The 57,671-nt window shown below is 40.1% G+C and carries 49 protein-coding genes and 1 pseudogene; 27 read left to right on the top strand and 23 right to left on the bottom strand.

All coding sequences use genetic code 11. The features are described 5' to 3' along the window. The first annotated feature begins 41 nt into the window (after positions 1-41). Together crp and HMPREF0014_RS08735 are read left to right on the top strand one after the other, a co-directional pair. Entirely contained in the window at positions 42-749 is a 708-nt protein-coding gene (gene crp / locus HMPREF0014_RS08740) for a cAMP-activated global transcriptional regulator CRP (RefSeq protein WP_002156798.1), read from the top strand. Between the two features lie 160 nt (positions 750-909). Then, positions 910-1,959, top strand: a complete 1,050-nt coding sequence (locus HMPREF0014_RS08735) for an NADP(H)-dependent aldo-keto reductase (RefSeq protein WP_004888034.1) — start codon at positions 910-912, stop codon at positions 1,957-1,959. 58 nt (positions 1,960-2,017) lie between these two features. Here the strand turns inward: HMPREF0014_RS08735 and HMPREF0014_RS08730 are convergent, their stop codons facing one another. From HMPREF0014_RS08730 to HMPREF0014_RS08710, 5 genes are all read right to left on the bottom strand, one after another. Further along, complete coding sequence (locus tag HMPREF0014_RS08730; protein WP_017393664.1) at positions 2,018-2,800, bottom strand: M48 family metallopeptidase; 783 nt, start codon at positions 2,798-2,800, stop codon at positions 2,018-2,020. 116 nt (positions 2,801-2,916) lie between these two features. Then, positions 2,917-3,234 carry a hypothetical protein gene (locus tag HMPREF0014_RS08725; RefSeq protein WP_002156849.1) on the bottom strand — a complete coding sequence of 106 codons (318 nt, stop codon included), beginning with the start codon at positions 3,232-3,234 and terminating at the stop codon, positions 2,917-2,919. A gap of 126 nt (positions 3,235-3,360) precedes the next feature. After that, complete coding sequence (locus HMPREF0014_RS08720) at positions 3,361-4,680, bottom strand: adenylosuccinate synthase (RefSeq protein ID WP_002156866.1); 1,320 nt, start codon at positions 4,678-4,680, stop codon at positions 3,361-3,363. Between the two features lie 63 nt (positions 4,681-4,743). Then, entirely contained in the window at positions 4,744-5,910 is a 1,167-nt protein-coding gene (locus HMPREF0014_RS08715) for an ATP phosphoribosyltransferase regulatory subunit (RefSeq protein ID WP_004888036.1), read from the bottom strand. Positions 5,911-6,221: 311 nt separating this feature from the next. Continuing rightward, complete coding sequence (locus HMPREF0014_RS08710; RefSeq protein ID WP_004888037.1) at positions 6,222-7,241, bottom strand: type I glyceraldehyde-3-phosphate dehydrogenase; 1,020 nt, start codon at positions 7,239-7,241, stop codon at positions 6,222-6,224. A gap of 269 nt (positions 7,242-7,510) precedes the next feature. Between HMPREF0014_RS08710 and alaS the strand changes: the two genes are divergently transcribed. The 3 genes from alaS to csrA all read left to right on the top strand — a co-directional run bounded on the left by alaS (position 7,511) and on the right by csrA (position 11,994). Then, on the top strand, positions 7,511-10,147 hold the full coding sequence (gene alaS / locus HMPREF0014_RS08705) for an alanine--tRNA ligase (protein WP_004709855.1): 2,637 nt from the start codon (positions 7,511-7,513) through the stop codon (positions 10,145-10,147). Between the two features lie 65 nt (positions 10,148-10,212). Then, positions 10,213-11,493, top strand: a complete 1,281-nt coding sequence (locus HMPREF0014_RS08700) for an aspartate kinase (protein ID WP_001185176.1) — start codon at positions 10,213-10,215, stop codon at positions 11,491-11,493. 246 nt (positions 11,494-11,739) lie between these two features. Next, complete coding sequence (csrA, locus tag HMPREF0014_RS08695; RefSeq protein WP_000906487.1) at positions 11,740-11,994, top strand: carbon storage regulator CsrA; 255 nt, start codon at positions 11,740-11,742, stop codon at positions 11,992-11,994. 69 nt (positions 11,995-12,063) lie between these two features. On the opposite strand, the gene rnhB is transcribed toward csrA, so the two are convergent. Both rnhB and HMPREF0014_RS08685 read right to left on the bottom strand, forming a co-directional pair. Next, positions 12,064-12,630 carry a ribonuclease HII gene (rnhB, locus tag HMPREF0014_RS08690; RefSeq protein ID WP_000495832.1) on the bottom strand — a complete coding sequence of 189 codons (567 nt, stop codon included), beginning with the start codon at positions 12,628-12,630 and terminating at the stop codon, positions 12,064-12,066. Between the two features lie 66 nt (positions 12,631-12,696). Then, positions 12,697-13,074: a hypothetical protein gene (locus HMPREF0014_RS08685; RefSeq protein ID WP_002156817.1), complete on the bottom strand. Its 378-nt coding sequence runs from the start codon at positions 13,072-13,074 to the stop codon at positions 12,697-12,699. A 240-nt stretch (positions 13,075-13,314) separates the two neighbouring features. Here HMPREF0014_RS08685 and HMPREF0014_RS08680 point away from each other — a divergent pair, with 240 nt between their 5' ends. After that, on the top strand, positions 13,315-13,872 hold the full coding sequence (locus HMPREF0014_RS08680; protein WP_004888054.1) for a cytochrome b: 558 nt from the start codon (positions 13,315-13,317) through the stop codon (positions 13,870-13,872). Positions 13,873-13,916: 44 nt separating this feature from the next. Here HMPREF0014_RS08680 and HMPREF0014_RS08675 read toward each other — a convergent pair whose 3' ends face one another. The 6 genes from HMPREF0014_RS08675 to HMPREF0014_RS08650 all read right to left on the bottom strand — a co-directional run bounded on the left by HMPREF0014_RS08675 (position 13,917) and on the right by HMPREF0014_RS08650 (position 20,679). Then, entirely contained in the window at positions 13,917-14,915 is a 999-nt protein-coding gene (locus tag HMPREF0014_RS08675) for an adenosine deaminase (protein ID WP_002156878.1), read from the bottom strand. A 111-nt stretch (positions 14,916-15,026) separates the two neighbouring features. Next, a complete protein-coding gene (locus HMPREF0014_RS08670) occupies positions 15,027-16,346 on the bottom strand; it encodes an NCS2 family permease (RefSeq protein WP_004888055.1) in 1,320 nt (439 codons plus the stop codon). 322 nt (positions 16,347-16,668) lie between these two features. Then, positions 16,669-16,896 (bottom strand): hypothetical protein, encoded by a 228-nt coding sequence (locus tag HMPREF0014_RS08665; protein WP_004709863.1) that lies wholly within the window; start codon positions 16,894-16,896, stop codon positions 16,669-16,671. A 350-nt stretch (positions 16,897-17,246) separates the two neighbouring features. Then, positions 17,247-18,797 carry an NAD(P)/FAD-dependent oxidoreductase gene (locus tag HMPREF0014_RS08660; protein ID WP_004888056.1) on the bottom strand — a complete coding sequence of 517 codons (1,551 nt, stop codon included), beginning with the start codon at positions 18,795-18,797 and terminating at the stop codon, positions 17,247-17,249. A gap of 23 nt (positions 18,798-18,820) precedes the next feature. Beyond that, entirely contained in the window at positions 18,821-19,651 is an 831-nt protein-coding gene (locus HMPREF0014_RS08655; protein WP_004709866.1) for an SDR family NAD(P)-dependent oxidoreductase, read from the bottom strand. Positions 19,652-19,716: 65 nt separating this feature from the next. Then, complete coding sequence (locus tag HMPREF0014_RS08650) at positions 19,717-20,679, bottom strand: metal-dependent hydrolase (RefSeq protein ID WP_004709868.1); 963 nt, start codon at positions 20,677-20,679, stop codon at positions 19,717-19,719. A gap of 511 nt (positions 20,680-21,190) precedes the next feature. Between HMPREF0014_RS08650 and HMPREF0014_RS08645 the strand changes: the two genes are divergently transcribed. After that, the gene (locus tag HMPREF0014_RS08645; protein ID WP_000459994.1) at positions 21,191-21,913 is read left to right on the top strand and encodes a pirin family protein; all 723 of its coding nucleotides are present in this window, start codon (positions 21,191-21,193) and stop codon (positions 21,911-21,913) included. A gap of 61 nt (positions 21,914-21,974) precedes the next feature. Here HMPREF0014_RS08645 and HMPREF0014_RS08640 read toward each other — a convergent pair whose 3' ends face one another. Then, positions 21,975-22,598, bottom strand: coding sequence for a TetR/AcrR family transcriptional regulator (locus HMPREF0014_RS08640; protein WP_002156858.1), 624 nt, complete (start codon positions 22,596-22,598; stop codon positions 21,975-21,977). A 524-nt stretch (positions 22,599-23,122) separates the two neighbouring features. Here HMPREF0014_RS08640 and HMPREF0014_RS08635 point away from each other — a divergent pair. The 4 genes from HMPREF0014_RS08635 (at position 23,123) to HMPREF0014_RS08620 (ending at position 27,509) form a co-directional block, all read left to right on the top strand. Continuing rightward, positions 23,123-24,082 carry a metal-dependent hydrolase gene (locus HMPREF0014_RS08635; RefSeq protein WP_004888059.1) on the top strand — a complete coding sequence of 320 codons (960 nt, stop codon included), beginning with the start codon at positions 23,123-23,125 and terminating at the stop codon, positions 24,080-24,082. Positions 24,083-24,141: 59 nt separating this feature from the next. Then, positions 24,142-24,975, top strand: coding sequence for an SDR family NAD(P)-dependent oxidoreductase (locus tag HMPREF0014_RS08630; RefSeq protein WP_002156874.1), 834 nt, complete (start codon positions 24,142-24,144; stop codon positions 24,973-24,975). A gap of 23 nt (positions 24,976-24,998) precedes the next feature. Beyond that, on the top strand, positions 24,999-26,522 hold the full coding sequence (locus HMPREF0014_RS08625; protein WP_006580754.1) for an NAD(P)/FAD-dependent oxidoreductase: 1,524 nt from the start codon (positions 24,999-25,001) through the stop codon (positions 26,520-26,522). Between the two features lie 111 nt (positions 26,523-26,633). Further along, positions 26,634-27,509, top strand: coding sequence for a class I SAM-dependent methyltransferase (locus HMPREF0014_RS08620; RefSeq protein ID WP_006580753.1), 876 nt, complete (start codon positions 26,634-26,636; stop codon positions 27,507-27,509). Between the two features lie 11 nt (positions 27,510-27,520). Here the strand turns inward: HMPREF0014_RS08620 and HMPREF0014_RS08615 are convergent, their stop codons facing one another. Beyond that, positions 27,521-28,534 (bottom strand): AraC family transcriptional regulator, encoded by a 1,014-nt coding sequence (locus tag HMPREF0014_RS08615; protein WP_004888064.1) that lies wholly within the window; start codon positions 28,532-28,534, stop codon positions 27,521-27,523. 136 nt (positions 28,535-28,670) lie between these two features. Here HMPREF0014_RS08615 and HMPREF0014_RS08610 point away from each other — a divergent pair, with 136 nt between their 5' ends. The 4 genes from HMPREF0014_RS08610 to HMPREF0014_RS08595 all read left to right on the top strand — a co-directional run bounded on the left by HMPREF0014_RS08610 (position 28,671) and on the right by HMPREF0014_RS08595 (position 33,722). Beyond that, the gene (locus HMPREF0014_RS08610; RefSeq protein WP_004888067.1) at positions 28,671-30,158 is read left to right on the top strand and encodes an NAD(P)/FAD-dependent oxidoreductase; all 1,488 of its coding nucleotides are present in this window, start codon (positions 28,671-28,673) and stop codon (positions 30,156-30,158) included. Between the two features lie 44 nt (positions 30,159-30,202). Next, positions 30,203-31,057: an SDR family oxidoreductase gene (locus tag HMPREF0014_RS08605; RefSeq protein ID WP_004888069.1), complete on the top strand. Its 855-nt coding sequence runs from the start codon at positions 30,203-30,205 to the stop codon at positions 31,055-31,057. A 72-nt stretch (positions 31,058-31,129) separates the two neighbouring features. Continuing rightward, positions 31,130-32,023, top strand: a complete 894-nt coding sequence (locus tag HMPREF0014_RS08600; protein ID WP_004888070.1) for an alpha/beta hydrolase — start codon at positions 31,130-31,132, stop codon at positions 32,021-32,023. A gap of 28 nt (positions 32,024-32,051) precedes the next feature. Beyond that, complete coding sequence (locus tag HMPREF0014_RS08595; protein ID WP_004888072.1) at positions 32,052-33,722, top strand: GMC family oxidoreductase; 1,671 nt, start codon at positions 32,052-32,054, stop codon at positions 33,720-33,722. A gap of 64 nt (positions 33,723-33,786) precedes the next feature. Here the strand turns inward: HMPREF0014_RS08595 and HMPREF0014_RS08590 are convergent, their stop codons facing one another. From HMPREF0014_RS08590 to HMPREF0014_RS08580, 3 genes are all read right to left on the bottom strand, one after another. After that, entirely contained in the window at positions 33,787-35,985 is a 2,199-nt protein-coding gene (locus HMPREF0014_RS08590; protein ID WP_004888074.1) for an OsmC domain/YcaO domain-containing protein, read from the bottom strand. Positions 35,986-36,237: 252 nt separating this feature from the next. Continuing rightward, positions 36,238-37,518, bottom strand: a complete 1,281-nt coding sequence (locus HMPREF0014_RS08585; protein ID WP_004888076.1) for an OprD family outer membrane porin — start codon at positions 37,516-37,518, stop codon at positions 36,238-36,240. Between the two features lie 31 nt (positions 37,519-37,549). Then, positions 37,550-38,896 carry an MFS transporter gene (locus HMPREF0014_RS08580; RefSeq protein WP_004888078.1) on the bottom strand — a complete coding sequence of 449 codons (1,347 nt, stop codon included), beginning with the start codon at positions 38,894-38,896 and terminating at the stop codon, positions 37,550-37,552. Positions 38,897-39,388: 492 nt separating this feature from the next. Here HMPREF0014_RS08580 and HMPREF0014_RS08575 point away from each other — a divergent pair, with 492 nt between their 5' ends. Together HMPREF0014_RS08575 and HMPREF0014_RS08570 are read left to right on the top strand one after the other, a co-directional pair. Further along, complete coding sequence (locus HMPREF0014_RS08575) at positions 39,389-40,465, top strand: aromatic ring-hydroxylating dioxygenase subunit alpha (protein ID WP_004888080.1); 1,077 nt, start codon at positions 39,389-39,391, stop codon at positions 40,463-40,465. A 12-nt stretch (positions 40,466-40,477) separates the two neighbouring features. Further along, positions 40,478-41,422, top strand: coding sequence for a PDR/VanB family oxidoreductase (locus HMPREF0014_RS08570; RefSeq protein WP_004888083.1), 945 nt, complete (start codon positions 40,478-40,480; stop codon positions 41,420-41,422). Between the two features lie 43 nt (positions 41,423-41,465). Here the strand turns inward: HMPREF0014_RS08570 and HMPREF0014_RS08565 are convergent, their stop codons facing one another. From HMPREF0014_RS08565 to mhpT, 3 genes are all read right to left on the bottom strand, one after another. Beyond that, entirely contained in the window at positions 41,466-42,158 is a 693-nt protein-coding gene (locus HMPREF0014_RS08565; protein ID WP_079377001.1) for a GntR family transcriptional regulator, read from the bottom strand. A gap of 106 nt (positions 42,159-42,264) precedes the next feature. Continuing rightward, a complete protein-coding gene (locus tag HMPREF0014_RS08560; RefSeq protein ID WP_004888086.1) occupies positions 42,265-42,723 on the bottom strand; it encodes a MarR family transcriptional regulator in 459 nt (152 codons plus the stop codon). Between the two features lie 70 nt (positions 42,724-42,793). Further along, positions 42,794-44,026 carry a 3-(3-hydroxy-phenyl)propionate transporter MhpT gene (mhpT, locus tag HMPREF0014_RS08555; RefSeq protein ID WP_000411717.1) on the bottom strand — a complete coding sequence of 411 codons (1,233 nt, stop codon included), beginning with the start codon at positions 44,024-44,026 and terminating at the stop codon, positions 42,794-42,796. Positions 44,027-44,273: 247 nt separating this feature from the next. Between mhpT and HMPREF0014_RS08550 the strand changes: the two genes are divergently transcribed. The 8 genes from HMPREF0014_RS08550 (at position 44,274) to HMPREF0014_RS08515 (ending at position 54,410) form a co-directional block, all read left to right on the top strand. Continuing rightward, positions 44,274-45,113 (top strand): p-hydroxycinnamoyl CoA hydratase/lyase, encoded by an 840-nt coding sequence (locus tag HMPREF0014_RS08550; protein WP_002040868.1) that lies wholly within the window; start codon positions 44,274-44,276, stop codon positions 45,111-45,113. A 37-nt stretch (positions 45,114-45,150) separates the two neighbouring features. Then, the gene (locus tag HMPREF0014_RS08545; RefSeq protein WP_004888087.1) at positions 45,151-46,602 is read left to right on the top strand and encodes an aldehyde dehydrogenase; all 1,452 of its coding nucleotides are present in this window, start codon (positions 45,151-45,153) and stop codon (positions 46,600-46,602) included. A gap of 82 nt (positions 46,603-46,684) precedes the next feature. Beyond that, on the top strand, positions 46,685-48,571 hold the full coding sequence (locus HMPREF0014_RS08540; RefSeq protein ID WP_170318184.1) for a feruloyl-CoA synthase: 1,887 nt from the start codon (positions 46,685-46,687) through the stop codon (positions 48,569-48,571). 74 nt (positions 48,572-48,645) lie between these two features. Further along, positions 48,646-49,785 (top strand): acyl-CoA dehydrogenase family protein, encoded by a 1,140-nt coding sequence (locus HMPREF0014_RS08535; protein WP_004888089.1) that lies wholly within the window; start codon positions 48,646-48,648, stop codon positions 49,783-49,785. Between the two features lie 81 nt (positions 49,786-49,866). Next, complete coding sequence (locus HMPREF0014_RS08530; RefSeq protein ID WP_006580747.1) at positions 49,867-51,117, top strand: OprD family porin; 1,251 nt, start codon at positions 49,867-49,869, stop codon at positions 51,115-51,117. A 79-nt stretch (positions 51,118-51,196) separates the two neighbouring features. Further along, positions 51,197-51,586 (top strand): PaaI family thioesterase, encoded by a 390-nt coding sequence (locus HMPREF0014_RS08525; protein ID WP_004888091.1) that lies wholly within the window; start codon positions 51,197-51,199, stop codon positions 51,584-51,586. Positions 51,587-51,619: 33 nt separating this feature from the next. Continuing rightward, positions 51,620-53,371 carry a tannase/feruloyl esterase family alpha/beta hydrolase gene (locus tag HMPREF0014_RS08520; protein ID WP_004888092.1) on the top strand — a complete coding sequence of 584 codons (1,752 nt, stop codon included), beginning with the start codon at positions 51,620-51,622 and terminating at the stop codon, positions 53,369-53,371. Between the two features lie 142 nt (positions 53,372-53,513). Beyond that, positions 53,514-54,410 (top strand): DMT family transporter, encoded by an 897-nt coding sequence (locus HMPREF0014_RS08515; protein ID WP_004888093.1) that lies wholly within the window; start codon positions 53,514-53,516, stop codon positions 54,408-54,410. A gap of 15 nt (positions 54,411-54,425) precedes the next feature. Here HMPREF0014_RS08515 and HMPREF0014_RS08510 read toward each other — a convergent pair whose 3' ends face one another. After that, positions 54,426-55,496 (bottom strand): AraC family transcriptional regulator, encoded by a 1,071-nt coding sequence (locus tag HMPREF0014_RS08510; RefSeq protein WP_004888095.1) that lies wholly within the window; start codon positions 55,494-55,496, stop codon positions 54,426-54,428. Between the two features lie 129 nt (positions 55,497-55,625). Between HMPREF0014_RS08510 and HMPREF0014_RS08505 the strand changes: the two genes are divergently transcribed. Continuing rightward, positions 55,626-57,086 (top strand): coniferyl aldehyde dehydrogenase, encoded by a 1,461-nt coding sequence (locus HMPREF0014_RS08505; protein WP_004888096.1) that lies wholly within the window; start codon positions 55,626-55,628, stop codon positions 57,084-57,086. Positions 57,087-57,157: 71 nt separating this feature from the next. On the opposite strand, the pseudogene HMPREF0014_RS08500 reads toward HMPREF0014_RS08505, so the two are convergent. Further along, positions 57,158-57,445, bottom strand: a pseudogene (locus HMPREF0014_RS08500) (amino acid transporter); the annotation flags it as partial. A 53-nt stretch (positions 57,446-57,498) separates the two neighbouring features. Here HMPREF0014_RS08500 and HMPREF0014_RS25260 point away from each other — a divergent pair. Further along, positions 57,499-57,671: transposase (locus HMPREF0014_RS25260; RefSeq protein ID WP_020992196.1), on the top strand; the 173-nt coding region annotated here is incomplete at its 3' end.

Below are 57,671 nucleotides of genomic sequence, written 5' to 3'. Positions count from 1 at the left end.
AGCTTGTGTGAATTGTTTACCCTATTCGGAACATATCAAGCATGACTTCAAATTTTTCACAACTCAGCACAGATGCTTTATCTCCGGGGCAACTACCTGAATCCGTTAAAGCATTGTTAAAGCGTGCTCACATCAACAGATATCCAAAACGAACCACAATTGTTGATGCCGGAACAGAGTCAAAATCTTTATATTTAATTTTAAAAGGCTCAGTTTCAATTATTTTACGTGAAGATGATGAGCGTGAAATTGTTGTGGCATATTTGAATCCTGGTGACTTCTTTGGGGAAATGGGGCTTTTCGAACCGAACCCTCAACGTACAGCTGAAGTTCGTACCCGTGATGTCTGTGAAATTGCAGAAATTTCATATGACAACTTCCATGAACTGAGCAAACAGTATCCAGATCTCAGCTATGCCGTTTTCGCGCAACTTGTTCGTCGTTTAAAAAATACAACTCGTAAAATGACTGACCTTGCCTTCATTGATGTGTCTGGTCGTATTGCGCGTTGCTTAATCGACTTATCTTCACAACCAGAGGCAATGATCTTGCCGAATGGTCGTCAAATTCGTATTACCCGTCAAGAAATTGGACGTATTGTCGGTTGTTCACGAGAAATGGTTGGCCGTGTATTAAAGACCTTAGAAGATCAAGGTATGATCCAGACAGATGGTAAGGCTATTCTTATTTTTGATGCATCATTAGAAGAAACTCCTGTCACTGACGAAGACTATGATGACGAAGAATAATTATTCGTAATGATTTAATAAAGAGCAAACTTCGGTTTGCTTTTTTTATATGCAACAATGAGTTAATACATAAAGCTTACAAACTATTCTATTTTTATGATTTAAGTTGAATACATATTTTCCGTTAGGCTAACTTAAAATTTCTCAAGGATTTCGCAGTATGCAATTCAAACCACTTGGTCACACTGGCATTAACCTTCCAGAAATTTGCTTAGGTACTATGACATTTGGTGAGCAAAACACTCAACAAGAAGCTTTCGAACAACTCAATTACGCTTTAGAGCACGGTTTATATTTTTGGGATACAGCAGAGATGTATTCCGTACCCCCTAAACCAGAAACATATGGTGCGACTGAAACCATTTTAGGCAATTGGTTTGCACAACATGGTCAACGTGACAAAGTATTCCTTGCTTCAAAAATTGCAGGTCCTGGCTTTGGTGGAACTCATATTCGAGAAGGTCATACCAAGTTTAATAGTGAACATATTTCACAAGCGATTGATGGTTCTCTTAAACGCCTCCAAACAGACTATATTGATCTCTACCAATTACACTGGCCAGAACGTCATACCAACTTTTTTGGCACGCTCGCTTATGGTAATCAGCAGGCCCACAATAATTACAACACTACGCCTTTAGAAGAGACATTACTTGCTCTTCAAAAAGAGATTAATCGAGGACGTATTCGTTATATCGGCTTATCTAATGAAACGCCTTGGGGCACTATGAAGTTTTTACAGCTTGCTGAAAATTTAGGTGTAAGTAAATTTGTGAGTGTGCAAAACCCCTATAGCCTGCTTAATCGTACTTATGAAATCGGTATGTCTGAGATTGCTAAATATGAAGGTGTAGGATTACTTGCATACTCTCCTCTTGCTTTTGGTTACTTAACTGGTAAGTTTAGAAATGGGGCACGTCCTGCGAATGCTCGCGTTACTCTATTTCCACGCTTTAGTCGCTATAGCAATCCACAAAGTGAATGGGCAACGGAACAATATGCACAGCTCGCTGAAAAGCATGGTTTAAGCCTGACTCAATTGGCTCTAGCCTTTATTAAACAGCAATTCTTTGTGACGAGTACAATTATTGGTGCGACTAGCTTAGATCAGCTCAAAGAGAATATTCAGGCTTTTGAAATTGAGCTTTCACCAGAAATTTTACAAGGCATAGAAGCTATTCATGTACAACAGCCTAATCCTGCCCCTTAAAAACAAAAAAACGGATGCTTAAGCATCCGTTTTTATACTTATATTAAAGTTTTAAAACTTATCTACGGCCATTATAAATAGCTAATGCTGCAGGTAAGTTTTTACGCATATCATTAATACGCTGAGCGTTAGATGGGTGAGTAGACAAGAAAGATGAACCACCAGCACCTTCAAGTTTGTTCATTTTTTCCCAGAGGGTAATAGCAGCATTTGGGTTATAACCTGCACGTGCCATTAACATTAAGCCCCCTTGGTCAGCACGGCTCTCTAAACTACGCGAATATGGTAAGCCCACCCCTACTTGCGAACCTAGTTGTGCAGCAGCCGCACCTAATTGGTTAACGTTACCGCCACCTGCATAGCTTAAGCCAATATTTAATGCCAAATCAGTTAAAGCCTGTGCGCCAATTTTACTTTTAGCATGCTCTTCTAAAGCGTGCGTCATTTCGTGGCCCATAACAGCTGCAATTTCAGCATCCGTTAGGTTGAGCTTATTCACAATACCTGTGTAGAACACGACCTTACCACCTGGTGCAACGTAGGCGTTAACAGTATCTGATTTCAGTACAGCCAACTGCCAGCTAAATGGCTGCCCTGTTTGATTTACTTGATCAGCATAAGGTTTTAAACGGTTGAAAACAGCATTAATACGGCTATAGGTACTTGAACTTGTATCTAAAGTCCCTTTAGCACGTGCTTCCTGCACCATTTTAGTAAAACCTTGTGCAGACTGCGCATTTAATGTTGCTGTATCTGCACCAGCCATGTCAGCCATTGTTGCGCAACCAGAGATTGTTACAACACCTGCAGCACACAAGCTTAAAAAAAGTTTCTTATTCATCAACATGGGTCACCTAAATCTTAAAAAAACTGTTTATTCTTTTGCACTTATTATAAGAAATAGCACATAAGCTTTGAATCTCTCATTTCTTCACGATCATAGTATTTATGTAACGATCAAGCAGATAAAGTCATCAAATAAATCCAGAACAGTAAACATATTATATTTAGGACAAGATAGACATGGCTTAAAGGCTTAACTTTCTCTTCAAGAGAGGGACTTGTCCTTTTCCATAAGAGATAACTGTTTTGTATAAAAACGACCGGGATTAAGACACAAGCAATCAAAACAGAAAGACTCATAAATGCTGTCATGAAGAAGTCAGGGTTATAATTTTGGCCATAAATGACTAGCATAGCTAACGTTGGCGAACCACCGATCGCAAACAAAAAAGAATAAAAAATGGTTTTTGAAATAGTGGGTTGCAATTTCATTTTAGTTCATCATCCATGACATCACTTATATTTCTGTTTTAATCTGAATTAGACAAAACAGAAACTGCACTTTAGTCGGATATAAAAAAGCCCCCTTTTTCAGGAGGCTTTTATCATCTTTGCAAATTAAGCAGAGAATGGGTGACGTAAAACAATTGTTTCTGCACGGTCTGGACCAGTTGAAACGATATCAATCGGACATTCGATTAATTGTTCAATACGTTTTACATAAGCCAAAGCATTTGCAGGTAATTGGTCAATGCTCGTTAAACCAACAGTTGACTCGCTCCAACCTGGCATAGTTTCATAAATTGGTTTCAAACATTCAAAAGAAACCGCATCAGAAGAACCTACACAACCTGAATCAGTATTTTCATAACCTACACAGATTTTCACTTCTTCTAAACCGTCTAAAACGTCAAGTTTAGTCAAGCAAATACCTGAAAGTGAGTTAACATCTACAGAACGGCGTAAGATTTCAGCATCAAACCAACCACAACGACGTTGACGACCAGTAGAAGCACCAAATTCATGACCTACTGTACCCAAGTGTTTACCAATTGGGTCACCAGAATCAGTTGCTGCATCGTAAACTAATTCTGTTGGGAATGGACCTGCACCTACACGTGTTGTATAAGCTTTAGTGATACCTAATACATAATCAAGATGTAAAGGCCCCATACCAGAACCAGAGCTTACGCCACCAGCAGTTGTATTTGAGCTAGTCACATACGGGTAAGTACCGTGGTCGATGTCTAAAAGTGAGCCTTGAGCGCCTTCAAACATTACAGGCTTACCTTCTTTGCGGTAGTCATGTAATACTTTAGTCACGTCAATCACTAACGGAGCAAGCACTTCACGCCATTCGTTGCAAAGAGCCAACACGTCTTCAAATTTAACTGCTTCTACACCGTAGAACTGGGTTAATTGGAAGTTATGTAACTCAAGCATTTCTTGGAGTTTTTCTTCTAACGCTGCACCACCACGAACAAGGTCAGCAACACGCACTGCACGGCGAGCTACTTTATCTTCGTAAGCAGGGCCAATACCACGACCTGTAGTACCGATTTTAGCGTTACCACGTTTCTTCTCACGAGCCTGATCAAGAGCAATGTGGTTAGGTAAAATAAGAGGACAGTTTGGAGAAATACGTAGACGTTCCTTAACTGGAACACCCTCAGCTTCCAAAATTCCCATTTCTTCAATTAATGCTGCTGGTGAAAGCACCACACCATTACCAATTAAGCACAATACGTTTTCACGTAAAATACCTGATGGAATGAGGTGTAATACAGTCTTTTTACCACCTACGACAAGAGTATGACCTGCGTTATGTCCGCCTTGATAACGTACTACCGCAGCCGCTTGATCTGTGAGCAGGTCGACGATTTTACCTTTACCTTCGTCGCCCCATTGGGTACCAAGTACCACAACATTTTTGCCCATAATAGCCTCATTACATCATGCTGTTAAAATTGGAAACCATCAGTAAAAACTTACTGCTGGCGTTTAAATCTTTTCAATATTCCATTGACCGTTTTGCGATACAAGCTGATGCGTCGCATAAGGAATAGAACCTAAATTATCATTACCTAACAATTGGACTACACGTAAGCCTTGTAAACGTGCATTTGCAATTGCCTTAAGTAAATCTGCATCAGTACCTTTAGGCGCTACTACAGTTTCAATTTCGGCAAACTGATTTGCACCTAAGGCATATAAATCACAACTGAAACCAGTAGCAGGACGTGCACGACCGAAGTGTTCACCAATACCATCGTAACGGCCACCTTGCGCTAAAGGTGCAGCACGGTTCGGTGCATAAACTGCATACATCAAACCAGTGTGATAGTGGTAACTGCGAAGTTCGACAACATCAATCCCAACATTCAGTGCTGGCCAACGGTTTTTAATTTGTTCAAGTGTAGTTTTGAGCGCATTTAATGCAGCATCAAATTCAACATCTTTTAAAATATCTGTACTTAAATGAGTTTGTAATGCTTCTAAATCACTTGCATAGCGACCAAGTGCATAGAAGTCTGAACCCATATTTAAATTTTGAGTAAATTCAGCTAACTCAGGTAATGCTTTTCTTTGATAAAGATCAGATAACTCATGCTCTTCATTTTTAGAAAGTCCGGCATATTTTACTAAGCTACGAAATAAGCCTACATGCCCTAGGTCTAAATGTGCACCTTGCAATGTATAAGCATTTTCAATGAGCCCAAGCATTACATCGACCATTTCAACATCAGCTTCAATACTATCGTGGCCATATAGCTCTGCACCTAATTGTAAAGGTGCGCGAGTCGCATTGAAATTTTGTGGTTTTGTATGTAATACAGTCCCTGCATAACAGTAACGTGCAACCCCTTCAACAGGTCTTACATGTGCATCAATACGTGCAACTTGAGGCGTCATATCAGCACGGATACCGAGTAAACGGCCTGAAAGCTGATCAATCACCTTAAAAGTTACTAAATCCAGGTCTTGATTTGATTCTGATAATGAAGACAACGATTCGATGTATTCGATAAATGGTGTATATACCAGTTGATAACCTCTTACTGAGAGGAAATCTATAGCTTCACGGCGAAGTTTTTCAATGACTTGCGCCTGTTCCGGCAATACATCTGCTACCCCGTCAGGCAGCAACCATGTCTCTGAAATGGTCATATTTCAAGCCTAAAATCTGATCAACGTGGAACGACCCCACATAAAAAAATCGGGAACACACCCGATTTCTCTTAGTGTAGCATGATACTTTGTGCCATGCACCTGACAATTTGCATAAATCTTTCTTAATAAACTCTAAAGTCAAAAAGAAGAGATTAACAATTAACAATATTATTCAATACTTTACTCTTATTCACTTTAGTTATTAATAGAGCTTGTTCGACCAAAGAATGGGCCAATATCTGAACTATCACCTTGTTTCCAGTTAACCAACCTTAACTGCTGAACAGCTTTCCTAAGTTATTTCAAATTTAGAAAGAATCACACAAGTCTAATAATCGATTTGCATAGCCCCATTCATTATCGTACCAAGCAAATACTTTAGCTTGATGCCCAACAACCATAGTTTGAGTTAAATCAACAATAAGTGAATAAGGCGAATGATTAAAATCACTTGAAACGAGTGGCTCATCAGTCACTGCCATAATTTCCGCATAATCTGTTTGAGACGCCTTAATCAACAATTTATTAATATGATGAACAGTAATTGGTGATTGTGCGATAAAAGTTAAATCAATGGCAGCCACATTAATGGTGGGAACTCGAATTGAATAACCATCAATACGGTCTTCCATTTTAGGCATTACACGTTTTAATGCACCCAGTGCACTAGACGTAGTTGGAATAATATTTTGACCAGAAGCTCTGGCACGACGTAAATCACGGTGCGCATGGTCAAGCACAGACTGATCTGCTGTTACGGCATGAATTTCTGTCATGAGCGCAGTTTCAATCCCAAATGCGTCATCAATGATTTTTACTAACGGCACTAAAGCCTGTGTCGTACATGACACACTTGATATGATTTGATCAGACGCTTTCACATCGGCATGGTTAACGCCATAGACAATTGCAGCATCGACATGGTCAAAAGGTGCAGCCCCAATAATGACTCTTTTTGCCCCAGCTTCTAAGTGGCGGGTTGCATCAGCATGAGAACGGAACAAGCCTGTACATTCGAGTACAACATCAATTTGCAAGCTTGCCCACGGTAAAAGTTCTGGCTGTTTTTGCTGTAAAACTTCAACTTTCAAATTTCTTTGGTTAGATTGAATATTTAAATAAATCTTTTCATTTTCAATCGCTATGTCAACTTTGCCATTAAAACGACCATGAGTTGAATCATATTTAAATAAATGCACTAGTGTCTGTACATCTGCTATATCGTTAATCGCCACGATTTCAAAATGAAATTGTTTCGGGCTTTCAAACCATGCACGTAAAACATTACGTCCAATCCGGCCAAACCCATTAATGGCGATACGTTGCATGACCTATCCTTATCTACAAAACCAGAAACGAAAGAAGGCATATAGTAAAACACGTGAAGGCCAATTGAATATAGATTTTTAGCCAAATCACAGTTTTGTAAGATATTCCCTCTAAAATCGTTGGTTCGGTGGGGTTTTTCCGTTACAATTTAGCGTTTTTTAAAAATAAGCCCCGTATCACATGCAAGATTTGTGAACAAATAAACTTGTGGTGATGCTTTTAGCCAAATTCGAAAATATGGAGTGACTTGGTTGTGAGTACTCGTTTAATGACATCTGCTGAAATTCGTGAAGCATTTTTGCGCTACTTTGAAACGCAAGGGCATACACGTGTTGCATCGAGTTCTCTTGTTCCTGCCAACGACCCAACTTTATTATTTACAAATGCTGGGATGAACCAGTTTAAAGACTGTTTTTTAGGTCTTGAAAAACGTGATTATGTACGTGCAACAACATCACAAAAATGTGTACGTGCAGGCGGTAAACACAACGATTTAGATAACGTCGGCTATACAGCTCGTCACCATACATTCTTTGAAATGTTAGGTAACTTCTCATTTGGTGACTATTTCAAACGTGATGCACTTAAGTTTGCTTGGGAGTTTTTAACCAGCGAACAATGGCTAGCTTTACCGAAAGATCGCTTATATGTAACGGTTTATCATACAGATGACGAAGCTTATGACATCTGGAATAAAGAAATTGGTTTAGCTCCAGAGCGTATTATCCGTATTGGTGATAACAAAGGCGAAAAATACGCATCAGATAACTTCTGGGCAATGGGTGATACAGGTCCTTGTGGTCCATGTTCTGAAATTTTCTTTGACCACGGTGACCACATTTGGGGTGGCTTACCTGGTTCTCCTGAAGAAGATGGCGACCGTTTCATTGAAATCTGGAATAACGTTTTCATGCAGTTTAACCGTACTGCTGATGGCGTACTTCACCCTCTTCCAGCGCCATCTGTAGATACAGGTATGGGCTTAGAGCGTATTTCTGCAGTATTGCAACATGTTAATTCAAACTATGACATTGACCTGTTCCAACACTTATTAAAAGCTGCTGCAAACATTATTGGTATTGAAGATGAAGGTCAGCCTTCTTTACGTGTCGTTGCAGACCATGCGCGTTCTTGCTGCTTCTTAATTGCTGATGGTGTAAACCCAAGCAATGAAGGTCGTGGTTATGTATTACGTCGTATTATTCGCCGTGCTGTTCGTCATGGTAACAAGCTTGGTGCAACAGGTACGTTCTTCTACAAAATGTTGCAACCATTAATTGAAGTGATGGGTCAGGCTTACCCTGAGTTAGAAGCTCGTCGTGATGTGATTGAAGCAACTTTAATTCGTGAAGAAGAACAGTTTGCTAAAACACTTGAGCAAGGCTTAAAACTTCTCGAAGGTGAACTTGCTCAGTTAAAAGATAAAACTATTCCGGGTGCGACTGTATTTAAACTTTACGACACTTATGGCTTCCCGACAGACTTAACGGCTGATATTGCACGTGAACGTGGCTTTATTATTGATGAAGCCGGTTTTGAAGTTGAAATGGCTGCACAGCGTCAACGTGCACGTGATGCTGGTAAGTTTGCAGTTGACTATAACAGCATTGTAAAAGTCGAAGGCGAAACTCAGTTTGACGGTTATATCAACACAACTGGTCAAGGTCAGATTGTAGCGATCTATAAAGATGGCGTACAAGTTGACGAAGTTTCTGAAGGCGACGAAGCACTTATCGTTTTAAACCAAACTCCTTTCTATGCTGAAAGTGGTGGTCAGATTGGTGATACTGGTATCTTCAAAAATGAAACAGGTATTTTTGAAGTTCAAGACACTAAAAAGTCTGGTGGTGCCTTTGTTCATCAAGGTATTGTGACTGTTGGTAACCTCAAAGCAAATCAAAATGTAGAAGCGATTGTTAAAGCAGACATTCGTGAAGCTACTGCGCGTAACCACTCAGCAACCCACTTGTTACATGCTGCCCTTCGTCAAATTTTAGGTTCTCATGTACAACAAAAAGGTTCTTTAGTTGCAAGTGATATCTTACGTTTTGACTTTGCAAATGACCAACCTGTTTCATTTGAACAATTACAACAAGTTGAACGTCTCGTAAATGCTGAAATCATTGCCAATACTCCAGTGACGACTGAGCTTCTCGACATTGAAGCAGCAAAAGCAAAAGGCGCAATGATGCTGTTCGGTGAAAAATACGGCGATGAAGTTCGTGTACTTTCTATGGGTTCAGTTATTGATGAGAAAAACTTCTCAATCGAACTTTGTGGCGGTATTCACGTAAAACGTACAGGTGATATTGGTTTATTCAAAATCACTTCTGAAGGTGGTGTAGCTGCTGGTGTACGTCGTATTGAAGCAGTGACTGGCACTAAAGCATTAGAAGTGGTACAAAAAGCTGATCATGATATTCAGCACATTAATAGCTTACTAAAAGCACAGAAAGACCAAACAGTTGAGCGTGTACAAGCCAATGTAGAATTGGTTTCTGCATTACAAAAGCAGATTGAACAGCTCAACCAGAAATTGGCAAACTTCCAAGCGGCTGATTTGATTGACCAAGTTCAAACCATTGCTGGTCGTCAAACGCTTATTACTACTGTTCAAGGGGTTGATGCCAAAGCGCTTCGCAACTTACATGACAGTGTAAAATCAAAATTAGAGAACGCAGTGATTGTGTTAGCAGGTGTAGAGGGTGACAAAGTCAGCCTGCTTGCATCAGTCGCGTCACAATACACTGCAAATCTAAAAGCAGGTGACATCATCAAACATCTAGCAACTGAACTAGGTGGTAAAGGTGGTGGTAAACCTGACTTAGCACAAGGTGGCGCGCCACTTAACGAGAAGTTTGGACAAGTGATCGCAGCATTGCCTGCATGGCTTGAACAAAAATAAGACTTCACTTTTTGTGTAACTGACCCTGAAAAGCCTCTCAGGGTCATGGCTTATATGGAACAACTATGGCATTAATCGTTCAAAAATATGGCGGTACTTCTATGGGTACCCCCGAGCGCATTTTAAATGTTGCTCGTCGTGTGAAGCGTTGGCATGATCACGGTCACAAGGTTGTTGTGGTCGTATCTGCAATGAGTGGTGAAACAAACCGCTTACTTGCCCTCGCTAAAGCCATTACCGAAACACCTGACCCACGCGAGTTAGACCAAATGGTTTCAACCGGTGAACAGGTGACGATTTCCATGTTAGCTATGGCACTTAATTCGATTGGTGTGGAAGCTAAATCCTATACCGGACGTCAAGTCGGTATTAAAACTGACAGTGCATTTACCAAGGCGCGTATTGAGTCGATTGACACAGATGTCATGACCAATGACCTAGATGCAGGCCGTGTTATTGTAGTTGCAGGCTTCCAAGGCTTTGACGCTAATGGAAACACAACTACTCTAGGACGTGGTGGTTCAGATACTTCTGGTGTTGCGATTGCTGCTGCACTTAAAGCAGATGAATGCCAAATCTATACTGACGTTGATGGTGTTTACACTACAGATCCTCGTGTTGCTCCTAAAGCGAAGAAAATTGATCGTATTTCTTTTGAAGAAATGCTAGAAATGGCATCATTAGGTTCAAAAGTTTTACAAATTCGCTCAGTAGAATTTGCCGGAAAATATCAAGTTCCTTTACGCGTATTATCAAGCTTTGATAATGATGACGACGGCGCATTTGACGACGAATTTAAAGAAAATGTAGGTACACTCATTACTACTGAGGCAGAAGACACTATGGAACAGCCAATCATTGCAGGTATTGCTTTTAACCGTGACGAAGCAAAATTAACGATTTTAGGTGTACCTGATGAACCAGGTATTGCTTCTAAAATTTTATCACCAGTAAGTGATGCCAACATTGAAGTGGACATGATAGTCCAAAATGTTGAAGAAGATGGCACAACAGATTTTACGTTTACTGTAAACCGTGTTGATTTAGCGAAAGCTGAAAAAATCTTAAATGAAACTGCCAAAAATATTGGTGCACGCGAAGTTTCAACACGTGACGATATTGTAAAAGTTTCAATTGTTGGTGTGGGTATGCGCTCACACGCTGGTGTAGCAAGCAAGATGTTTACTGCCCTCGCAGACGAAGGTATTAATATCCTTATGATCTCAACATCTGAAATTAAGGTGTCTGTCATCATTGATGAGAAATATCTTGAACTTGCAGTTCGTTGCCTACATACCGCTTTTGGTTTAGATCGCGAACACGGTGAAAGCAGCGCCCGCGCTTAATTTTACCAACCGGTCAAGAATTCATTAAAAAATGTTTACTTGTCCGACAATAATCAAAGAAAACACAGAGCCGCTATAGTTTTTTTTATAGCGGCTCTGTTATATTAAACGGAAAGTTTTTTGGCAGAGATTATCAAAATATGACTTTGTTCTCATATTTCTGTTAGAATCTGACTGAAAACTGAGGTTGAGCTTTTTATTTGGGTACCAATATTGCAGTTTTAAGCGTTTAGCAAGGAGATAAACATGCTGATTCTGACCCGCCGTGTCGGGGAAACATTAATGATTGGGGATCAAGTCAGTGTTACTGTGCTTGGCGTCAAAGGAAACCAGGTTCGAATTGGTGTGAATGCGCCAAAAGAGGTTTCTGTTCATCGCGAAGAAATTTATCAACGTATTCAACATGAACGTGCAATGCATGAACACCTTCAACATCTTGATCAAGATTATCAAGTTTCATATGAAGATGATAATTATGCACAGAAAAACTTCAATCGTTAGTATGAAGTTATTCTCTCCCTAATTAAAGCGACTTTATAGTCGCTTTAAATTTTTTGGGAGTATATAAATTTATAGCCCTAATGCACGTTTTACAGGTGCATAACTACGACGATGCTGATCGATTACCCCGTGAGCTGCAATCGCTTCAAAATGCGCTTTAGTTGGATAACCCTTATGTTTGGCAAAACCAAATAATGGATATTGCTGATCTAATTCTGCCATTTGTCGATCACGTGTGACTTTTGCCAAGATACTCGCTGCACTAATCTCGGCATGGCTCGCATCCCCTCCGACAATCGCTTCACAAGGAATAATGATGCCTTTTGGAATTTGGTTGCCATCTACAATGACTTTTTGAGGCTGTGTTTTTAGACCATCCACGGCACGTTGCATAGCCAAAAAAGTTGCTTGCAAGATATTCAGCTCATCAATCTCTGCATGGGTAGCTTCTGCTATTGACCATGCCAAAGCTTTTTCCTGAATTTCGATAAACAACTTTTCACGTTTCTTTTCAGTTAATTTTTTAGAATCATTCAAACCTAAAATTGGATTGTTCGGATCTAAAATAACAGCTGCAGCAACAACTGAACCCACTAGTGGGCCTCGCCCCGCCTCATCTACGCCTGCAACAAACATGTATACTCCAATAAAAAAAGAGGCCGATCAATATGAGTCAGCCTTCTTTGAAACTCAAATTATTAATTACTTTTGCAAAGCTTCTGCTACACAAGCGTTTACAGTATTAGAGACAACCTGATTTACAACTGTTGCACGTGCCGCAGGGTCAAGTGCAGCAGTAGCCAAATCAACTGCTGTAACACTGTTTGGTGCCTTTTCACTTACGCAACCACAAACATTAGTTTGAATACTATCACGTTGTTCAGCAGTCATAAGCTTGGTTGCTGTTTTCCATGCAGCAACATTATTAATTTCTGTAATACATTTCGCGTTTACAGCCACTTTTAATGCAGTCATGCCTAACTGTTGAGTTGCTGTTTCTGTAGAACCTGCACCAGGCGTGGTCGCACATGCCGTTAAAGCTAAAACAACTGGTGCCATAGCAAGCATCAATTTTTTCATCATTTTTTCCTTTGATCGAACGTAAGCAGCGCGTATTTTGCCTAAACTTGTGCTTAGAAGAAACAAATAAATTGATGCATTTGTGCAATCTAACTCTGTTATTTTCCAACTCAAGTTGACTATGTTTCTTCAATTAAAGCGTTCTGTTTATAGCACGCTCCGTTACGAGAACAACATTTCTCAAAATCAACCCTTTCTCATAAAATCTAGCACTAAAATGACAAAAAAATAGGGTCTTTTATGCCTGCCTCATCCTCTCAATACTACAACCGTACTGCACAGATTCTGCATTGGGTCATGGCAATCATTTTCATTACCGCTTGGGTGATTGGCTTTTATAGTGGAAACTTTTTAAGTTACGATGCTGATGGTAGCTTTAAAGGTGATGTCATTACACTACATAAAAACATTGCCACAACCATTATTTTTCTAGTAGTTATTCGCCTTTTCTGGCGTTACACCCACCCAGCCCCACAGCTGCCTGACACCATGTCACCCACTATGAAAACCCTAGCTCACATCGGACATTTATTGCTTTATGTGATTTTAGTGGCTTTACCTGTGACAGGATGTTTATTTAGCTGGAGTGCTGGTCATCCTGCCCCTGTTTTATATTTATTTGAAATTCCACGTTTAGTACAAGATAACCCTGAGATATTAGCGATTGTTAAACCATTGCATATCTATATTTCATGGTTTGCAGGTTTACTTATTGTTGGACATGTTCTGGCAGCTTTAAAACATCACTTTGTGGATAAAGATAATGTTTTAAATAGTATGACTAAACAACCTAAATAAATTCTATGTTAAAAAAAACCGCCTATCACAGGCGGTTTTTTTATTTAGATTTTCTGAATTTCTGAAATCCACTTTTGTTTCTCTTCATCTGAGATGAAAGAGGCTTCAAAAGAGTTAATTGCGAGTTGCTTCAACTCATCATTACTTAAATCTAAGGCCTGCTGAATAGCAATAAAGTTATCATTCATATAACCGCCAAAATATGAAGGATCATCCGAGTTAACAGTCACATGTACGCCTTTTTGTAAAAGACGGCGGATGTTGTGATCTTTCATATCCTTAACGACACATAGCTTTAAGTTACTTAAAGGACAAACCGTTAATGGCATTTTTTCATTAATTAGACGAGCCATTAATTGTTCGTCTTCTTCAGAACGCACGCCGTGATCAATACGGTTTACTTTGAGCAAGTCTAAAGCTTCCCATACATATTCAGGTGGGCCTTCTTCGCCTGCGTGAGCCACGATTAAGAAACCTTCCTCACGTGCCTTAGCAAAAACACGTTCAAACTTAGCTGGTGGATGGCCTACTTCACTTGAATCAAGTCCAACAGCAATAATGTCTTCTTTAAACGGTAAAGCTTGCTCAAGCGTTTCAAATGCAGCTTCTTCGCTTAAATGGCGCAAGAAACACATAATAAGCTGAGAGCTAATACCAAATTTGGTTTTTGCGTCAGCACATGCACGTTTAAGCCCATTGATCACCGTTGCAAACGCAATACCACGGTCGGTATGAGTTTGCGGGTCGAAGAACATTTCTGTATGAACGACACGATCTTCTGCACATTTCTCAAAATATGCCCATGCTAAATCATAAAAATCTTGCTCATGAACAAGAACATTTGCACCAGCATAGTAAATATCTAAAAATGATTGAAGATTATGAAAGTTATAAGCTTGCTTTACTTCTTCAACAGATTTGTAAGGAATCTGAATCTGATTACGCTGTGCAATAGCAAACATTAATTCAGGTTCAAACGTCCCTTCAATATGCACATGCAACTCGGCTTTTGGTAAGGCCTGAATCAGCTCGACTTGATTCATATTAACTCCACATCTAAAGAAAAAAGGGTGTGGTAAGCACACCCTTCTATAATTTCCTTCTTATATCTCTATCAATAAAATAGTTCTAGAAGGAAATTATGAAAAATCATATTAACCGCCAAAAGCGATAAATTTAAATACCCAAAGAGCAGCAATAATCCATACCATGTATGGAACAGTTTTTGCCTTACCTGTGAATAATTTAACTAATGCATAGCTGATGAAGCCCATAGCAATACCATCTGCAATTGAGTACGCAAATGGCATAAATACAATCGTTAAAAAGGCTGGAACAGCTTCTGTAATATCATCCCAATCAATGTGCGTGATCCCTTGGATCATGAGTACACCAATGAACAACAAAGCTGGAGCTGTTGCAAAACCTGGCACAGATTGAGCAAGAGGTGCCAAGAATAAACAGCAAATAAATAAGAAAGCGACCACTACTGCAGTTAAACCTGTACGTCCACCTGCTGCTACACCTGAAGCCGATTCAATATATGGCGTAGTTGATGATGTACCCAATGCTGCGCCAGCAACAATTGCAGTAGAGTCAGCAAATAGTGCTTTTTTCAAACGTGGCAATTTACCATCTTTTAAAAGGCCCGCACGGTGTGAAACACCTACCAAAGTACCCGTACTGTCAAACAAGTCAACAATAAAGAATACAAAGATCACACCCACCATACTTGCAGTAAACAGACCTTTAAAGTCCATTTGCATAAATGTTGGTGCAATTGAAGGAATCTGCCCTACTACACCTTTAAATTCATTTAAACCTAAAGCAGTCGCAATTGCTGTCACCACCAAAATACTAATAATGATGGCACCACGGACTTTAAGCTGATGTAAAACAACAATAAGTAAAAAGCCAAATAAAGCCAGTAGTACAGTAGGTTGTTTAATATCGCCCAAACCCACTAATGTTGCTTTATTTGCAACAATAATTCCGGCATTTTTTAGCGCAATAAGCGCCAGGAATAAGCCAATACCACCACCTATCGCAAATTTAAGCGACATTGGAATTGCATTAACAATCGCTTCACGAACTTTAAAGAAGCTGATTGCAAGAAATACAACGCCTGAAACAAAAACAGCAGCTAAAGCTGTCTGCCATGGCACCCCCATACCCATACATACCGAATAGGTAAAATAAGCATTAAGCCCCATGCCCGGTGCTAAGGCGATTGGATAATTGGCAATAATACCCATCACTAAACAACCGATTGCTGCTGCCAAACAGGTCGCAACGAATACGGCGCCATGATCCATGCCGGTTTCAGATAAAATGAGTGGATTGACAATGATGATGTAACACATCGTTAAAAACGTAGTTACACCAGCAAGAACTTCTGTTCGAAACGTGGTTTTATTGTCGCTTAACTTAAATAAACGCTCTAACCAGCCTGCCGAAGAATTGGGCGCCGCCATAAGTAGCCTCTATGCAAAATCTGAGCTGTGGAATATGTACTTCTATGTAGGTATCTGAGCAATCTTGTTTTTCTGATCAGATCTCTAGACAAAAATCTTCAATAGACGAAGCAACAAATATGCCACTCATTCGATTTCTGCTGTCATACACAGAAAATAGCCACAGCCCCTCTTGAAACACAAAAAAGCTGCATAACCCCTATGCAGCTTTTTTACTATACGTTCAATAAGTTTAACAGATTCAAAAGCAACATGATCAAAATTTATGAAAAGATATGATCAATGGCACAGTTTTTAAATCAAATAATAATGACTACTTTGCTTAGAAAAACACTTTTTTATCGCTGATATATTTTTGCAAATTATATGAAGCTAAATTGCTATGACTAATACGATTAGGATTTCGCTCAATTGTTTGCAAATTTTTTTCAGCTTCCTGAATAATCCTCATGAGCTCTTGATGTCTTTTATTTTGGGTATCTAAATACGCCCAGTACCCTAGTACAAACACGATACTCACACACAACACTATTAATACTTTATTGATCATTATTATTATCTCTATGTTTTTAATGTTAATGATCTTAACAAAAAATAACCAGTTTGTGAATATTTTCACATTTATTTACAATAATTATTAATCACTCAATCTATTGATATAAAAAATGTTTTCTAATTTGCAATTTTAAAAAAGAGTAAAAATAATACTTTTCACTTAAAAATTCATTTTTAAAAATAACTATATTTTTTTAACAAAAACTTATATAGCCTTATTCACCTACTTTTATTTTTAAGTATATTTAAATTTATTTTTCAATTTAACTTCATTAAATTATTGTTCAATCCGTTCAATAATAAAAAGCCCATTTCAATAAATTAAAATGGGCTTTTATAAAGTCATTAACCAGCAACTTCTTCAGCTTTAGGTTTTGCTTTTATCAAATCAGCTTCATAAACCACATCATATTCTTCTAACTTTAAATGATGTAAACGCTGTTTAAGCTTTTTTAACGACCATGGCCATGCCGCGAAGTTGCGACCATTTGCATCGAGATAGTAACTTTTACATCCCCCGCTATTGAATACTGTGGTTTGTAGATGTTTTTGTACCAAGTCGTTGTGCTTTTTAATCACTTCTGATTTCACTGAAAGCTTAGCAATACCTTTTGCCTTCATTTGTAGCAAACCATCTATAATATATTGCAGTTGTGCTTCGGCAAGACCAATAAATGAGTCATAGACCAAAACATTTGGCCCAAGCATAAGAAATGCATTAGGTACATTTTCAATATTGGTTCCTAAATAAGCTTCTGGTGAGGAGTCTTTCCAAAGCTCAGCCAAACATTCCCCTTTTTCGTTATGTACACGTTTACCAATAGGGGGATGAGACACTTCAAATCCAGTACCCCAAATAATCACATCAACTTCGTGGCGTTCACCATTAGCTGCAATCACCGTATTGCCTTCGACTTTAACTAGACCATGTGGAATAAGCGTAGTGTTAGGTGCCTGTAACGCTGGATAATAGTTATTGGCAAACAAAATACGCTTACAGCCAATATCGAAATTAGGCGTTACGTTTTTACGCAAGACTGGATCTTTGATTTGCAGCTTTAACAATTGTTTTGCAGCAAAATTGACAGGCTTTAAAGCTTTTGGGTTGCGTAGGCCAAAATTAATGACATTTAAAGTACCCGCCACAGTCTGTCGCCAAGTCGCTTGAATAGCTGGATATTTGGCAATGACAGATTTACTCAACTCGCCCAAGTCCGTATCGGGCTTCGGTAGTACCCAAGGTGCTGTACGTTGGAATACAAACAACTCTTTGGCTTTAGGTTGAATTTGTGGCACAAACTGAATAGCAGATGCACCAGTACCAATTACAGCAATGCGTTTTCCAGTTAAGTCATAGTCATGGTTCCATTTTGCCGAATGGAACATTTCACCAGTAAAGGTATCTAAACCTTCAAGACGTGGAATTTGTGCTTCGGTAATTGGACCTGTAGCAAATAAAACTGTTTTAGCGATATACAAACCAGAGCTTGTCTCTAGCTTCCAGATATTTTTTTGGTTATCCCACTCTGCTTTTAATAATTCGGTATTGAATTCGATTAAGGACTCAATATCAAACTCACGACTAACATCTTCTAAATAACTTAAAATTTCCGGTTGGCGTGCAAATAAATGGCTCCATTTTGCACTTGGGGCAAAGGAGTAAGAATAAAGTGACGACGGTACATCACAACCACAGCCCGGATAGGTATTTTCACGCCAAGTGCCACCGACGCGGCTGGCTTTTTCAATAATTTTAAAATTGGTTAAGCCTGCTTCGTTTAGCTTAATTGCTGCAGCTAAGCCAGAAATACCTGCACCGACAATAAAAGTGTCATAAACATGTGCAACTTCTTGGGTTTTACGTGTGCGTGTATTTGTTCTAGGTTTAGTGACCATAATTTTTCTGCCTATACAAAATTTTATTTAAATAGCTGATACGAAAGCCCAAGGAACTTTGCATATAGGGTTGGAGACGTTCTTTTCATAAGCCAGAATAATTTGGCGTCGATCTGTGGCGTGGTATACAGCTGCCCTCGATCTAATCGATTCAATGTTAAAGCCGCAACTGCGTCACTGGTTGTCATGGCATAGTTCATGAGTGCATGGTCTGCAAGCTTGGAATAACGGCCCGGAATCCGACCATTTTTAATGATATTGGTAGGTACCAAAGTTGGGCACAGCACATTGACCTTAATATTGAATTTGCGTAGCTCGGCTGAAAGGGTTTCTGATAATGCCAATACACCGGCTTTCGTTACATTGTAGACACTCATTTCTGGTGCTGCGGTATAAGACGCCGCAGAAGCTACATTAATAATTGCACCGTAACCTAGTTTTTTGAGCTTTGGCACAAATGCATGACAACCATGAATAACACCCCATAGGTTTACATGCATACACCATTTCCAGTCTTCCAAACTCATTTCATCAAATTTGCCGCCTAGCCCTACGCCGGCATTATTAATGATGAGTGTTACTGGATGATCAAGTAACTGTTCTGCTTGATCAGCCAAAGCCTGTACTTGTTCTGCTTGCCCAACATCACACTGGACTGCAAATGCTTTTTGTCCAAGCTGTTCAATTAACTTTACAGTTTCTTTTGCAGCTTCTAAATTAATATCTGCACATACTACGTTGCCACCGCGCTTCGCTAGTTCAACTGCAAAGCTACGACCAATTCCACTGCCTGCCCCAGTTACGACCGCATATGCGTTTCGGCTAGGCTGGTCTTTCTTACCAAATAAAATCATAGTAAATCCTAAAAAACTTTAGGTAGACGGCAGTAATTTTCGTATTACTGCCATGACTAATACGCTTATGAAACTGCACGAACTGGTGGTGTAAATTCCTTCACAAAGTAAGGCGCTATAGCACCGCCCTCGTTAAGTAATTTGTTTTTGTAGTACTCAAGGTATTCGGTCGTGTCATGATCATTTGGGTGGAAGTTAGGACGTAAGTAATCAAAAATCTGGCCAATAGTGCTACCAAATACACCATCTTTTGGACTAAAAATTAAGTTGACGCCACGACGTGCATCTTTCCAGAATTTCTTAGTTAGCATTTCTTGTGGTTTACGTAGTACGGGTACAAATAAAGTTGCTGTTGGAATAAGTCCTAAAATAGTGATGAAAGCCATTAAAAAGCCGGTTGCACGTAACGGATAATTACCGTTTAAAACCTGATAGACATCATAAGCAATATCTTTATGCTCAGATTCTTCAAGCATATGCCACATCCATAAAGCACGGCTTTTGGCATCGTCGGTATAATAGAAATTCTTTTCATGCTTCATCATGTATTCGGCAAGTACTGCCGTAAAGTGCTCAATACCCGCCATAAGTGAAAGCTTTAACGGCTGTGGGAATTTTAAAAACACATATTTAAAGAAGTTTTCACCTAAGAAACGATAAAAATCGACCGGATATTCCAGCTCTTTAATTGCATCATTGAACTCATTATGCAATTTTGAATGGATGGCTTCTTGACCAATAAGGGAAGTAACTCGCTGTTTTAAAATCGGGTCTTGAATAAATTCACGGTGGTGACGAGCTGTTTCAATCACCAAATCTTCACCATAGGTCAAGAAAACCGAAAGCGTTGCAAAGAACAATGTTGCAAACTGGTTGTTGACGTAAAACTCGATATCAATTTCTTTACCATCAAATCCGATATTTAAATGGCGAATTGGGATAGTTCCTTTATTTGAGAAATCTATCTTTTGATACTGAGCTATAACTGATTTAGGAGAAATAATATTTCGGATAGCTTGAGCGACCATTTTTGACACCCTATAAAATTTGTTAAATACAAGGCAGCGTCGAATCAAACAGGTAAAGTTGTCTTTAGATTATTTCTTGCAATCTTTAACTGCTCTAGAACAAAAATTTGCTCGAATACATCTGCCTTGCCATGTTTTATGAACCTAAGTGTTGTTAAGTTCACCAAATCAGATTAAATAGTGCGCTTGATGTACCACTCGAACAAGGACAAAAAAAGCCAACCTACTTTGAAACTTTTTGCCAACTTAAATATTTTTTGATTATTTCAAACAACTTATATAACCTACTCTTATTCATAATTATTTAAATAAAATACATTTGTCCTAAAATGATAAAAATATGGCTTTAAAAGATAAAAAATGAAATATTATGCCTACCCTTCCTCGCATCTCATATCAAAATTTCAGCGTTCCAAAAATCACACTAAGCTTTCTGTTTTTAGAGCTTTATTGCATAAATGAAAACGATAAACTGCATTCAGAGAAAAAAATTGGATGAGGAGAATAAATCATGTTTGATATGCGTTTATCTCATGAGCGTGGTGCAGCACATCATGGCTGGTTACAGTCAAAACACACGTTTTCATTTGCAAATTATTGGGACCCGAAACAAGTCGGCTTTTCAGATTTGCTTGTGATTAATGACGATACGGTTGCTCCATCAAAAGGCTTTGGTACTCACCCTCACCGTAACATGGAAATTATTTCTTATGTGCTTGAAGGTGCGTTAGAACATAAAGATTCAATGGGTACAGGTTCGGTTATTGTGCCTGGTGATATTCAGTTAATGAGCGCAGGCCGTGGGGTTGCACATAGTGAATTTAATCACTCTGCTCAAGAAAACGTGCACTTCTTGCAAATTTGGGTGGTTCCAAATGAAGTGAACACAACACCAGGCTATCAACAATTGCATATTTCCGAGGAAGACAAACGCGGTAAATTGCACTTGATGATTTCACCAAAAGGTGGCGAAAAAACTTTATCCATCAAACAAGATATTAATATTTATTCAGGTCTTTTTGATGGTGAAGAAACAGCAGAATTTGCAATTCCAGAAGGTCGTTATGTTTACCTACATGTGGCAAAAGGCCGTATTGATGTAAACGGTAAAACCTTTAATACAGGTGATGCTGCACGAATTCGTGATGGAGGCAAGTTATCATTTACTAATGGTGACAACGCCGAAATTCTGATTTTTGATATGCGTCCGGAAGAAATTCCAACCATGCCATAATCAACAAAAAACACCTGCGAAATATACGCAGGTGTTTTTTTATGTTTATTAAAAAGAAAAATTATGAATGGTCTTCCGAGCGTGCCATTTCAGTGTTGATATAACTCATGATCATAGTTGTTAACCCTTGCACCATTTCATCAAAACTAATAAATGGGTTAGGTAAAATAAGATGCCTTGCTACGTTAAAAATACCGCTATTAATACAAATATAGGTAATTACAGGTAAATTATTAATTTTTAAATATTTAGGATTATGCATCATATATTTCATGATGACTTCCATTAAAGCCTGTTCAATTTTTGGAATATATTTGTCGTATTGCAACTCACCTGCGTAACGTAAAACGGTTAAGTAACGGTCATTATTTTTCTTTAATAAATCACTGAACGTATAAAAAATCATTTCAATGACAGGCTCTAATTCCAACTCTAAAATTGTAGGGGTTAGCTCTTTAATCATGTCGAGAATTTCACTCACAAAGTAGTGATTCATCGCATCATAAATTTCTTCTTTATTTTTAAAATACTCATAGAGAGACCCCACACTCACCCCTGCAATTTCCGCAATATGACGTGTGGTGGTACCACTTGGTCCATGCAAAGCTACGGCAATAAAACCTGCTTCAATAATGGTATCGACCGTGACTTTGGCTCGTGCCTGACGGGGTTTTCGCGTAGACATATTTTCTTATTAATAATCCGAACATAAGCTCAGGTTAGCATGTAATTTAGCCCCACCCTAATAAAAAAACAAAATCCGAATAGTTGTCAAATTTCATAGAGTAATTTTTATAGGAGCATGGCTAAACATACTTATGAGCTCTTTTATTATTAGGTAATTATTTTTAAATAAATTTAAATTATTTAAATAAAAATCAATATATTAATAAATTAAAAAACTATTTTTTTATTCTATTCATGCATTAGATGGGAGCTTATAAAACTTAAAAAGTTACCCGAATTGAATCCGAACATAAACTCAGATTAACATGAAAAAATCCAAAAAGAGGTTGATTCATTTTATCAAGTTCCCCTCTTTTTCCGTTATTCAGTCAAATAATCAAACAAATAACGGAGCAACATCACCGTAGTCAGTAAGCAGACAAAATGCTTTTTGAAAATGGAATTTACAGTGCCCTGTTGGAAATCAAAGCTTTTGGTTTTCGACGTAGCTGCACTATCACTGATTGATCTGAAGGTGTCGCCATGATCTCGACCACAGTTAAAAAATCACTAAACAAACTCAAATTTTACCGTGAAATCGAGTTACCAGATTTTGCCAGTAAAGGATCTATTCCAATCCGTCATTTAAATATCGGGTTTGATGGTAAAGAGATTGATGTTGAATTCTATATGAACAATCAATTTGCCACCTTGTTTTTTGCTACGCTTTCAGTATTTCTAACCTATGGTGAAGATTTGGTGATCGAGACTGCCCGTCACCACCGTGAATTTATTCAAGACCCAGTGTTAAAACAGCGTGTTACTTCCCTTATTGGTCAAGAAGCGATTCACTCTAAGTTGCATAATGAATATAACGATGCACTTAAAGATGTTGAATATCCGGTCGATTTATACCGTTTCTTGGGCGAGAACTTCTTTAAATATGTGTTTTTGAAATTTCCGCAACCGCTTAAATTATCAATGATGGCTGGTATTGAGCATTTTACGGCTGTACTTGCCGAATACATGATGAAACATGAGAAGAATTTCTACTATTCAGACGATGCCAAAAGCCGTGCGCTATGGATGTGGCATATGCTTGAAGAATCTGAGCATAAAGATATTGCCTATGATGTTTATCAATTACTCAATGGTAGCTACCCACTACGAGCTTCTGGCTTCTTCTTAGCTTTCTTTACTATTTTAGGTCTAATCCCAGCAACTACCTTGTTTATTCCTGTTTTAAGAAAACCACAGGAAATGCTGACTAGAAAATTCTGGAAAGACGCTCGCCGTGGTGTCGGACTTATCTTTGGTCCAAAAGATGGCGTATTCGGTAGCACGATTGGCCAGATTTTCGATTACTTACGCCCTGACTTCCACCCAAATGATCATGATACCACTGAATATCTAGAGTACTACAAAGACAAATTACTGAAGGAAGGAGGTGCAATTGCGCCTTACTTTGTGAAGGAATTTACTCCGCCTGTACGCTTGTCTTAACTGGCTTGCAACCAGTCACTCAATGGCTGGTTTTCCTTAAATCTATTTCGGGATGAATCATGATTTTATTTGGTAAAAAGAAAGTTAAACCAAGCCAAAAAGCTTATGCCGTTGTGACTGGCGCAGGCAGTGGAATTGGGCGGAGTTTTGCACTTGAACTGGCAAAACGTGGTGGTAGCGTAGTGTGTGCAGATATTAATTTAGAAGCCGCAGAAGAAACGGTAAAGCTTCTTGAACAAGAAGGCGCAAAAGCTTTTGCCATGCGCTGCGATGTGGGTAATGCAGAACAAGTGAACCACCTAGCTGAAACTGCTGAAATTTTACTTGGTCACCCTGTGACCCTTGTCATTAATAATGCAGGTGTGGGATTAGGCGGTAAGTTTGACGAACTCAGTCTAGAAGACTGGAACTGGGTCATGAATATTAACCTTTGGGGCGTTATTCATGGTTGTCATGCATTTGTGCCAAAGTTCAAAAAACTAGGTTATGGCGCGATTATTAATGTGGCTTCGGCGGCATCGTACACGGCTGCTCCAGAAATGACTGCTTATAACGTAACGAAAGCGGGTGTTCGTGCGCTGTCTGAAACACTTTCGGCTGAACTTCGTAAATTTAACATTAAAGTCAATGTGCTCTGCCCGACTTTGGTACCCACCAATATCATTAAAAATGGTCGTATTCCGGGCCGCTATTCCAAGCTTGCAGACCATGCACTCATGAACTACGCACTCACCACAAGTGACGATGTCGCCAAACTCACACTTAACCGTCTTGATCAGGATGAGCTTTATACCATTCCTCAAATCGACGCGAAGTTGTTCTGGCTCATGAAACGTGCATCTCCAAGCTTGTATACCAAATTCCTTGGTACATCGTACAAATTATTTAAATAAGAAATTTTATAGGTAGTACCCATATGACTGCTCAAATGAAAACAAATACATCAGCAAAAAAAGCTGTCAATTCGACTAGCCATATTTACGATACCTTTATTGTGGGTGCCGGAATTTCCGGTATTGCCGCAGCAATTCGTCTCGACCAAGTGGGCTATACCAACTACAAAATTATTGAAAAAGCAGCACGTGTAGGTGGTACTTGGCGTGAAAACACGTATCCGGGCTGTGGCTGCGATGTACCTTCAGCTCTGTATTCATACTCGTTTGCCCCAAGTGCAAAATGGAGTCACTTATTTGCACGCCAACCGGAAATTTTAAGTTACTTAGAAGATGTAAGTAACGAGTTTAATATCACGTCTAAAATTGAGTTTAACAACGAACTGCTCAATGCTGCTTGGGACGAAACACGCCATTTATGGGTACTTGATACAACTAGTGGTCAATATCTATCGCGAACTGTTATTTTTGCAACAGGTCCAATTACCGAAGCACAAATTCCACGTCTTGAAGGTTTAGATACCTTTACTGGTGAAATGTTCCATTCGGCAAAATGGAACCATGACTATGACTTAACTGGAAAACGCATTGCTGTAATTGGTACTGGTGCATCTGCTATTCAGTTTGTGCCACAAATTCAACCCAAAGCAAAAGAGCTATTTGTGTTCCAACGTACAGCACCTTGGGTACTGCCAAAACCAGATACCGACTTGGGCGAGTTGAGTAAATCCGTCATTGCCAAATATCCAGCGATTCAGGCAAGCTGGCGTAAAAGTGTAGCGCTAACGTTGAATGCAATTAACTTTGGTTTACGTAACCCACTTGCGCTAAAACCAGTAAATGTACTCGGCAAGCAATTACTTAAACTTCAAATTGCAGACCCTGAGTTACGTAAAAACGTAACGCCTAATTTTGATATTGGTTGTAAACGTATTTTGTTTGCTAACAATTACTACCCTGCACTACAAGCACCGAATACCACGCTTATTCCACATGGTTTAGTGAAGGTTGAAGGAAATACGGTGATTGCTGCCAATGGTGAACGCCACGAAGTTGATGTGATTATTTGGGGCACCGGGTTTGAAGTATCTCACCCGCCAATCGGTAAACGTGTGTTTAATGAAAAAGGACAACGTTTAAATGATTTATGGAAAAACACTTCACCAGAAGCTTACTTAGGAACCAACATTGAAAATGTACCAAATGCATTCTTAGTTTTGGGACCAAACGTACTGGTTTATGACTCGTTTATTGGCTTGGCAGAAGCACAGCTCGACTATATTGTAGATGGCTTGCTAAAAATTAAAAACAAAGGGATTAGCAAACTAAACGTTAAGTCTGATGTGATTAAAAAGCACAACGACTTGGTACAAAAGCATCTGCAAACCACTGTATTTAATAGTGGTGGCTGTAAGAGTTATTACCTTGATGCTAACGGTCGCAACTTTGCAGCATGGCCGTGGTCATTGAAAAAGCTGAAACAACGCTTGAAAAAACTAGATTTGAAAGATTATGACGTCATATATCAAACGTCAAAAACACATTAATTTGTAATTTTGACCAAATCAGTTGTAAGTAATAGGCAGTGTATTTTTGTTTTTGATAAAATACACTGCCTTTTTCATTATATCTTCAAGAAATAAAAGAACAGGTTAAAAATGAAAGAAGGTCAATCAAGCCGTACTGCCGAAGCCGCCGCTGCCTTACGCGCAAATCACTTTAAAAATACGACAAACCCTGTATTTTCAGACCCCTATGCTTTTGAAATGACCAGTAAGGGTTGGAAAAAGCTTTTATCTACTCCGCTCATTGTTAAATTAATGAATTCTCCCCTTTTAAACCGCACCTTAGGTTTATTGAGTGGGCAGGTTGTGTGCCGATCACGTTATGCTGAAGACTTACTTAATCAGGCTGTTCAACACAATATTGAACAATATGTTTTGGTTGGAGCGGGTTTAGACTCTTTTGTATTACGTGAGTCACAACATTACCCAACTTTAAAAATTTTTGAGGTCGACCATCCTGATACTCAAGCTGCGAAACAATCCAAACTCAAAAAACTAGGAAATATTCCTACTACTGTTGAATTTGTTGCTATTAACTTTGAAAAAGAATCTATCTCTGAGGCGCTTGCCCGGAGTCACTATGTACGAAAAGCTCCGGCTTTCTTTTCTTGGTTGGGTACTACTCATTATTTAAAACCGGATACTACACTGCAAACTTTAAAAAGTATTGCTGAGTTTGCTGCAAACGGTAGCGAAGTAGTACTCGACTATTCAACCGATTTTCAGGAGCTAAACGGCATTGAGCGACTCGGGAGTATCGGTGTTGCACAGTTTACCCATTTACTGAAAGAACGTTTATTAGGCCAATTTAAACCTTCAGATTTACACAATGCTGTTAAAAACATGGGCTTTGAAGTGGTTGAAGATTTGTCTGGTGAAGCTATTACTGAACGTTATTTTTATAAGCGTGCCGACAATATACGCCATACATCAGCGACGCGCTTATTGCATTTGCGTTTAAAAAAATAAAGATACTTGGGTTATCGGTTATTTAACCGCATGGCATGAGGTGTTTTCCCATGCCATCTTTTATAAGCATGAATAAAGCTGGCAGGCTCTGCATAACCTAACCATTCGGCAATTTGCTCAACCGAAGCTTTTGGTAACGCCAAATATTGCTCTGCTAAAACCTGTCTAACCTCTTCACGAATTTGGATAAAAGTCATTCCCTCTAATGCCAAATGGCGGCGCAGGGTTCTTGTATTTAAATGCAGCCGATCAGCGACTATTTCCATAGATGGCATTTCCCCACGCGTACTCATTAGCTGTTGTTGCACTAAGTTTGTAAATTTATTTTGTGATTGGCGTTTTTCTAATATTTGACGACATTGTTCTTCGGCTGTATGTAAAACTAGATCATTTGCCATAAGTAGCTTCTGGTCTACTTTTTGCGGATCAAGAATCACAAAACTTTTGGCTGCGCCAAATTCCGGCATAACCCCAAATAAATTCCGATAAGGCTCTACATCGCCTTTAGGTTGAAAAGAAAAAGCCAAATATTGGCAAAAATTATCCTGCACCAAATCTCGCTGTACCGTAATGAGCGCAGCCGCATCTCGTTCAATAATGAATTGACGAACTGATAAGGGAATATCTTGCTCATCAATTTCGATACGGATTCCTTCTGGTGTATCCGATACCTCAAAGCGAGTAAAAGCAAAAGTTAACGTGAAATAGGTTAAAGCCAAATCTAGTGCTTCGCGAATGCTGGCGCTACTCATCAGAGCCATGCCTAATGGCCCAAATGTGGTGAAATGATAGCGTGTGCCCACTTCTAAGCCTAATGTCGGTCTGTCTCCTAGTTGCTCAACCAAGTTATGAATCAACTGTAATTCCTGATGGCCTGTCACCACCATATTAGGATCAAGTAATTGTTGTTGGCTAAGTCCAGTCCCTTTTAAAATCGTCTGATAAGAAATGCCTGATTCCATCGCGAAATCAGCCATTAACCGAACACTATGTACACTGCGTTCAAATGCCCATGCATACTTCACTGTATCGCTCAGAATGTCCTCGAATCACAATATTTTGTCCTCATCCATCCTCTAAATCAAGTTAATAAACGTCTATTCTGCATACAGGAAATTGCGATTTTTTCGCTCACTGTTTTTAAGGATTTTAGAGCAGCCTATGTTTAATTCGTCGTCTAATTCAAATAAAAATGTACGCATCGCCATTATTGGCACTGGCTTTGGTGGTCTAGGACTTGCCATTCGTCTCAAACAAGCAGGTTTTGAACAATTTACTCTATTTGAAAAAGCTGCCGATGTAGGTGGTGTCTGGCGTGACAATACTTATCCGGGTGCTGCATGTGATGTGCCGTCGCATCTTTATTCTTTTTCTTTTGAACAGGAACTTGGTTGGAAAAATCGCTACGGGACATCTCAAGAGATTTATCAATATTTGCGTCACTGTGCCGATAAATATGATCTTCGTCCGCACATCAAATTTAATACTGAAATAGCCAGCGCCGAATTTGATGCTTTGCAAGGCGTATGGCATATCCAAAGTACGGCTGGTGAACAGTTTGAAGCAGAATTTTTAGTGGGCGCGGTAGGCCAGCTCAACCGTCCTGCCTATCCAAAACTTAAAGACATTGAAAATTTCAAAGGTAAGGCATTTCACTCAGCACGCTGGGACCATGACTATGACTTAACTGGCAAACGTGTTGCAGTCATTGGTACAGGCGCAAGTGCGATTCAGTTTGTACCTGAAATTGCAAAACAAGTGGCTCACCTAGACGTTTATCAACGCTCGGCACCGTATGTCATTCCTAAACCAGATCGGGTTTATCAACCTTTAGAGAAAAAAGCTTTCCGTAAACTGCCGATCTTGCAAAGTCTAGACCGTGCCTTGCAATATGGTCATCATGAAATTCGCCTACTTGCTTTTACAACTTCACTCAATGAAATGCCTTTGGTGGAATATTTATTTCAGCGCCACATTCGAAAAGTTGTTAAAGATGGAAAGTTACGTCACCGCTTAATGCCAGATTATCCAATTGGTTGTAAACGTATTTTAATTTCTAACCACTGGTATGAAACACTGACTCAACCTCATGTTGATGTGATTGATACAGGCATTCAAGAAATTACCGAACATGGCATTTTAGACACGGAAGGAAATCTACGTGAAGTTGATGCCATTATTTACGGTACAGGTTTTACGGCGACTGAATTTATGGCGCCAATGCAAATTACTGGACTTGATGGTCGCACCTTAAAAGAAACATGGAAAGATGGTGCTGAAGCTTATTTAGGCCTGACAGTAAACGGATTCCCTAACTTCTTTATGCTGTATGGGCCAAATACCAACCTCGGGCATAACTCAATTGTTTATATGATTGAAAGCCAAGTAAATTATATTTTAGATGCGCTGCGCACTACTTTGAAAAATAACCTGCTGTTCACCAACATTCGTGCCGAAATTCAACACGAATTTAATCAAGATATTCAAGAGAAAATGAAAAAAACGGTGTGGGCGCAAGGCTGTACCAGTTGGTACCAAACTGCTGATGGTAAAAATACCAATAACTGGCCGGGTTTCACTCTTGAATATCGTCAACGCACTCGTCGCTTTGACATTGAAAACTACACTCAGGTGTCGGCTATTTCTTAAATAAGCTTCGCCATAGGAAATGAGAAAAATAAACGGAGAATTTTATGAAGTCTTTTAAAAATAAAGTCGCAGCTGTGACAGGTGCGGGTTCAGGTATTGGACAAGCAATTGCCATAGCACTCGCTAAACAAGGCTGTCACCTGGCACTTTCTGATATTAGTGAAGCTGGGTTAGCCAAAACAGTCGAGCTGTTAGCGCCCTACTCTGTCAAAGTCACCACTCAAAAAGTTGATGTCGCTAAACGTGATGACGTTGCAACTTGGGCAAAAGCAGTTGTAGATGAACATGGCCAAGTTAACCTGATTTTTAATAATGCTGGTGTCGCGATTGGTAGTACAGCGGAAGGTGTGAGCTATGAAGATCTTGAATGGCTCATTGGTATTAATTTTTGGGGCGTGGTTTATGGCACCAAAGAATTTTTGCCTTACTTAAAGCAAAGTGGTGATGGGCATATTATTAATATTTCCAGTATGTTTGGCTTAACAGCTCAACCGACCCAAAGTGCTTATAACGCCAGTAAATTTGCCGTTCGTGGTTTTACTGAATCATTGCGCCAAGAACTTGATATGCAAAATGCTGGTGTGAGCGCGACTTGTGTGCATCCGGGTGGTATTCGTACCAATATTGCCAAAGCTGCACGTATGAACAATAGCGTCCAGTCTTTAGGAATGGACCCGCTAAAAAGCCAAGACGCTTTCGATAAATTACTTCGCACTCCTGCTGATGATGCAGCTCAGCAAATTTTGGAGGCTGTTCGTAAGAACCGTCGCCGTTTACTTATTGGAGCCGATGCAAAAGCCGTTGATGTAATTCAGCGTATTCTTCCGCAAGGCTACCAAAAGATCTTTGCAACCGCGACTGCTTGGCAAACTCGACTACTTAATAAGTCAGCAAAATAAAAATAGTGGTCAGCATACTCTTGATTTTCAGAGATGCTGACTAATCTCACCTGCTTAGTATGAGTGCTTATCATGAAGCAACTTCTCGCATGGACCATTCGTACCACACTACGCCCAGCTTTATCTCCTAAAACGCCAGTGAAATTACAACGTTTTTGTAGCGATGCGGCCAGTGCTATTGTGCTTGGGCCACGTGGTTATCAAACTAAAAAGCAAAATATTGCTCAAGTACCGACAGTTCATATTCAGCCTAAAACGACCAAATCAGGGCTCGGCATTTTGTATTTGCATGGCGGTGGCTATGTAGTGGGTAGCTCAAAAAGTCACACGAAGCTTGCAGCTCAGATCGGACATGCAGCTCAGGCACAAGTCTGGTTAGCTGAATATCGTTTAGCCCCAGAACATCCAAGCCCTGCTGCTATTGAAGATAGCATTGCAGTCTATAAGGCTTTACTTGCTCAAGGACAAGATCCCAAAAAACTTGTGATTGCTGGTGACTCCGCTGGTGGCGGCCTGAGCTTAAGTACAGTTATTGCGCTAAGGAACGCAGGTTTACCTTTACCAGCGGCATTAGTTTTACTTTCACCTTGGGTTGACTTAAGTCTTTCAGGAAGCACGCTGAAAACTCATGCTGTTCAAGATGCAATGCTCTCAGAAGACTGGTTAGTTTGGTGTGCAAAAAACTATTGCGGCCAAAAATCGGCAACCGATCCGACCTGCTCCCCACTTTATGCTGACTTAACCGGATTACCACCGGTTCTGATCCATGTTGGTACCGAAGAAGTTTTATTAGATGATGCGAAACGTCTTGCAGAACAAGCCGAGAAATGCGGTATTCCGACCACATTTAAGATTTATGACAAAGTTGGGCACGTTTTTCAATTCCATGCAGGTATACTAAAAGAATCCGATGACTCAATTAAGCGCATTGGACAATTCATTGATAAACACATGCAGTCAATATAAAAAATATCACTAGACAGGAGCCTTTGGCATGGCATCAAACAATTATGACTATGATTATCTCATCATTGGTTCAGGCTTTGGCGGTAGTGTTTCTGCCTGCCGTCTCACCGAAAAAGGCTACTCAGTTGCTGTAATGGAAATGGGGCGTCGTTGGAAAGCTGAAGATTTTGCTAAAAATAACTGGAACACACGCCGCTGGATCTGGCGTCCGGGTATGAAACTTTTTGGTTATTTCAATATGCGTTTTTTTCGCCATGTCACTATTATTTGCGGTAATGCCGTAGGCGGTGGCTCAATTACCTATGCCAATACCCTGCTCGTTCCACCCGAACACATTTGGGATGAAGGCACTTGGGCAGATGCTGCGGACTGGAAAAATGAAATGCCGCAGCACTATGCCGAAGCAGAACGTATGCTTGGAGTGACTGACAATAAAATACTTGGCCCTGCCGATCACATGTTAAAGAAAATGGGTGAAGCGGTAGGTGTAGGCCATACCTTTAAACCGACTCGTGTTGCAACCTTTTTTCCTCCCGAAGGCGAAGAAGGTGGAAAGACTTATCCAGACCCTTATTTTAACGGTGAAGGACCAGATCGTGGCACCTGTACAGCATGTGGTGGCTGTATGACAGGTTGTAAACACAATGCAAAAAATACTCTAGATAAAAATTATTTGTACTTTGCCGAAAAAAATGGCGCCAAGGTTTATGAAGAAACCAAAGTGGTTGATGTTAAACCACTCAATGGCAAAGTCGATGGTAGTGATGGTTATGAAGTCACGACTGAATGCTCAAGCTCATGGTTTAACAAACAACGTCGTACTTGGCGGGTTCGTAACGTAATTTTCTCGGCATCTTCTTTGGGCACCCAAGAAATGCTATTCCGCTTAAAACAATCTGGTTCTCTACCAAATATTTCTGATGATTTGGGTAATCGGGTACGTACCAATGCGGAGTCTATCTTAGGAGTCCGTTTCTTTGATAAAGATGTCGATATGAGTAAGGGCGTTGCAATTGGTTCAAGCATCTATATTGACCATGATACTCATATTGAAGCGACACGCTACCAAAGTGGTTCCGATGCTATGGGTCTCATGTGTACGTATATGGCAAAAGGTAAACCAGGTTGGACACGTATTTTTTATTGGTTATGGGTACTCATTAGCCATCCACTTATATTCTTACGTATGAGCAACCCTGTTGGTTTTGCACGTCAAACCTTAATTTTCTTAGTAATGCAAACTGCCGATGCTTCAATTAACATGCGTTTAAAACGCAATTGGTTCTGGCCTTTTGGCAAGGTTTTGTCGAGTGAAGGAAAAAAGCTTCCTGTTTATATTCCACAAGCCAATACCTTTACTGAAAAAGTCGCCAAAATGTTTAATGGTCATCCAATAACGACCATTACCGAAATTTTATTTAATGTGCCTTTTACTGCTCACTGTATGGGAGGCTGCGCGATTGCATCTAGCCCAGAACAAGGTGTAGTCGATGGCAAAAATCGTGTGTTTAACTATAAAAATTTATATGTTGTAGATGGCTCTATGTTGGGTGCCAATTTAGGTGTAAACCCAAGTTTAACCATTACTGCTCTAGCAGAACGTGCAATGTCTTATATTCCGGCTAAACACACTTTGGATGAACAACCAGACTATCCAATAACGGAAGAAACCATAGAGATCACGAAAGCCTCTGCCTAAACTAGCAAGTTGTTTTATAAAAAAAGCCTATTTAAAAATAGGCTTTTTTATTTAGTTTCTTAAATTACATCGCTACCGCTTTAGCACGAGCTGCATGCAATTTTTTATAACTCTCAATTAGACGTAAATGGCGATCAAGCCCTTCTAGTTTCATGCTTGTTGGCGTTAAACCATAGAAACGAACGCTACCGTCGACAGAACCTAATACCGCATCCATTCGTGTGTCACCAAACATACGGCGGAAGTTAGTCAGGTAGTCTTCAAGCTCTAGTTCTTCATCTAATATTACTTCAAGTACCACGTTCATACATTGATAGAACAAACCACGCTCAACGGTGTTGGTGTTATATTGCAAGTAAGTTTCGACAAGCTCTTTTGCTTCTTCAAATTGTTGTAATGCAACATAAATGAGCAATTTCAGTTCTAAAATTGTGAGCTGTCCCCAAACTGTATTGTCATCAAATTCGATGCCAATGAGTGTGGTAATTTCAGTGTAATCGTCTAGCTCACATTCCTCTAAGCGCTCAACCAACGCCTCAAGCTGTTCATCATCCAAACGATGCAAATTTAAAATATCTTCACGGAATGCAAGTGCCTTATTGGTATTGTCCCAAATCAGATCTTCAACAAGATAAATTTCTGAATAATCAGGAACTAAAATACGGCAAGCGGTCGCACCTAAGTGCTCATAGACTGCCATATACACTTCTTTACCCATCTCTTCGAGAATACCGAACAAAGTTGCAGCTTCTTCTGCATTCGACTCTTCGCCTTCGCCAGAAAAATCCCATTCAACAAAGTCATAGTCAGATTTAGAGCTAAAGAAGCGCCAAGAAACTAAACCGCTTGAGTCAATAAAGTGCTCAACAAAGTTATTCGGCTCAGTCACTGCATTACTTTGGAAAGTCGGTTGAGGTAAATCATTTAAGCCTTCAAAACTACGGCCTTGAAGTAATTCGGTCAGACTACGTTCCAACGCAACTTCAAAACTTGGATGCGCACCGAAAGATGCAAACACCCCACCCGTACGCGGGTTCATTAAAGTTACACACATTACAGGGAACTGACCGCCTAATGATGCATCTTTAACTAATACAGGAAAACCTTGCTCTTCTAAGCCTTTAATACCAGCCACAATACTTGGGTATTTTGCTAATACGTCTTCAGGAACATCTGGAAGTGCAATTTCACCTTCTAAAATTTCACGTTTTACAGCACGTTCAAAAATTTCAGACAAACATTGAACTTGAGCTTCTGCCAAAGTGTTGCCTGCACTCATACCGTTACTTAAGTACAAGTTTTCAATTAAATTTGATGGGAAATATACAACTTCACCGTCAGACTGGCGCACAAAAGGTAGCGAGCAAATGCCACGCTCTATATTGCCTGAGTTGGTATCATATAAATGCGTGCCAAGTAACTCATCATCTGGGTTGTAAATCTCAAGACAATATTCATCTAAGATTTCTTTAGGTAATTCACCATTTGGACCCGGTTTAAACCATTTTTCATCTGGATAATGCACAAATTCAGCATTGGCAATATCTTCACCCCAGAACTGGTCGTTATAGAAGAAGTTACAGTTTAAACGCTCAATAAACTCGCCCAATGCAGATGCCAAAGCACTTTCTTTAGTGGCACCTTTACCATTGGTAAAGCACATCGGAGACTGTGCATCACGAATGTGTAACGACCATACATTTGGGACAATATTACGCCAAGACGCGATTTCTATCTTCATGCCCAAATTTGCCAAAATAGCAGACATATTGGCAATGGTTTCTTCTAATGGTAGATCTTTACCTTGAATATAGGTATGGTTTTCTGAAGTTAAACTTGGCAATAACAATGCTTGTGCATCTGCATCAATGCTTTCAACTTCTTCAATAATAAATTCAGGAACCGTTTGAATGACTTTTTTAACAGTACAGCGGTCAATCGAACGTAAAATCCCTTGGCGATCTTTTTCTGAAATATCGGCTGGTAATTCAATTTGAATTTTAAAGGTTTGCTTATAGCGGTTTTCAGGATCAACAATATTATTTTGCGATAAACGAATATTATCGGTTGGGATATCTCGAGCTGCACAATACACTTTTACAAAGTACGCTGCACACAATGCTGACGATGCTAAAAAGTAGTCAAATGGGCCCGGTGCCGAACCGTCACCCTTGTAGCGAATTGGTTGATCGGCAATTACCGTAAAGTCATCGAACTTAGCTTCCTGTCGAAGATTGTCGAGATAATTAACCTTGATTTCCATGCTGGCACCTAAATATTTTTATGTGTCAGCACAGACACATAAAATTCTAAATATTGAAAAATAAGCCGAATCACAGCGAAGAAATTGACTTAAAAAAATGAGAGATTAAAGCCATGTGTTTAATGAACAACTCAATGGGCTTTAATAAGATTGGCGGTATTATAGAGTGATTTTGTGAAGTTGATAACTAAAGTTAAAACATTGATGGTCACAATGTTTTAACTTGTCTTGAATTTAGTTAAATATTAACCATTAAAATTTAAAGGTGTAATCAACATTCAAACGCGTTTCATTTGCCGAGTGGAAGGTCATATTCGTTGGCATATCATTACGGTAGTGAGAAAAGCGGGCCCGCACTCCTAAGCCTTTTAATTTACCTTCAGGAATTTTATAGCCCAAATCAAACTCCATCGACTCTTCTTTAAAACGCTGATCACCATATTGCAGCAAATCAATATCTTCACCTTTGGCATAACGGGTCATAAAGCGCAGTCCATTCAATGAAACATCCCCCATCCGCGCATTTTTAAAGTCATATTCATAACGAATCGAATAGACTTTTTCATCTTTATTTGAGTAGTCCGAACTCATAAAATCAAGCACAACTGGACTTTCTGTTCCCGACAAAAATGGCAAACCAGTCGAACCAAATGACTGCATATAACCCAAAGAAACCGTATGATTTTGATAGTTCAAACCAAATAGGCCGCTAATATGACGGTTATCAACCTCTCCTATTTTTTTACTTCCAGTTTCCTCACTATTAAAAAACCGCACGTCACTTAAAAAATTAAGCTGGTCATTTAAAGGCTGCTTTCCGTTAAAACCCAAAAATTGTTGCTGATAAATATCTTTGAGTTCAGCATGGTAAGCCCGTAAACGATAGTCTTTTAACTGATAACTTCCACCTAAAGTATAAAACGAGTCAGTGGTGGCAGCTTTGTCAAATCGATGGTTGATATTGTCTGTTCCAACATCGGTATAACGAATGGAATCGCGCTGCCGCACTTCGTCGACATAAAAACCTTCGAGTTGAAGATTTGGAATTTCATTTGAAACAAAGCGAATACCGCGATAAGTCTGAGGGAACAAACGCGCTGGTGATGAAAATATGGTTGGCAATTGTGGAACCAAATCGCCCACAAAAAGCTCATTTTTTCTAAATTTAGCCTTCGCTGTAATGCCTATTTTTCCATAATAATCATCACGTGAGTTATCGGTATTCACTGGGAGTAAGCCACTACGTGCATAGTCATCTGCCCGATTTCCCATTAGGTTAAAACCCGCCATTGCAAGTACATCAACACCGAACCCAACTGTCCCTTCGGTATAACCCGACTGTCCTTTAAAAATTAAACCCTGTGCCCAATCTCTAGCTGCGGTATACGGATATGGGTCTTTTTTATAGTCTCGGTCAAAGTAAAAATTACGCAGTGTCAGCTCAGCTTTACTGTCTGCTATAAACTCGGCATGCACAACTTGACTAAATAATGGGCACAAGCATACCCCCACCCATAATGGTGTCTTTTTCATTTTTTAACTCAACTATTTAATTTTTAGTGGATTAAGGTGCTGTTTTAAGTGAGAAGTTTTGCTCTTTTTGACTGCGGTAAAAAGCGCTACCCAAACTCAAAATCAGGAAAATAGCCAAAATAAACACCACACCGTAATAGGCATACAGCGTTGCAGGTGCAATACCTTTATCTAAGAAAATGCCTGCGACCGTTGGCGATAAAATTGCCCCAATCCGACCAAAACCAATGGCATAACCCACGCCGCGACTACGGATTTCAGCATCATAAATTGTTGGAGAAATAGAATATAAACCTGCCACACAACCGTTAATGAGGGTGCCAAGTAATAAACCGACTATGAGTGCAATGCTGACTTGAGATGAGACAGCAACAAATAGGAAAACACATGCCGAGGTTAGCCCTAAAAACAGACTTAAGGCATAAAAGACTTTCATGCGCGATGCCAATAAACCAATAATGGCCGCCCCGAAAATACCGCCAATACTAATTAAAATGCCGGTACTTACACCTTGTTCAGGCGACATTCCCATTGAAATCAGAATTTTTGGTGTCCAGCTCATGACAAAGTAAAAGCCAAACATCACTAAAAAGAATGCAAACCAAAGACAAAGTGTCTGCAACCCCTGCTGCCCTGAAAATAATTTACCAATATCACCTGTATTTTTTTGATTATTCTGGCCGTAATAAGGTAAAGCTTTTAAAGCAGTTAACCCCATACGATTTACTGTTGCGTTAATACGTTCTAATGCCTGTTTTGGTCTTTTTGCCAACAAATAATCTAAAGATTCAGGTAATAACCAGGCACTAATCAGCAACATCACTATGGTTGTGATCCCCCCTGCCAAAAAGATTGAACGCCAACCTAAATGCTCAATCAAGGCCAGTGAGAGTACTCCGCCTAGTGTCGCACCAATGCCATAACCTGTAGACATTAAGCTCACTGCGAGACTGCGCCAGCGTGCATTGGCATACTCACTTGCCAAGACATTACTACTCGCAAGAATCCCGCCTACCCCAATTCCGGTAATAAACCGAAGTGCTGCCAACATGCCATGACTTTGCACCAAAGCACAGCACAACATGCTAAGACCTGCAATCACTAAACAAACCAAGATAAGTAAACGGCGACCGATTTTATCGGCTAAAGGCGCAAGAAAAATTGAACCGGCAGCCATCCCAAAAAGACCTGAACTCAGCAATAAGCCAATTTGTGCCCCTGAAAGTGACCATTCTGCTGACACTGATGGAGCAGTAAATGCCATTACCATCACGTCAAAGCCATCAATAATATTGAGACAAATACAGATCAAAATGATGAACCATTGATAACGGCTCATATTATTTTGATTGATCTCACTTAGAACATCTCTTTCCATTTATGCATCTCCCAATGTGGATAAGAGATACACACGACATTGCTAATATGAGCGATTGGGTGGTTATGCATATCCGTATCCATCATGACCTAGAGGAATATTTGTTTTTTGGAGCATCCTGCTCTTTTTCTATACTGAATATTTGGATCCAAAAAATCAACAATATTTTTAAAATTTAATAACCATCAAATTAAATAGCTGAAAAATATAAGTATAATTTATTTAAAATTACAAATGTGGATCCATAAAAATTTATCTATTTTCAATTTTACAACTCAAAGGATTTCTCCTTATCCCTCTTTTAACCCAATAAATATGGATCCAAATTAAACTTCAATGACCAAAACTTTTAAAAAATAAAAAAAATCTGAATTAATATTAAAGATATAAACAATCAAGGAAAGTAATGTAAAAAAAGATCCTGTTTATCAATTGACCAATATTTTTATTTACTATAAATTGGATCCAATAAGTGATAAGGAGTCGTCACAAATGTTTATTAAAAATGCATGGTATGTAGCTTGCCGTCCAGAAGAAATCCAAGATAAACCATTAGGTCGCACCATCTGTGGTGAAAAAATCGTTTTTTATCGTGCTAAAGAAAACCAAGTTGCAGCTGTTGAAGATTTTTGTCCGCATCGTGGTGCCCCACTCTCACTGGGATATGTCGAAGATGGCAACCTCGTCTGTGGTTACCATGGCTTAGTTATGGGCTGTGACGGAAAGACCGTTTCAATGCCAGCTCAACGTGTAAACGGTTTCCCATGTAATAAAGCATATGCAGTTGTTGAAAAGTTCGGCTTTATTTGGGTATGGCCAGGTGAAAAAGCTTTAGCAGATGAAGCAAAACTGCCAACTTTAGAATGGGCAGATCATCCCGAATGGAGCTATGGCGGAGGCCTGTTTCACATTCAGTGCGACTATCGCCTAATGATCGACAACCTAATGGATTTAACCCACGAAACCTATGTTCACTCAAGCAGTATTGGGCAAAAAGAAATTGATGAAGCCCTGCCTGTGACTAAAGTTGACGGTGACCATGTCATAACCGAACGCTATATGGAAAATGTGATCGCACCTCCATTTTGGCAAATGGCCCTTCGCGGCAATCATTTGGCAGATGATGTACCTGTTGACCGTTGGCAACGTTGCCACTTCTTTGCGCCAAGTAATGTTCACATTGAAGTAGGTGTCGCACATGCTGGACAGGGTGGTTATCACGCACCAAGTGACAAAAAAGTTTCCTCAATCGTGGTCGATTTTATTACGCCGGAAACTGAAACATCACATTGGTATTTCTGGGGAATGGCACGCAACTTCCAGCCAGATAATGCTGAACTCACCGATCAAATTCGTGAAGGCCAAGGCAAAATCTTTACTGAAGATTTAGAAATGTTGGAGCAACAGCAACAAAACATTTTAAATAATCCACATCGCAAATTACTGATGCTCAATATCGATGCAGGCGGTGTCCAGTCCCGTAAGGTCATTGACCGACTACTTGCCGAAGAAAATAAAACACCTCCTGAAACATTCACACAGAAGTTTCCAAACATTCGGATTATTTAAAGGAGCATGGACATGGACGTTATTATTCAAAAAATTCACCAGCTCACCCCGACTATTCGTGCGTTTGAATTGGTTGCAGCAAATGGTACGGAGCTGCCGAGTTTTGAAGCAGGTGCACATATTGATGTGCATCTGAAAAATGGCCTCACTCGTCAATATTCACTTTCAAATTGCTGTAGTGAAAAGCATCGTTATGTGATTGGTGTTTTACATGATGCCAATTCACGCGGTGGCTCACGTTGCATTCACACCGAATATCGTGAAGGCGATCATTTAAAAATTGGTGAACCTCGTAATTTATTTGAAATTCACCCTCAAACCAAACAAGCGGTTTTATTTGCGGGTGGTATTGGTATTACCCCTATTTTGTCGATGGCGTATCGGCTTAAGTCGGCCAATACTCCTTTCGAATTGCACTACTTTGTTCGTAGTCATGAAATGATTGCCTTTTATGGCAATTTAACCGAGCACTTTAGTGACCAAGTCCATTTTCATATTCAAGACCAACCTAACACCGAATGTAATATGGCAGAGGTTTTGGGCCAAGCTTCACCTGATAAACACTTATATGTGTGTGGGCCTACAGGATTTATGCAGTTTGTCATGAATTCTGCCGAGCAAGCGGGTTGGCATAGCGAACAGTTACATCAAGAGCATTTTGTCGCGCAAAAGGTAGATGCATCTAACGATGAAGCTTTTACTATCGAAGTGAAAGGTACGGGCCGCCAAATTGAAGTATTACCAGAGCAGACTGCAACAGAAGCATTAATTGCGAATGGTTTTGATATTCCTGTTTCATGTGAGCAAGGTATTTGCGGCACATGTATTACTCGCGTTGTAGAAGGTACGCCAGATCATCGGGATCTATTTATGACCGATGAAGAACATGCTTTAAATGATCAGTTTACGCCCTGCTGTTCTCGTGCAAAAACTAAACATCTTGTGATTGAGCTTTAATACCTCAGTTCCTTTATTCAAAAATAAAGGAACTTCTTTTACCTTAAGCGCTGAGAATATTTCTTAGGGTTTCACCTAAAATTACCACACTACTGTGTTCACGCATTAATGTTTCAGCACGCCCTGCCTGACGATTTACCAATGCATCGAAAATCGAACAATGCTGCAAATGTGCATAGTGCAAACGGCGATATTCTGACAAAGCTTGGTTCTGGTCATAAGTAATGGCTTGAGCAGAAGCCATCGGCAATTGATTGTTTTTAGCCAACGCTTGGATGAGCGCAACGTTTTGCGCGCCTTCAATAATCGTGTCATGAAAGATGACATTAAAATGATGATAACGTTCTAGTTCAGCATCACCAAACTCGTCCTTTTCATTAAAGAGTTTTTCAGTTTCCTGAATGCAATGTTGCAACGTCTTTTTCTGCTCTTCGCTTAAACCTTGTTCTGCCAAAGTTTTCGCAGCCAATCCTTCCAGTACCCCTCGCACTTCAAGTGCGTCATGCACCAGTTTTCCGGAAATTTCACGAACCGTGTAACCACGAGTTGGGTTTTTAATGAGGAGACCTTCTTGTTCGAGCAACCGAAAGGCTATACGAACAGGCTGGCGCGAAACACCAAGTAACTCGGCAGTAGGAATCTCGGCAATTCTGGCACCGCCTTCAAGTTCCCCTGAAATAATCATTTTTCTTAGTTTTAGTAAAACTTGTTGTCCTGAAGACATTCGTTGCCACACATCATCAAAAACGTCACTTCGATGCTAGCAAGTTCATTTGCAAAATGAAATCAATTTTCTGTGTGAATCAGTACTTAGCAATTTATCTCAACCTAAACAAATACACTTATTTAAAATTTTTAAGATTATTGACCATAATATCGAGATTATTACGAATTAAATAAGCCAGGTTAATATCAATACCTTCAAGCATTTTTTCTTCGACTTTTAAAACCACTTCATTGCATTTGTTTAACTTTTCAATCCCGCTTTCGGTCAAGGTAATTAAAATACGTCGGCCATGTGTCGGATCCGGCTTTTTCTCAATCCAGCCATTCACCAGTAAATCTTGCAAAATTTTATTGGCAGATTGCGGCTTTATGAAAGAACGCTCAGCAAGTTTGGCATTGGATACATTACTTTTTGAAGCTAAAACAGAAAGTGCGGTAAATTGCGGTAAGGTAATTTCAAGCTCTTTTAAATGTTCTGTTAAATGTTTACTAATAATTCGGTCAACACGAGCAATCATGTAACTTAACTTAGGCTCATCTTCTACTTTTTTTTGAACTAAATTCGAACGTACCATAACCTTTCAATCATCATAAGAAAATCTGTAGTGAAAGTATGAGGTTCTAACCCCATACTTTCGTTAAAACTTAGCGAGCACCTGAGCTTTGTACTAAATGTACAGGCTGTTTAGGTTTTTTGACAAGAAGTAATGCAGAGATCGCTGCAATTAAAATCACTGGAATACTTGAACCAATCACAATGGTCGAGCTTTGTCCAAGTGAGAGTAAAAAACCAGCCATTAAAGGCCCTGCAAATGAACCAATACGCCCGATTGCAACCGCTGCGCCAACTCCGGTTCCACGCATTTCGGTTGGATAATACATGGCAGCCAAACCATACAATGCCGATTGTCCACCCACAATGAATAAACCACAACCCACTGCCGAAAGTGCAAGTAAAGCCACGGTCGGAGAAATTGCTAAACAACACAGCGAAAATAAAATGCCGAGATAAATCAGCTTAATCACAAAACTCATGCGTAATTTATCAAGCAATACACCCATCAGAACCGAACCTAAAATTCCACCAACGTTGTAGCCCATCTGTACATAGTTCGCCTGTAGTTTCGATAAGCCTTGCGCACCCATCAGCAACGGCAACCAGTTCAACAAAAAGTACAACACCACCAATGTGCAGAAAAAACTTATCCAAAGCTGAATGGTCGACATACGACGTTCTTTGGCAAATAAAACTTCAAAGAATGGCGTGGTTTGCTGTGCTTGAACTTTACGTTGCAGATAATCATTTGACTCAGGTAAAAAGCGCATAATCAGTGGGATTAGTAAAATAGGTGCAATCCCTCCGATATAGAAAATATGACGCCACTCTGCATCGCCTGCCAACGACATAGCAACGACGGAAGTGAGTAAGCCACCAAAAGGAATGCCACTATACATCACACTAACCGCAGTACCTTTGTGCTGGTCAGGTACGGCTTCAGAGGCAAGCGTAATCATCATGGGTAGTGCCCCACCCATTCCTAAACCAGTACAAAAACGAATGAGTAGTAACAGACTAAAATTGGCCGCATAGGCGGTTAGCAAAGACATAATTCCAAAAAGTAAGATACTAAAAATCAGAATTTTCTTACGCCCGACAATATCGGCAAACCGACCACCTAATATTGCGCCTGGGAGTGTTCCCAAAATTGCAGCACTAAATGCCCACGCCATCTGGGCATTATCCAACATAAACTCAGCCCGCATTCGTGGAGCGGCTACCCCCATTGATTGAAGATCAAAGCCTTCAAAAATTGCTATGGCAAAGCACAGTAGCAATGTGATTTTTGCCCTTGAAGGCTGTCCTGATATTTTTTCCATTGTGTTGTCCTTTATTGACTAGTCGTTCCATTTAGCCCTTTGTGTATTATTTTTAAACACACCAAAAATATCAGTTAAACTTATTAAAAAATCAACACATTTTTATTTAAAATTAATTTTTAAAATAATTAATATTTAAAATACAACAAATTATAAAATATTTATGAAATTTTCCAAAAAAGACTTTAATGTAAGTTTAACTGATATTAGATTAAATCCCAGAACAGCAAAAAATCATTCAAGGAGTATGAAGATGAGTTATGAAAACCGCTGGGAAACAGTAGATGTTAAAGTTGAAGATGGAATTGCATGGGTCACTTTAAACCGCCCTGAAAAGAAAAATGCCATGAGCCCAACCCTCAATCGTGAAATGATTGATGTGCTTGAAACACTAGAGCTTGATCAAAATGCCAAGGTTTTGGTTCTGACCGGTGCAGGTGACTCTTGGACAGCGGGTATGGATTTGAAGGAATATTTCCGTGAAGTCGACACTCAACCAGAAATTTTCCAAGAGCGTATTCGTCGTGACTCATGTCGCTGGCAGTGGCAACTTCTTCGTATGTATTCAAAACCAACGATTGCTATGGTTAACGGCTGGTGTTTCGGAGGCGGTTTCTCACCTTTAGTGGCGTGTGACCTAGCAATTGCAGCAGATGAAGCAACTTTCGGTTTATCTGAAATTAACTGGGGTATCCCACCGGGCAACCTTGTAAGCAAAGCAATGGCAGATACCGTAGGTCATCGTGCATCTTTGTATTACATCATGACGGGTAAAACTTTTAGCGGTAAAGAAGCCGAAACCATGGGCCTTGTGAACAAAAGTGTACCGCTTGCCCAATTAAAAGCAGAAGTAACTGAACTTGCAAATTGCTTACTCGAGAAAAACCCTGTGGTTCTTCGTACTGCTAAAAATGGCTTTAAGCGTTGCCGTGAACTGACATGGGACCAAAACGAAGATTACTTATATGCCAAGCTTGATCAATGTATCCACCGAGATACCGAGAATGGTCGCCAAGAAGGTTTGAAACAATTCTTAGATGAAAAATCAATTAAACCGGGTTTACAGAGTTATAAACGTACTGGTTAACTTTTGATTCTTTAATGGCAATGTAAGGACGCAACCCATGCAAAATGTACAGTTACTTATTCACGGTCAATCTGTTGATGCATCAAATCAGGCAACTTTTGAGCGTATTAGTCCAATTGATGGAACGGTGGCAACTAAAGCTGCTGCTGCAACACTCGAAGATGTTGATCGTGCAATCGATTCAGCGCAGCAAGCTTTTAAAGTATGGTCGAAACTCTCGCCTACCGAGCGCCGTTTACGCTTATTAAAAGCAGCCGATTTAATGGACCAAAAAACCGAGCAATTCATTCAAACTGGAATGCAAGAAACAGGTTCAACTGCAACATGGTATGGGTTTAACGTTCACCTTGCTGCCAACATGTTACGTGAAGCAGCAGCAATGACCACACAAATTGACGGAAGCCTGATTCCGTCAGATGTGCCGGGCAATCTTGCAATGGGTGTACGGGTTCCTTGCGGTGTCATTGTTGGCATTGCACCTTGGAATGCGCCTGTGATTTTGGCAACACGTGCGCTTGCCATGCCTTTGGCTTGTGGTAACACCGTTGTATTAAAAGCATCGGAAGCCTGCCCTGCAACACATCGTCTCATTGGTGAAGTGTTACATGAAGCAGGACTGGGTGAAGGTGTCGTGAATGTGATTACACATGCCGCCGAAGATGCCCCACAAATCGTGGAGCGCTTAGTGTCTCATCCAGCTGTGAAACGCATTAATTTTACCGGTTCAACCAAAGTCGGCAAAATTATTGCCGAGACTGCTGCTAAATATTTAAAACCTGTTTTGCTTGAACTTGGTGGTAAAGCCCCTGTTGTGGTTTTAAATGAGGCTGATATTAATGAAGCTGTAAATGCAGTCGCTTTTGGAGCATTCTTTAATCAGGGGCAAATTTGTATGTCGACCGAACGTGTTTTGGTTCAAGACAATATTGCCGACCAGTTTATTGAAAAACTGATTGAGAAAACCCGTTCCATTCGGGCAGGTAATCCAACCTCAAAAGACAATGTACTCGGTGTTTTAGAAAGTCGCCGCGCTGCAAACCGTATTCAACATTTGCTTGAAGATGCTCAAAACAAAGGGGCTGACTTACCTTTAGGTATCCATATTGAAGACACCACCATGCAACCGACGTTAGTGCTCAATATTAAACCTGACATGCTGCTTTACCGCGAAGAATCATTTGGCCCTGTATGCACAGTTCAACGTTTTTCAAGTATTGAAGAAGGTGTAGCACTGGCAAATGACAGCGAGTTCGGCCTTTCTTCAGCAGTGTTTAGCCAGAATATTTCACAGGCATTAGAAGTGGCTAAACAGATTGATTCGGGTATTTGTCATATTAACGGCGCAACCGTACATGACGAAGCTCAAATGCCATTTGGCGGAACAAAATCAAGTGGATACGGACGATTTGGTAGTAAAGCATCTATTGCCGAGTTTACCGATTTACGCTGGATTACCATTCAAACCCAATCACGTCATTACCCGATTTAGTCAGGCTAATGCGAATACCGACATATTAAATAAAAATTGTATGATGCAAAAAAATAAAGCGCAGTGATGCGCTTTCCATGGAGTGAAAGAAATGCAAATGAATGCCACTCAATCACAAGACCGCGAACGGTTCGTAAAATTAGGGCAACACGATATTCATTATCACTATAAAGATCAAACGCTCTATATCAGCCCAAAAGAGCAATTAAAACCGTATCCACAAAAACTGACAGATCGATTAATTCATTTTGCACAAACCAAACCCGACCATATTTTTGCAGCAAAACGCAATGCTCAAGGTGAATGGGTCAAACTAAGTTATGCAGAAGTTCTACAACGCGCATGGCACATTGCTCAAGCTTTGCATGACCGTAATTTAAGCCAAGAACGACCACTGGTTATTTTAAGTGGCAATGACCTCGAACATTTAACACTTTCTATGGGTGCCATGTTGGCGGGTGTGCCTTTCTCTGCTATTTCCCCTGCCTACTCTCTGATTTCTCAAGACTTTGGCAAACTCAAACATGTATTTGAAGTGCTAACACCTGGTATGGTTTATGCCAGCGATGGTCAGGCCTTTGCCAAAGCCATTCAAGCGTGTATTACATCCGACATTGAAGTGGTAACCAATAAAGGTATTGTAGGCGATCAGATCTGCACGTCTTTTCAGTCGCTGTTAGATACGCCAGTTTCAAATGTACAAGAGTTTTATCAAACCCTTGATGAAAACCAGATTGCCAAATTTCTGTTTACATCAGGTTCAACCAAATTGCCTAAAGCTGTACCGACCACGCATTTAATGTTGTGTGTTAATCAGCAAATGTTATTACAAACTTTCCCTGAGTTTGAAGAAACGCCGCCTGTCCTACTCGACTGGCTGTCTTGGCACCACACCTTTGGCGGCAGTCACAATGTCGGCATCGCGCTCTATAATGGCGGTACGATTTACATTGATGATGGCAAACCCGTTGCAGGAAAATTTGACGAAACCATTCGTAACCTCAAAGAAATTTCTCCAACAGTTTATTTAAATGTGCCAAAAGGCTGGGAAGAACTCACTGAAGCGTTAGAAAAAGATGAAGAATTAAGAGACCGCTTTTTTGCCAAAGTTAAAATTCTATTCTTTGCAGGTGCAGCGCTTTCAGAAGCGGGCTGGAACAGACTCGATAAAATTGCTCAGCAACATTGCGGTGAAAAAATTCGCATTATGAGCGGCTTAGGCATGACTGAAACTGCACCATCTTGTGCTTTCACAACTGGTCCACGCGTGATGGCTGGCTTTATTGGTTACCCTGCTCCGGGATGCGAAATCAAGCTAGTGCCATGTGGTGACAAACTTGAGTTTTGTGTTCGTGGCAAACATGTCATGAAAGGCTATTGGCGGTTAAAGGCAGACCAGCAGAGCACTATTTTTGATGATGAAGGCTTTTTCCATACAGGCGATGCTGTTCGTTTAGTCGACATCAATGATCCAACCAAAGGACTGATGTACGATGGACGAATTGCCGAAGACTTTAAACTCAATACGGGTACTTTTGTGAATGTGGGCACACTACGCAATAAAGTACTCATTCAAGGTAACTTACTGATTCAAGATGTCTGCATTACAGGTTCAAACCTGAATGCTATTGGTTTTTTGATTTTTCCAAAATTAGAAGCGTGTGCTCAATATGCTGGCCTTAAGCTTGGTGAACATTCTGCAATAGAGATATTGCAACACCCTAAAGTCCAGCAATGGTTCCGCCAATTTTTAACGACCTTTAATAAAGATGCGACTGGCAGCTCAAATACAGTCTCAATGCTTTATTTAATGACCGAGCCACCTCAACTCGATGCAGGCGAAGTAACCGATAAAGGCAACCTCAATCAAAGCAGTATTACCAAGCGTCGTGCTGCTTTAATTGATGAACTTTATCAAAAGCAGACTGATAACCCGCTGATTATTCGGGTGCCCACCTTAAAACAATAAGCAATTGAAATAAAAAAGGAAGCTCAAACTTCGGTTTGGGCCTTAGCCTCACTTTTGCCAAAAAAAGGTTCAACATGCTACACGATACAGAATTTGAACTATTTCGGGACAGCTATCGCAGGTTCTTAAAAGAACAGGTTGCTCCGTATTATGAACAATGGGAACACGAAGGCCTCATCCCACGTGATCTATGGCTTCGTCTTGGGGAAAATGGTTTTTTGTGTGTCGATGTGCCTGAGGAATATGGCGGCTATGGCGCTCCTGTTCATTACTCCCTCATGCTGGTTCAAGAAACTGCTCAAGCTGGCTTTGCGTCTTTGGCAGTTGCCATTGGTGGGCAAAATGAGCTGGTCTCTCCTTATCTACAAAATATTGGATCTGAAGAGCAAAAACGTTATTGGCTACCCAAAATGGTGACAGGTGAAGTCGTCACTGCAATTGCCATGACAGAGGCCAATGCTGGTTCAGACTTACAGGCTATACGCACTCAGGCCATTTTAGAAAATGACCAATATCGTGTGAATGGTTCAAAAACATTTATATCAAATGGCTTGCATGCCGACCTGATTGTTCTTGTAGCAAAAACCGATCCGCAAGCCAAAGCAAAAGGCATTTCGATTTTTTTAGTGGATGCTGCATTAGACGGCGTTAAAAAAGGTCGCTCTTTACAAAAAATCGGACTCCATGCCCAAGATACAGCCGAACTATTTTTTGATGATGTTTGTGTGCCTGCAACTCAGCGTTTGGGTGAAGAAGGACAAGGCTTTGCTTATTTAATGCAAGAGTTACCGCGTGAGCGTTTAAGCATTTCCATGATGGCTTTGGGGTCGATTTTAGGCGCCATCGAACTGACCAAAGACTATGTACTGGAGCGTAAAGCTTTCGGACAACCTTTAAGTCAAATGCAAAACACACGCTTTGTGCTGGCAAACGCGCAAATCAAAGCGAAAGCCGCCCAAGCCTTTGTAGATCAATGTGCGGCGCTGTATCAACAACACCAGTTAAGCGTGACTCAAGTTGCCGCACTGAAATGCTTTATTACCGATGTCCAATGTGAAGTGATTGACCAATTACTTCAGCTTTTCGGTGGCTACGGTTACATGCAGGAATACCCGATTTCACGCTTTTTTGTAGATGCGCGGGTACAAAAAATTTATGGGGGAACCAATGAAATTATGAAGGAAATCGTGGCCCGAGAACTGCTCGGAAAATAATTCGATTTAAAAACCGAATAAGACAGACACAACAACTATGCCTTGTTGAAAACAAAAAATGTTATTTCAGGAAGAAATGCTATGTCGAAATTATGGATGTACTCTACCCTTATGCTCTCAGGCTCGGTCTGGGCTGGCAGTTTTATTGATAATAGTTCAGTAGAACTCACCACACGAAATTTTTATTTTGACCGCGACTACCAAGAACAATCCGCTTACCCTGCTGCCAAGGACTGGACACAAGGGTTTATTCTTAAAGCCAATTCAGGCTATACCGAAGGAACCGTTGGTTTTGGGCTGGATGTACTTGCAACGGCAGGCTTTAAACTGGATGCCAGCGCAAAATACGCAGGTACAGGAAACTTACCTAGAGACACGCGTACCAATGAGCCTGCTGACTCTTATGGAGAAATTGGCGTCACAGCAAAAGCTAAAATGAGCCAGACCGAGCTACGCATCGGTACATTAATGCCAATGAACCCTGTTTTAGTGGCTTCACCTGCTCGTTTGCTTCCTCAAACCTATCGAGGAATTTCACTCACCAGTAAAGATATTAAAGATTTTGATTTACAGGCAGCTTACCTCGATAAAGTGAATCATCGTGATTCGACCAACTATGAAAAAATTAAAATTTCAGGCGTAAATGGACGATTTAAAAGTGCTGAAACTGATGGGCTTTATTACTTAGGTGGAAACTATCAGTTTAATCCTGCACTAAAACTCACCGCTTTTTACATGGATGTTGATAATCTTTATAACCAAACTATGGTCGGTGCATTACACCAATATAAAATTAATGATACGTCCAATCTGAGTTCACAATTACGCTACTACCGCAGCCGAGACGACGGACAAGCAAAAGCAGGCTTAGTCGATAATGACCTTTACCATGCGCATTTCGAACTCAAACATCAAAACCATAAGTTTATTTTTGGAACTTTCCAACATCACGGCGATACCGCTTTCCCGTATTTGACTGGTGGTGAATCTGGACTCCTTATTGATACATGGCCGGGCGAGTTTTTAAACCCAAAAGAAAAGGCCTATAGCTTCCGTTATGAATATGACTTTAAAGATTTTGTACCGGGTTTACGTTTTATGACCCGTTACACCACAGGTCACAATATTTATGCACCTAACTTAGGCGGAACTAATCTAAAAGAGCGAGAAACAGACTTTGATTTAGGCTACACCGTTCAAAGTGGCTGGTTAAAAAATTTAGGTCTACGCGCGCGCTATGCCATTTATGACAACAACATGCTCTCTACAGCCAATATCAAACCTGTAAACGAAACCCGTCTCAACATCGACTACACATGGAAATTTAAATAATTCAAAACAGGAGGTTCTATTACACATAGAACCTCTTTTTATTTTCGGGAAATAAATAATTCAGCATGGACCCTTCATTATGGATCAAAAAACTTTAGAACACTTACCGCCCATTCATCACCATTTGGGTGGACACAATATCCATTGGAATGACCAAAACACTGAACTTAACATCCACTACACAGCGCTAGAAAGCTTTACCAATCCACGCGGCACCGTTGAAGGCGGCATGATCTGCGCCATGCTCGACGATGTGATGGGACTTTTTGCATTTCTCGCCAATGACCGTAAACCAGCTACTACCATTAACTTAACGATGGATTTTTTAAGGCCCTGTGCTGTGGGCGAAGTCATTACAAAATGCCGATTCATTAAACAAGGCAAAACCGTACTGAATCTCGAAAGTGAAGCTTGGCAAAACAACAAAATGATTGCACGAAGCACAGCTAATTTTCTGGTTTTAGATTAATTACGACCATTCATTCAATAAGGATATGAATAAATGAATTACACCAATAATAAACGAATTTTGACTCACTCTGCTTTAGTACTTACCATGCTTGGTTCTTTGGCAGGCTGTGGAAGTGATAATGATGACACATCGGCTCCTTCTACAAACAAACCACCACAGTTATCTCCTGCTGTTGGCGTAAAAATGACAGAAAGCTGTACGGACTTACTCGGATTTCAATACAACAATACCGTTATTAGCTCAGCTACCCTTCAAGAAGCAGGCACATTGACTGTCGCCAACAAACCGATTGGCGCTCATTGTTTGGTTAAAGGTTATATGGATCAACGGGTAAGCCCTGTTGATGGACAAACTTATCAAATTGGTTTTGAAATGCGCTTACCAATAGACTGGAACGGCCGTTTTCTCTATCAAGGCAATGGCGGAACCGATGGTAATTTAGTCCCTGCAACAGGTCAGGTTGGTAGCGGTGGCCCACTCACCAATGCCCTGCATGATGGTTTTGCGGTTATTTCCTCTGATGCCGGACATAATGCCTCACAAAATCCAATGTTCGGTTTAGACCCTCAAGCCAGAATTAACTACGGCTACGGAGCCATTACCAAACTCACGCCTATGGCAAAAAACCTAATTAAAGCCGCATATGGTAAATTGCCAGACCGCTCCTATGCAGGTGGTACATCGAACGGCGGACGTCATGCCATGATTGCAGCAACTCGTTTGGGCGACCAATATGATGGAATTTTAGCAAGTACACCAGGTTTTCACTTACCTCGTGCAGCCGCGACTCAACTCTACACCGCACAACAGCTTCGTCGTGTCGCAACAGATGAAAATGACTTAAATACCGCCCTGACCCTTTCAGAGCGTAAAGTTTTAGCAAAAGCGATTTTAGATCGATGCGATGCTTTAGACGGTGTTGCAGATGGACTGGTTCAAGACGTTGAGGCTTGCCGTACAGCTTTTGATATTCACAAAGATGTACCCGTTTGCTCAAGCACAAGAGATGGCACCTGCCTAAGCACCGAACAAATTGATGTATTAGCCAACATTTACCGTGGTCCTGCAAATTCGGCTGGACAAGCCCTTTATGCAACCCAGCCTTTCGACCCCGGTTTAGTGGGAAGCAACTGGGCAAGCTGGAAATTCGAATCTTCGGTGGGAACAGCACGTGACCCCGTTGCAGTCGGCATTCTTTTTCAGGTTCCACCAGACCCAACTGTGACTCAAAACTCTAGACAATTTGCCTTTAATTTTAACTTCGATACCGACTATCCAAAACTCTCGGCAACCAATGATGTGTATACCGAAAGTTCGATGTCATTCATGATGCCACCTGACGAACTTAATCTAGATAAACTTCGTAATCACGGTGGAAAAATGATTGTGGTACAAGGCACAGCAGATGGCGTTTTCTCTGTGGATGACACCCAAAATTGGTACGATCAACTGCTACAACACTATAAAAATGATGCGAAAGGTACAGCACTCGAATTTGCACGTTTCTTTAGAGTTCCAGGCATGAACCATACCCGTGATGGCATTGCGACCGACCAATTTGATGCATTGACTGCTTTAGTTAATTGGGTGGAATATGGGCAAGCACCTGACAAAATCATTGCGACTGCACGCGGCGCAGGTAATCCGAGTGGTCAAGTGAATACTGAACTTCCACTAGACTGGGCACCAGACCGCACTCGTCCACTTTGCCCTTACCCACTGATTGCTCGTTACAACGGTCAAGGTGATAGCGAAAAAGCTGAAAACTTTAGCTGTAAATAGCACCCTAAAAATTAAAAGAGAGCTGACCTAGGCTCTTTTTTTATTTTACTAAGTATCACTATTGAATCATTATCAAATGATATTTCATCCAATGCCTACATCGCTGCTAAGATAACACCGAAAACTAAAAACTCATTTCGTTATGCAAAATCAGACTGCTCCCAATCTCCCCTCTACACAACTTGGAAAAGCACTGCTTTGTCTTATGACATCGGCATTATTATTTTCCATTATGGGAGTGTGCATTCGTTTTGCTTCGCAAACGGTAGACAACGCGACCGTCGTGTTTTTTAGAAATGCAGTCGGCTTATTTATTTTTATTCCGATGCTCTTTAAACAGGGTCTAGATTTTATTAAAACCGATAAACTCTGGATGCACACGTGGCGAAGTCTAGTTGGGTTAGCCGCCATGTATGGTTTTTTCTATGCAATTGCGAACTTAAAACTATCAAACGCTATGGTTTTTAGTTATTCATCTCCTATCTTTATTCCACTGATTGCATGGCTTTTCTTAAAAGAAAAAATTACCAAATCGATGATTTTTGCCGCTGTGATTGGTCTCATTGGGGTTTTATTTGTCGCTAAACCCGACCAAGGTCTATTTAACGCATTATCTTTTATTGGCTTGGGCGCCTGCTTTTTATCAGCAATGGCCTTTGTCACTGTAAGAGCTTTAACCAGTACAGAGCCGCCTGAGCGTATTGTTTTTTACTTCTGTATTTTTGGTAGTTTAATTTCCTCTATTCCAATGTTCTGGCATTGGCGTATTTTCACTTGGCATGAACTAGCCCTGCTCATTGCCGCAGGACTTTTAGCAAACATTAGCCAACTGTTTATGTCTTATGCCTACAGCCTAGCCCCGGCAGGACAAATTGGCCCAATGAACTACATTGCTATTATTTTTGCAGGAATATGGGGATTTGTTTTTTGGCATGAATTACCGGATCTGTTTAGCATTATCGGTATATTTATTATTTTATTTGCCATTTTGCTCTGCAATCCATTTTTGCAGAAAAAGTTACTCTCTCGATTTAAATAACAAACAAACCTTAATCTAATTTAGGTACTGTATTCGATACTCATTTGGTGAAATGCCTGTCCAATGGCGATAGGCTTTTCGAAAGTTAGAAGTATCTGAAAAGCCAATTCTCTCAGCAATTTCATCTATGGTTAAAGTTGTCTCTCGCAAATATTCATCAGCAAGACGGCGCCGTGTTTCATCTAACAATTCTTGGTAAGTCAAATTAAACCCTGCCAAGCGTCGATGTAAAGTACGCTTTGACATATGTAAGCGTTCAGCCATTTCTTGAGCCGACGGAAAAAGCCCCGTTCCATCCAATAATATTAAACGAATCGTTTTCACAAGCTCAGGCTCTTCAAGTTCAGCAGCACCTAGCATCCGCTCACAAAACGACTTACACATATCAGCAGTAATCGGGTTAGCATTTGGGCAAGGTACATCGAGCCACTTTAAATCAAAGTGCCATTGCATGACCACAGCATTAAACTGAACGGGACAATGAAAAACTTTTTCATATTCTTCTGCATAGTCAGGCGCTGGATAGGGCAACAAAAGCTTCTTGGCTTGAAACGGTCCTTCAAGCACCCGTTCAATTAAGGTTTGCATGGAGCTAAACCAAAACTCGCACACCAAAGGCAGAAGTTTACCCAGTGCAATAATGTCCTGCCCTTCAAAAACGGCAACATCATCTCGAATATAAAAAGACTTCTTTAAAATAGGCCCTGCAAGCTTAATATGTCGAATGCCAAGCTCGACTGCTTGTCTAAAATTACGCGAAGAATATAACGCATAGCCATACACTCCAAAATCTGACAGTCGCTGCTTTTGCCCTGCGCGCAGACCAATGAGTGGATCATTTGATAGCTTTTGAATATTTTGAAATAGCTGAATTTTTTGGACTTGAGAAATATATAAAGAAGGTTGATTTATAGCATCTGGCAAAATATTTGTGCCCGATAGAACTTCTACTATTGAATGACCTTGCAAGCCCATTTCATCAAATAAACTGGTTAAACCCAGCAAATATGTATTGGCTCCTAAGGATGTATTATCATAATTTCCTTCAATAACACTATTTGCATTTTTATAAAGATTTTTAGGCATTTAACTCACACCATCCCTAGAGTGACGTGCATAATGGCACTAAACTACCTCTTGTTGTCTCAATTTAACATCGACCATACAACGCTTCAAGCATAAAGTATGATAAGCAAAAGTATGGAAGGAATAATAATGGAACAGTCCACCTTAAAAGAATATAACGGCTCTGCCACTGAACATATGGAACTTATTTTTTCCAAACAACGCGCCAATTTTGAGGCAGATCCCTACCCAAGTCTTGAGTCACGCCGCACAAAACTGCATCAGCTTAAGAAACAAATTATTCGCTATCAAGATGCTTTAGCTACCGCGATTAATGCTGACTTTAGCTCAAGATCACTCGATGAATCTAAACTTTTAGATTTGCTTGGCTCTGTGTTGGAAGCCGATCATGCCATTCATCATTTACGCCGCTGGATGCGTCCAAGTAAACGCCGTACCGAGCTTTTATTTTTATCAAATCGTTTAAGTGTGCAATACCAACCTAAAGGTGTGGTGGGTGTCATTGTTCCTTGGAACTTCCCCGTTTATTTAGCACTTGGCCCACTCATTGCCGCGTTAGCTGCGGGCAACCGAGTTATGATTAAACTGCCGGAAATTACCCCAAATACTAATGCCATGCTACGACGCATGCTTGCCGAAGTTTTCAATGAAGATGAAGTGGCGGTTTTTGGTGAAGAAATTACAGATCCTGCTAGATTTACCACTTTGCCATTTAACCATATTGTATTTACTGGCTCTCCTGCCATTGGCAAAGTCGTCATGCGAGCAGCTGCTGAAAATTTGACTCCAGTTACTCTCGAATTAGGCGGAAAATCACCAGCAATTGTAAGCCGCAATTACCCGCTCGCTGATGCTGCAAAACGTATTACCCATGGTAAAGCAACAAACAGTGGTCAAATCTGTGTAGCGCCTGACTATGCATTGGTTCCAAAAGAAAGTATTGAGGAATTTGTAGATGCTGCGAAATCAAGCTTTATAAAAATGTTTGGTCAAAACATCACAAACAATGAAAATTACACATCGATTGTAAATGACCGCCATTTAAAACGTATTCAAGATATTTTGACCGATGCACAAGCAAAAGGTGCACGTGTTATTCCTTGTGATACTTACAGCTTTGACCAACAAGGTCGCAGAATGCCTGTACAGATTGTGCTGAATTGCACGCCAGACATGCGCATTATGAAAGAAGAACTTTTTGGCCCTATTTTACCTGTGGTTGCATATGATTCTTTAGATGATGCAATTACCTACGTGAAATCGGACGAACGACCTTTAGCACTTTATTGCTTTACACATAGTTCAGTAGAACGCGACCGAATTTTACGTGAAACTCATTCAGGTGGTGTGACCATCAATGACTGGGGTTGGCATGTAGTTAACCATGACGCTCCTTTTGGGGGTATCGGCAACTCAGGTATGGGGTCATATCATGGTGAAGAAGGTTTCCGTGAACTTTCACATGCAAAAACTGTATTTATCCGTCATCGATTTTTCCCGACCCAGCTTTTCCACCCTCCTTATGGAACATTCTTGCAAAAACTGGCAATTCGCTTTTTCTTGAAAAAAGGCGATCCAAATATTAAATAATAGATTATAAAAAAAGCCTCGTAATGAGGCTTTTTATTATTTTTTAAACAAATAAAATCACTACACTTTGTTTAAATATAATCAGCCTTTTGTGCTTTTAAAATATCAAGCTGCAACATCTTTTTCTTTTTATATTTATAGGCAATAAATAAACCAATAAACCAGATTGGTGAGCATTCAAGTGCAATTAAAGTGTCGTGATCTAAAGCTAAAATGACAATAGTAAATACTAAAAACAACATAGTCATCCATGCCATAAATAAACCACCAGGCATTTTATATTTTGATTGAATATGTAATTCTGGACTTTTCTTACGATAATAAATATATGACATCACAATCAGCATAAATGTAAAAAGGCTTTGTTGCACAAAGCTATTCTTGAAGGCTTCTTCAGTAATATAATTTCCAGATGAAGAAGCCTACACCTAAAATCTATCGTACAACCAATTGGTCCTCGTATAACCAAGCTTTAATCAAGCGAGGAAATATTTCAATCTGGTTTGATCCTAAGACGCAATGGTATGCACAACCACAAGGCAAGCAAGGACGAAATCAAACTTATTCCGATACAGCGATTCAATG

This window comes from Acinetobacter sp. RUH 2624 (genome assembly GCF_000162375.2).
Lineage (GTDB): Bacteria > Pseudomonadota > Gammaproteobacteria > Pseudomonadales > Moraxellaceae > Acinetobacter > Acinetobacter nosocomialis.
This window is presented reverse-complemented; position numbering and strand designations above follow the sequence as displayed.

Bases quoted from the DNA above. Each gene is read 5' to 3' on its own strand.
- crp (WP_002156798.1), top strand. From the start codon at position 42: ATGACTTCAAATTTTTCACAACTCAGCACAGATGCTTTATCTCCGGGG.
- HMPREF0014_RS08735 (WP_004888034.1), top strand. From the start codon at position 910: ATGCAATTCAAACCACTTGGTCACACTGGCATTAACCTTCCAGAAATT.
- HMPREF0014_RS08730 (WP_017393664.1), bottom strand. From the start codon at position 2,800: ATGAATAAGAAACTTTTTTTAAGCTTGTGTGCTGCAGGTGTTGTAACA.
- HMPREF0014_RS08725 (WP_002156849.1), bottom strand. From the start codon at position 3,234: ATGAAATTGCAACCCACTATTTCAAAAACCATTTTTTATTCTTTTTTG.
- HMPREF0014_RS08720 (WP_002156866.1), bottom strand. From the start codon at position 4,680: ATGGGCAAAAATGTTGTGGTACTTGGTACCCAATGGGGCGACGAAGGT.
- HMPREF0014_RS08715 (WP_004888036.1), bottom strand. From the start codon at position 5,910: ATGACCATTTCAGAGACATGGTTGCTGCCTGACGGGGTAGCAGATGTA.
- HMPREF0014_RS08710 (WP_004888037.1), bottom strand. From the start codon at position 7,241: ATGCAACGTATCGCCATTAATGGGTTTGGCCGGATTGGACGTAATGTT.
- alaS (WP_004709855.1), top strand. From the start codon at position 7,511: ATGACATCTGCTGAAATTCGTGAAGCATTTTTGCGCTACTTTGAAACG.
- HMPREF0014_RS08700 (WP_001185176.1), top strand. From the start codon at position 10,213: ATGGCATTAATCGTTCAAAAATATGGCGGTACTTCTATGGGTACCCCC.
- csrA (WP_000906487.1), top strand. From the start codon at position 11,740: ATGCTGATTCTGACCCGCCGTGTCGGGGAAACATTAATGATTGGGGAT.
- rnhB (WP_000495832.1), bottom strand. From the start codon at position 12,630: ATGTTTGTTGCAGGCGTAGATGAGGCGGGGCGAGGCCCACTAGTGGGT.
- HMPREF0014_RS08685 (WP_002156817.1), bottom strand. From the start codon at position 13,074: ATGAAAAAATTGATGCTTGCTATGGCACCAGTTGTTTTAGCTTTAACG.
- HMPREF0014_RS08680 (WP_004888054.1), top strand. From the start codon at position 13,315: ATGCCTGCCTCATCCTCTCAATACTACAACCGTACTGCACAGATTCTG.
- HMPREF0014_RS08675 (WP_002156878.1), bottom strand. From the start codon at position 14,915: ATGAATCAAGTCGAGCTGATTCAGGCCTTACCAAAAGCCGAGTTGCAT.
- HMPREF0014_RS08670 (WP_004888055.1), bottom strand. From the start codon at position 16,346: ATGGCGGCGCCCAATTCTTCGGCAGGCTGGTTAGAGCGTTTATTTAAG.
- HMPREF0014_RS08665 (WP_004709863.1), bottom strand. From the start codon at position 16,896: ATGATCAATAAAGTATTAATAGTGTTGTGTGTGAGTATCGTGTTTGTA.
- HMPREF0014_RS08660 (WP_004888056.1), bottom strand. From the start codon at position 18,797: ATGGTCACTAAACCTAGAACAAATACACGCACACGTAAAACCCAAGAA.
- HMPREF0014_RS08655 (WP_004709866.1), bottom strand. From the start codon at position 19,651: ATGATTTTATTTGGTAAGAAAGACCAGCCTAGCCGAAACGCATATGCG.
- HMPREF0014_RS08650 (WP_004709868.1), bottom strand. From the start codon at position 20,679: ATGGTCGCTCAAGCTATCCGAAATATTATTTCTCCTAAATCAGTTATA.
- HMPREF0014_RS08645 (WP_000459994.1), top strand. From the start codon at position 21,191: ATGTTTGATATGCGTTTATCTCATGAGCGTGGTGCAGCACATCATGGC.
- HMPREF0014_RS08640 (WP_002156858.1), bottom strand. From the start codon at position 22,598: ATGTCTACGCGAAAACCCCGTCAGGCACGAGCCAAAGTCACGGTCGAT.
- HMPREF0014_RS08635 (WP_004888059.1), top strand. From the start codon at position 23,123: ATGATCTCGACCACAGTTAAAAAATCACTAAACAAACTCAAATTTTAC.
- HMPREF0014_RS08630 (WP_002156874.1), top strand. From the start codon at position 24,142: ATGATTTTATTTGGTAAAAAGAAAGTTAAACCAAGCCAAAAAGCTTAT.
- HMPREF0014_RS08625 (WP_006580754.1), top strand. From the start codon at position 24,999: ATGACTGCTCAAATGAAAACAAATACATCAGCAAAAAAAGCTGTCAAT.
- HMPREF0014_RS08620 (WP_006580753.1), top strand. From the start codon at position 26,634: ATGAAAGAAGGTCAATCAAGCCGTACTGCCGAAGCCGCCGCTGCCTTA.
- HMPREF0014_RS08610 (WP_004888067.1), top strand. From the start codon at position 28,671: ATGTTTAATTCGTCGTCTAATTCAAATAAAAATGTACGCATCGCCATT.
- HMPREF0014_RS08605 (WP_004888069.1), top strand. From the start codon at position 30,203: ATGAAGTCTTTTAAAAATAAAGTCGCAGCTGTGACAGGTGCGGGTTCA.
- HMPREF0014_RS08600 (WP_004888070.1), top strand. From the start codon at position 31,130: ATGAAGCAACTTCTCGCATGGACCATTCGTACCACACTACGCCCAGCT.
- HMPREF0014_RS08595 (WP_004888072.1), top strand. From the start codon at position 32,052: ATGGCATCAAACAATTATGACTATGATTATCTCATCATTGGTTCAGGC.
- HMPREF0014_RS08590 (WP_004888074.1), bottom strand. From the start codon at position 35,985: ATGGAAATCAAGGTTAATTATCTCGACAATCTTCGACAGGAAGCTAAG.
- HMPREF0014_RS08585 (WP_004888076.1), bottom strand. From the start codon at position 37,518: ATGAAAAAGACACCATTATGGGTGGGGGTATGCTTGTGCCCATTATTT.
- HMPREF0014_RS08580 (WP_004888078.1), bottom strand. From the start codon at position 38,896: ATGGAAAGAGATGTTCTAAGTGAGATCAATCAAAATAATATGAGCCGT.
- HMPREF0014_RS08575 (WP_004888080.1), top strand. From the start codon at position 39,389: ATGTTTATTAAAAATGCATGGTATGTAGCTTGCCGTCCAGAAGAAATC.
- HMPREF0014_RS08570 (WP_004888083.1), top strand. From the start codon at position 40,478: ATGGACGTTATTATTCAAAAAATTCACCAGCTCACCCCGACTATTCGT.
- HMPREF0014_RS08560 (WP_004888086.1), bottom strand. From the start codon at position 42,723: ATGGTACGTTCGAATTTAGTTCAAAAAAAAGTAGAAGATGAGCCTAAG.
- mhpT (WP_000411717.1), bottom strand. From the start codon at position 44,026: ATGGAAAAAATATCAGGACAGCCTTCAAGGGCAAAAATCACATTGCTA.
- HMPREF0014_RS08550 (WP_002040868.1), top strand. From the start codon at position 44,274: ATGAAGATGAGTTATGAAAACCGCTGGGAAACAGTAGATGTTAAAGTT.
- HMPREF0014_RS08545 (WP_004888087.1), top strand. From the start codon at position 45,151: ATGCAAAATGTACAGTTACTTATTCACGGTCAATCTGTTGATGCATCA.
- HMPREF0014_RS08535 (WP_004888089.1), top strand. From the start codon at position 48,646: ATGCTACACGATACAGAATTTGAACTATTTCGGGACAGCTATCGCAGG.
- HMPREF0014_RS08530 (WP_006580747.1), top strand. From the start codon at position 49,867: ATGTCGAAATTATGGATGTACTCTACCCTTATGCTCTCAGGCTCGGTC.
- HMPREF0014_RS08525 (WP_004888091.1), top strand. From the start codon at position 51,197: ATGGATCAAAAAACTTTAGAACACTTACCGCCCATTCATCACCATTTG.
- HMPREF0014_RS08520 (WP_004888092.1), top strand. From the start codon at position 51,620: ATGAATTACACCAATAATAAACGAATTTTGACTCACTCTGCTTTAGTA.
- HMPREF0014_RS08515 (WP_004888093.1), top strand. From the start codon at position 53,514: ATGCAAAATCAGACTGCTCCCAATCTCCCCTCTACACAACTTGGAAAA.
- HMPREF0014_RS08510 (WP_004888095.1), bottom strand. From the start codon at position 55,496: ATGCCTAAAAATCTTTATAAAAATGCAAATAGTGTTATTGAAGGAAAT.
- HMPREF0014_RS08505 (WP_004888096.1), top strand. From the start codon at position 55,626: ATGGAACAGTCCACCTTAAAAGAATATAACGGCTCTGCCACTGAACAT.